Raw genomic sequence first — 57,085 nt, 5'->3', positions numbered from 1 at the left:
GGGCAGCAGCAGGGCCGTGGGCAAGGTGGTGGTGCTGGCGAGGGCGCCGATGAGTGCGGGGCCGGCCAGCAGGCCGAGGTAGCCGGTGACGGAGACTGTGGCCACGGCCTTCGGTCCGCCGGTCCCGGCCGCGGTGATCAGGGACGGGACGGTGGTGGACAGGCCGAGTCCGAAGACCGTCCAGCCGACCAGGGCTGCGGGCACGCTGTCGGCCAGGACGCCGGTGGCCAGCCCGGCGGCGGCGAGCACCGCGCCGGCACGGACCACGGCAGGCGCGCCGAAGGTGGCGGTGAGCCGGTCGCCGCTCAGCCGTCCCAGGGCCATGGCCGCGCTGTAGAGGGCGAACGCGCCCGCTGCGACGGCCGTGGTGGCGTGCAGGCTATGCATGTGCACGGCGGCCCAGTCGGCTGCCGCCCCCTCCCCCAGCAGACTTGCGGCTGCCAGTGCACCCAGCAGCCACAGCCTCGTGGGCGGCAGTGCCGCCTGGGCAGCGCCGGAGTCGGCGTTGTTGGGCTTCAGCGGTTGATCGGTGCCGTGCAGGGCCAGGGTGCTTGGGCCGGCAGCGAGTACAGCGGCGGTCAGCGCCAGGCTAGTCACCAGGAACAGAGTGCTGTGGCTGATGCGGGCGGTGGCGGCGGCCAGGGCCGCGGCGCCGAGCGCTCCGAGCGAGTAGGCGGCGTGCAGGGAGGACATGATGGGCCGGCCATAAGCGTTCTGGCAGCGCACCGCCGCGGAGTTCGCTGCGACGTCCAGGACGCCATGTGCGATTCCGAAGGCGAGCGCCGCCGCGAGCAGCGAGGACAGCGTGCGGCACTGGCCCAGGACAGCGAGTGTCCCGGCCAGGCCGACGGCTCCCAAGATCAAGAGGAGGCAGAGCCGTTCAGGCCGGGCCAGCCGGCCGCCGCTGCACAGGCCGGCAACCATCCCGAGAGCAGCAGCGAGCAGGACGAGGGACAGCTGGGCGGTGCTGAGGTGGGCGGCCTGCTGGACGGCTGGCATCCGGGCGCCCCACACAGCCATCACCATGCCCAGGCCCAGGAAGTAACCGGTCAGCAGCCCCCGGCTGCGGCGGGCGGAGGCGGCGGTACGGCTCATGCAGCCCGACCGCCCACGACCGTAGCGCCGGCCGCGTGGGGTGTGACGTCGATGCGGAGACTACGGGCGGCCTGCTCGGCGCGGGCCTGGGCGAGGTCGGCGGTGGGCGCGGTGGTGATCAGGTAGCCAATGCGGGCGGTGAACATGTCGCCGCCATCGGCCGGGAGGAGAAGCTGGTCGCCGACGTGGCTCTGGAAGTGGACGCGCTCCAGCCACGGCGGGTGCGGCCCGTCGAAGTCGAGGCGGCGCAGAATGCCGGAGGTTTCCGGGTAGATGAGCTGGATCGCGGCGGCCGAGGAGCGGGTGGGGGTGAGGTCCGGTGCACGGTCGCAGGCGATGTCGGCGGCGGCGCGCGGCAGGTCGATGCCGGTGGCCAGTTGGACCAGGTGGCCGATCATGTCGCCGGCGATCCTGCCGTTGACCTCGACCAGCCGGGGGCGCCCGTCGACCAGGCGCATCTCGACATGGGCGATGCCGTCGGTGATCCCCAGGGCGTGGATCGCGGCTCGTGCCGCCGGGGCGACCACGTGGATCAGAGGATCGGCGGCGTCGACACAGTGGGCCAGTTCTTCGAAGTACGGCGGGTCGCTGACGGTCTTGTGGGTGAGGGCGACCACGGTGGTCTCACCGCGGTGGGTGACGCACTCGACCGACACCTCGGGCCCGTCGAGATACTCCTCGACCAGCACGCTGGTGCTCTCCCGCCCCAGACCGGCGGCCTTGTCCGCGAACTCGAATGCGGACGTGAGCTGTTCGGGGTTCTCGGCGCGGATGACGCCCATGCTTGCGGCGTGCGCGGCCGGTTTCAGCACGACCGGATAGCCGATCCGCTCGGCCGCGCCCCGGGCCTCCTGAAGGGTGCGGACGCTCGCCGAGGCGGCCGACGGGACGCCGTGCCGGGCGAACAGGGTGCGTGAGATGGCCTTGTTGCGGCACGCCTGCATGGCCTCCGGGGCGGTGGTGGGCAGGCCGAGCTGGCGCGCGAGGCGAGCCACGGGCACGAGGTACCACTCGGTCCACGTGAACACGCCTGCAAGGTCGTAGCGTTCGGCCAGGGCGCGGCCGGCAGCGGACAGCGCCGCCTGATCAGTCGGATCGGCGACCACGCAGTCCCGGATGTACGGCACCTCCCACGACGGTTCCTCGCCGGTGATCAGGACGACGTCGTAGGCGGCAGCCACGGACTCAAGGCAGTAGCCGCGGTATGCCTCGGCTTCCATGTCGGCGGCTGCGACAACCAGGACGACAGGACGGTCGGACAAGAACGAACTCCTCAAAGATCAGAAATGGACAGGTGGCCGAGGGGCTCTACGGGCTGCGCCGGCGGCGAACCTCGATCACGGACGCCCACTCCGGGTGGGCGGCAAGCAACCGCCTGGCGTACAAGGCGGTGTAGTTGTTGTTCAGGCCCTGGACCCCATGCGGCCGGCGCCAGCGAAGAGCCTCGAACAGCGCCTTCATCCCGACACGCTCGGCTCCGCCAGCAAGACGCTCCTCGACGAGCCGTTCAAGAGCCCGGTAGATCCACGGGTGCTGGGCGTCGAAGGCATGGAACTGTTCGGTGATCGTGGGTCCGTCCCGGTGCGGAAAGTCGAGGCCGGGCAATCCGACCTGCACAGTGGAGGGCATGCGGGGGCGTCGATTCCTTTCGGGGCAAGGGCTCAAGCAGGCGCGGTGCGCAGGGTGCGCAGCCGGGCGAAGGCAGTGAAGAGACCGAGGGCCTGCAGGAGCGCGGTGACGGTGACGGCGTGACCGATCTGGCCGGGCGGGATGGCCGCGACCAGCAGACCGGCGAGGGGGAAGGGCACCAGGAGCAGGAGGATCGTCAGGCTCAGGGTGCTGCCGAACACCTCGGGCGGGATGAGGTGTGAGCGCAGGGTGCGCAGGACGACGGTGAGGCCGCCTTCGCCGGCCATCAGCAGGGCCATCAGCAGGACGTATCCCCGGTAGGTGTCGGCCTGGGCGACGGCGAGGGTGGCTCCGGCGGCGATGGCGGCAGCGGTGGCGCCGACCGGCCACAGCCCCCACCGGTCGATTGCCCGACGCGCGCAAGCGATGGCCAGCAGAGAAGCGACAGCGGCGGCGGACCAGATGAGTCCCGCATCGGCACTGGAGCGCCCCAGCTCGGTGACCACGATCACCGGCATCGCAGCCTGTAGCAGGGCGATGGCCGTATTGGAGACGAGCAGGCCGCCCACCAGCCAGGCCAGGGCGGGACGGGCACGCAGAGTGCCCCAACCGGCCCTCACACCGCTCTTGCCCTGCGCGTCACGACTCGGCATGGCCGACTTGCCGGGAAGCAAGGTGGCGGCGAGCAGGGAGAGCGCGGCAAGTGTGCTGAGCATGAGAGCCGGTCCGCCGTACTCCAGCAGCAGTCCTGAGACCAGGGGCCCGGCCAGCATGGTGGTCTGGTCGATGGCCAGCAAAACGGACTGCACCCGGTGCGCCTGGTCCCCGACTGTTCGGCTCGCCTCGCCGCCGGCTGTCTCCGCAGCGATGTAGCTGCACTCGGTGAGGAAGCCGCTCACCGGTGCGAGCGCCATCACCGTCACCGCCGCCGGCACCCCGAAGTCAGGTGCCGCCAGCAGGAGCGCGGCCAGCAGGACGACAAGAGCCCTGCCGACACACGCTGTACGGAAGATGCGGGTGATGCCGTGGCGGTCGACGAGTGAGCCGGCCACCGTGAACGCCACCAGGCGCGGCAGCCACTCCAGCGCGAACGCGACGCCCGTCAGGGTCGCCGACCTTGTCGTCGCGACCACGATGAGCGGGATGCCGTAGGTGGTCATCGCAAACGCGGCGCCGTCAGCCGATCGGGGCAGGTAGACGCTGCGAAAAAAGGAAGGGCGGCGGGCGTGCCGGGCTCTGCCAGCGCTCACGCGGCCAGCACGGGCTCGGCGCCCTGGAGAAGCTGCGGGTTCTCGCGCAGCCACTGGGTAAGAAGGTCACGCGGACCGGCCTGCTGCTCACCGGCCTCGGTAGCCGGAGCGCCTTCGAACTCCTCGGTGGCTTCCTGCGCAGTCAGAGCGATAGGCACAGCAAGGAGCGAGAGGGTGTGCTGAACACGGCTGGTGAAGTCGCACACCGGGGCCGGGAGACTGCGGCTGCGAGCCCAGCGGGCCATCCCGTCGTAGACGTCGGCCAGGCCCGATCCGGACGGTGTCAGGCTGAGGCCGACACCAGGACGGTGGCAAACCAGCCCGAGAGCGCGGGCCTGCTCGACGGCCTGACGCAGCTGGGCCACGGGCACGTCGGGGACGGTGCGAGTCAGGCTGCGCGGTGGGATGGGGCCGTTGTCGTCGATCTCGGAGACCAAGCGGATCAGACCGGGGGTGGACAGCATCGTGCAGGCGTGCCGGAGGCCGGTGGTCTGGAAGAAGGTAGTCATCGGCGCGGGCCTCCAGTCGAAAGTGCCGCCAGCGGGCGGGGCGGGGTGGCGTGGGAGAACAGAGCTGTGCGCTGCCAGACCGGCGACGTCTGGTCGGTCGGGTACGGTGCAGGCGCGGTCGTCGGGGCCGGCATCCGTGTCTGGCTGCTGAGCCACATCCGCTCTTCAGGTGCGGCGTTGAGGCGCCCCCAGACCGGGTGCTCTCCGGCCCGGGTGATGGGCTGGCCGGCGGACCAGGCGGACAGAGCGGACAGGACGGGACCGAGACCGTCGCCGGCGGCGGACAGACGGTAGGGCTGCCCGATCCCGTCGGTTCCAACGAGACCGTCGTCCACGAGCTGCCGCAGCGGTGGGTAGATGTTGGTCCAGTCACTTCCGGGCATGACCGTCTGGGCCAGAGCCCGGCCGCTGGCCTCGCCCCGGATCTTGAGCACCCACAGGATCGCTGCGGCGTGCCGCCGGGTCAGGAGCGTGAGACTGTCCTCGACCTGCTCGATCGCGGGCAGCGGCTGGTCGGACTTCTCCAGATACCGCTCGGCCCAGGTGACAATCAGCGGCAGAACCGGCAGCAGCGTTGCGGCACGGTCGGTGTGGCCGTAGGTGACATGCCGCGAGGTGTGCTCAGTGCGCTGGACGAGGCCGGCATCACACAGCTGGCGCAGCTTGGGGTGCAGCTGGCCGTCGCGCAGCCAGGACACCTTGGCCGCGAGTTCGCTGTAGCGCAGCGGCTGCCCGCTGAGGGCGAGCAGGATCCGTACGTTCCAGCGCGGAGTGATCATGGCGAGTGCCTCGGTGACCCGGGCGACGTCGGCATCGGTGTCGGGAGGCAGACCGGTGAGGGCCAAGGAAGAAGCTCCAGTGAGAGTGGCGGATACGCGTGAGGGTCAGCGGCTCGGTGCAGCGCTCACTGCCGGAGCGGCAGGGGCCGTGGCGACTTCGGCGGAAGGCGAAGCCGGGGACGGCTCGGGCGGCTCGACGCGCACCAGGCTGTGCAGCACCGCCGACGCCGTCACCGCCTGGGTATCCCGGACGGCGACCGCTTCCGCGAGCCGGCGGGCGCAGTCGAGGACGTGCGGCACTTCGTGGGCGCTGATGTGCCGCTCGGGGTGAACTAGTTGAGCGAGTCGCTCACGATGGAAGGCGATGCTGCGCTCGGTGAAGGCGAGCGTGTCGTGCAGGCCGAGGAGCGCGGAGAGCATGCCAGGCGGCTGGTCCTGAGCATGGGAGGCGAGGGCGGCGAGCGGGGCGCCGTAGAGGTCCTCGATCCGTCCGGCGATCTCGGCGGACGTCGGGTGGGTCAAGCGGAAGCTTTCACAGTCGGCGGGCCCGGGCCGCCCCGGCACCGTTGGGCGCCGGGGCGGTCGGAGGCAGGACGGTGGCGAGGGTTGGCTGCGCGGTGCGGACGGCCCGGGTGCGCTGCCCGGGTGGGGGCATGGTGCGCAGCAGGTCATCCAGCGCGGCGCGGTAGCCGTCGCAGGCGTCGAGCGCCGCCTCCAGCCACTGCGCGTCCATCCGCAGGTCCTCGGCGGACAGCTCGTCCATGTCACGGTCTGCGGCCATCGCCTCGTGGACGCGGTCACGGACCCGGGCGACCTGCTCCTCGGCGAGAGCCAGGAAGGAGCGCAGTTCCAGTGCCCGGGACAGCGCCGGGGAGGCGTCGGGACTTACCGCTGCCGTGTACAGGCCGCGGACCGGGACGCCGAAGACCTCGTGCAGCCGGTCGTCCGCGGAGCTGGGCTTGAGCCGGACGCTCACCGCGCAAGGCTCCTTCCTGGCTGCGGTGTGGTCGCTGGCCTCGGCGGAAGGCTAGTGGGCACGGCCGGTCCCTGGCGCCCGCGCAAGCGGGCCAGCCGCCGGGCGGCCAGGCCCTGCTTGCCCACGGCGTTCAGGTCGAGAAGCCACCGCACGACCATCGCCCGCCCGTCCCGGGCGGTGACGGCCGCGTCGACGCGATGGGCCAACTCCATCGTCGGATCGTCGACCTCACTGGGCTGCCTCTCCAGCGCGGCCACGAGGGTGTCCTCCGCGCGTTCCAGCACTGCCTGCGATTCGAGGAGAAGGCCGTGCCACTTGACCACGTCGGTGGCATTGGAGTTGGCGGTCGGCGCAGCGGCGACGGCAGCCTTCAAGTGATCCATGCTCATTCCGAAACGGGCTTCGATCTGTTCGGTGAGCACATCCACGACATCGTCTATCGCATCGGGTGGAGCGTCGGACAAAGGAGACTCCTCTTGGACGGACAGGCGTCCTCTAACGGCCGCGAAGGGAGAGGGAAGCGAGCGCTCAAAAGCGCTGAGGTGCAGTCGAGTTGCTGGTGGACGCGTCTCAGTCGAGGCACATAGGGACGTCGCGGTAGACGTAGGTAGCGGATACCCAGCCCTTCACGCCGGTGGTTCGGTCCGTGATGTAGCGCCAGTGGCCGCTGGTCTTGTGGACGGTGAACTTGTGCCCGCGGTACAGGATGCCGACGGGGGTGGACTTGGCCGACGCCTTGGAGCGGATGGTCACGGCCTTGGTGCCGATGACCCACGGACCAGGGTCGTTGCAGGACTGGGAGGTCAGGGCGCTGCTCGGAGCGGCCGTGGCTGTGGTCGCCGCCGCGATCGGCAGGGCGAGGGCGCCGAGGATTGCGGCGGATACGGCTATTCGGGTTGCGCGCATGCGGAAGTAGCCTCCAGGCGGGAAGGAAGGAATGAGGGAAGTGCCGAACCGGTGTTGTCCCGGCGGCCGTATAAGAGTCCGGAGAATCGCCGGTTTGGCCAACCGGCGATCATCGGCTATGTTTCGCCGCGCCGTCCGGAAACGGGGCTTCAGCGTGAACGGCCCGAGGGCCGGGAAGTCGCTGGGGTCGGCACGGGAGCACGGCGGGAAAGTGATGGCGTCGGGCGGACCGGTGGCAGAGCCTTACGCACGCCGCTGAGGCGGTCGTCACACCATTGCAGGGCTTCTTCCACCGTTTCGAAGCCGCCCTCGCGAAGCGTGTGCGTTCCCGTGTCGATATCGACTTCCTCGACCACGACGCGGAATGAGGACGGGGCGCTCTCGTCCAGGGCGCGCAATACCGCGAGAGTGACCCAGTCGTCGGGGTCGTCCCGGGTGTAGGACCAGCCGAGGGCGTAGTGGTCCCCGTCCCTCATGAGCCGTTGCTCCAAGGCCCGCGTCGCCTCGTCGGCCGGTGTGGTGCCCCGGTCGGGGTCGAGTGCGAGGGACTCGGGGGGACACCCCCGGTGGATCAGCCACGATTGGGCCATCGAAGGCAGAGGCAATGTCGCCCGCTCGAAAGTGAACGTCCGTCCCTGGTGGTCTCGTTGAAGGTAGAGGGCGACGTATTGCGGCACACCCGGGTGGTCCAAGGTTGCCGAGCCGTCGTACAGGACGTAGAAGCTGCGGACGGCATCAGCGCTGTGGTGCTCGGCGAGGGAGACGAGCATGTCTTCGTTCACGCCGACGAGACGGAAGAAGGCGGCGCTGATCTGCTCGTCGGCGTCAAGGTCGTCCACCCGGAAGGTCAGAGCAGGGGGCCGGTCCCGGTCGGCGGGTGGGGATGGTTTGTGGGTGGGCATGTGGTCTTTCGGGTCAACGTCGCTGTGCGGGAGCGGACGGCCACGCTCCCGGCCGCGCCGCCGGCACCGAAGCCTTGCTCGGCTTCGCACGGCGGCTGGCAGCCAGGGCGGCACGGCCGCCGTCGGTCAGACTGACTGGCTGGCCGGCATGGACGGGATGGCTGGTATCGAGGGCGACGAAGCCGGCGGACTGGAGTCGCTGAAGCTCGGCGTAGGGGACGCGGGTGCCCGAGGCGGTGGTCACCGACAGCCGGCCGGTCAGGAGATGCTCGTAGAGTTTGGCGCCGCCGGCGATGGCCAGCAGCGCTGCCTGATCAGCCGCAGTGATCTGCGCCTCTCCGCGATTCGGGGTGGCGGATCGGGCGGCGGCTTCGATCGGCTCCAGCACGGCGAGCACCCGCTGCTCGGCAGCATCACGGGCTGCGGCGGCCTCCTTCAGCTGGTCCACGGTGCGGTCGATCCGCTCGAACATGGCGGCATCGACGGGAAACTCCCCCGAGGACAGCCGGTGCAGCAGGGTGCGGTAGAACGTGACGCCGGTTTCGGCCTGGGCCAGTTTCCGATGCCGGTCGACCAGCTCGCTGTGCGGCTCGTCGAGAATGCCGCGGTCGCGGTGGGCCCACAGGGTGTCGACGTCATGACCGGTAGCTGCCTCGATGCGAGGGTCGAGTTGGGACACAGCGCGCCGGGCAACCGGGAGCGCCGGATCAGGAGTCATAGGCGGTTCCTCGTGGTCAGCGGGTATGAAGCGGGGAGGGCCTTTGCGCAGGGCGGGGCAGGCCCGGCATGGCGGACGGCAGGGGCGCCGGCCTGGGTACGGGGCTGCGGGTGGCCAGCTGCGGGGAACGGGAGCGTGCCGCGTGGGTTCGGGCGCTGAGCGGTCGGCGCGACATTCCCAGGCGGCGGCCGACCTCGTCGTACACGTCATTGCCTGCCCGCGGCCGTACAGCGACCACATGGATTTCCCGCCGGTGTGCCGATGACTCGGGCGCCGGGCGGATGCCGTAGACGACCCGCCAGTCCTTACGGGCGTCCACGAACAGCTTGCGGTAGCCCTCCAGATCGCCGGTCAGGCGGAGCCCGAAGCGCTCGGCGTTCACCACTTCCTGCAGGTAGGCGAGGGTGAGATCACGGATGTCGGAGGGTTCCTGGAGCAGGTCGGTCAGGGCACGGGGATCGAAACTCAGGCCGAAGACCGGCTCCTGCCCCTCGCTCATGACGCCAGCCCGTACTCACCGGGCCCCGGGCCCTGGGGCTCGGCGGACTCCTTCTCCGCGCGGTCCGAGGGCGGAGGTCCGGGAAGGAGGCGGTGCGCGGGACGCTCCGGGGAGGTCATGCAGGCGGACAGGGGGCCACCGGGTGCGCGAATCGCTGCCATGGCGTGGGTGAGGAAGTCGCGGTGCCACACGAACATGCCGGCCAGGCCCGACTCGGGGTCCTTGTGCTGCTGGTAGGCCAGCCACAGGGCATGCAGCCAGGCCACGACGTCGCTGTGCTCCTGCCATTGCAAGCACCAGGGCGCCGCCGTGGTGACCTCCGCCCCGTAGATCGGGAGAAGGAAGTCGTCGACCCAGTCCGACAGGGCGTCGAGTTCGTCCTCGTACGCCTCGCCCTCCAGTTCCAAGATGGGCCGCGGCTCCGGCACCGCTGGTGCCGGCGGTCCACCGAACCCGGGCATGCCGAACGCCGCGAACGGCGAACCCCCCGGGGGCGGAGCGGAGGCGAGATGATCCAGCTGCCGGGCCTGCTCCGCGGTCTGTTCCATCAGCCGACGGACACTGGCTTCGATCCCCTCCAACTGGGCGTCCGGGATGCGAACCGGCTCAAGTTCTCCGTCAACCGGGGGTTCTACGGATTCGGACATGAGAGAAACGACCTCCTGGGTGCCGCGGAAATAAGGAAAGGCAAAGCCCGGTAGCAAGGCATAGCCCGGTAGCGCATCAGCCGCACACGGTGGTTTACACGGATTCGTATGTGGCAGTGCTGGGGCGTCAGGCGGTGAGGAGCACGTCGTCCTGGCCGAGGGTCTGGCGGATCGTTTCCGTCAGCCGGTCGGCTGCGATGGACGCGTAGTGTTCGGTCTTCTCCACGCCGATGAAGTCCCGCCCTTCGAGCAGAGCGGCCACGCCGGTGGAGCCGGAACCGGCACAGAAATCGAGGACCGTGCCATCTGGCGGGCTGATCTTGACCAGCTCGCGCATCACCTCAACGGGCTTTTGCGTGATGTGCTGACGCTGGGAGCCCGACGGCTGGGACGCGGAGTACATGCCCGGCAGGTAGACCGGGTTGCGAGCGCCGTCGATGGCACCCTTCGACGCCCACACGATGAACTCGCAGTTCTGTGTGAAACGGCCCTTCTGGGGCCGGGCCTGGGGCTTGTGCCAGGCCAGGACGCCGCGCCACAGCCAGCCGGCCGCCTGAATCGCGTCCGTCGTGATGGGCAGCTGCCGCCAGTCGGTGAACAGCAGCGCCGCGCCGCCGGTCTTGGTGAGGCGGTGAGCCTCGGTCATGATCTGCGTCAGCCAGAATCCGTAGCTGCGCTGGTCCATGTTCTCGCCGGTGAAGTCGGCCAGGGTGTGCTTGGCGTCGGCGGAGGTGTACTTTTGCTTCGCGGAGCGGCTGGTGCGCTCCTTCGCCGTGCGCCCGCCGGAGTTGTAGGGCGGGTCGGTGATGACCGCGTCGACGCAGTCGTCCGGGAGCTTGGACAGGACGCTCAGAGCGTCGCCCTGATGCAGGGAAAAAGACAAAGAGGAACCCCGATTCGGGTGACAGTGCGTGTGGGAATGCCCTCGCGTTGGCAAGCCCCGTTGGCCGGAGATCGGGCCTAGACAGGCCCGTGGCCATAGTCCGGGGAAGGCGAGGGGAGTTCAAAAACTGTAGACGCGATTCGGCCGACGCCCAAGAAGTGCGCTATTGAGGGGCCGGATTCCGGCACCTCACGCCGACTTTTTGGTCAACGGCTGATCTGGGCCTACTGTTTTTGAACCGCCCGGCACACACCGCCGATGGCTCATTCCCCACTCTGTCTCGTGGAGGTTTCCCCTGCCCCCGCACACCTAGCTCACCTGTCGGCCGCGCACGGCGAGCGGCTACTCGCCTGTGCCAGCTACTTCTGATTCGCCCGCCCCGGCCCGCTGCGGTCCCTTTCCACTCCCTGCGCTGCCGCGGCATGCCGGACACTGCACCCCGAAGGACTCCTGCATGACGTCTTGTTACCCGCCCCTGCCCGAAACCGGTGATCTGCGCGTGGGCACCGCAGGTTGAAGGGGCTCGCCGCCGGCATCGGCGTCGTCTTCCTCTCCCCTCTTCTCCTCGGCGGTGGCGCCATGATGATGGCCACCTCCAGCGAAGCCGCCCAGAGCACCACCTCTTCGCTCGACTGCCTCTCCAACGTGGACACCAGCAAGATCACCGATCAGGTCACCAAGATCCTCGACGGTGCGGACGCCTCCAAGGTGCACGTCGAGGGTCTGGACCTGCCCGGTGAGCAGATCCCGAACGCGCAGACCATCGTCGCCACCGGCATCAGCCTCAGCATTCCCAAGCACGGGCAGATCGTGGCGCTGGCCACCGCGATGCAGGAGAGCCGGCTGCGCAATCTCGGCGGCGGCGACCGTGACTCTCTCGGACTCTTCCAGCAGCGCCCCAGCCAGGGCTGGGGCACAGCCGCACAGATCCACGATCCGGTTTACGCCTCCGAGCAGTTCTACAAGGCGCTGCTGAAGGTCCACGGCTGGCAGCAGATGACCGTCACCCAGGCCGCCCAAGCGGTGCAGCGCTCCGGTTACCCGGACGCTTACGCGCAGTGGGAACCGCTGGCGACCGCGCTGCAGAAGGCGATTGCCGCCACCTTCCCCGACTCCGGGGAGAAGGACACCGGCAAGACCGACGACAAGCCCGCCCCCGCGACCGGCTGCGACACCGCCGACGGCTCGTCCTTCGGGCCGATCCCCGAGGGCGCCGTGCCGAAGGGATACAAGATCCCCAAGGGCACCGACCCGCGAGCCCGCAAGGCGATCGTCTGGGCGATGCAGCAGCTCGGCACGATGTACCAGTGGGGCGGGTCCTGCACCAATGCCCACGGCCCCGATGCCATGGCCCGCTGCGACTGCAGCTCGCTGATGCAGCAGGCGTACGCACACGCCGGCATCACCCTCACCCGCACCACGTACACGCAGGTCGGTGAAGGCAAGGCCGTCTCACTGGAAGCTCTCAAGCCCGGTGATCTGCTCTTCAGCCGTGGCACCGCGGCCCGGCCGGAGCATGTCGGCATGTACATCGGCGAGGGTCTGGTCATCGAGGCCCCCCGGACCGGCAAGCCGGTGCGAATCACGCCGATCAAGGACTGGGTCGTCCTCGCCGCCCGCCGCGTCATCTGACGCCGGCCCCTCTCGCGCCGCTCGGCGCACCCCTCTTTCTCAACTCCCCCTCCCGCCAGCGCCTTCTGGCCTGCGCACGCAAGGAGCCCTCCATACCCGTGTCACCACTCGCTGCCCGTGTCATCCAGCTCGCCTACGATCCCGGCATCTCCCCCAAAGGCGGCGGCCTTCCGGGCCTGTCCGTCCTGAAGAACGTCGTCAACAGCATCAACATGTTCGCGATCATCGCGGTCGTCGGCGCTCTCGCCGTCAGCCTCGCGGTGTGGGCGTGGGGCCACCACACCGGTGGCCACCAGGCCGAGGCCAACGGCAAGAAGGGCGCCACCGTCGCCGCCGGCGCAGCGCTCGGCCTCGGCGCCGCCAACGGCATCGTGGCCTTCTTCTCCGGTCTGGGGTCGCAGGTCCACTGATGCTCAAGCGCCTCCCCGGATACGGCCTCGGCTGGGCGCCGAATCGTCGCATCATCGCGATTGCGGTCGGCCTGGCTTGTCTGCTCGCACTGGCTGCGGCAACCGCCTTCTTCACGGGCCGCAGCAACCGCCCTCACGCTGCGCCGCCCATCCCGCCGCCGACGCACAGCTCGGTCCCACCGACAGGCCAGCCGTCCTCCGGGAGTGGCCCGGTGGCCGGGCCGCCGAGGATCTCCGACCCGGTGGAGTTCGCCAAGGCCGCCGCGAAGATGCTCTGGTCCTACGACACCCGCACCACCAGCCAGGCCCAGCAGCTGGCCGGCATGGAGGCGTGGATGACGAAGGAGAGCGAGTACGGCGACTTCACCTCGGTCTCGGCGCAGATACCGGACCCCGTGCTGTGGTCGCGGATGGCGGACCAGAAGCAGCGCGCCAGCGCCACCATCACCGAGGGCCACTACCCTGCCGCCTTCAAACAGGCGTTGTCGGAGGACCCTGCCGCGATCACCAAGGCGTACATCTACGCGGTCACCGTTACCGGCAAGCAGACGATCACCTGGGCGGGGGGCGGCGGCGGTGCGGAGGACCGCTCGATCACCCTCGCCGTCCAGTGCCGTCCCTCGGCCGACTGCTCGCTCGTCGCCATCGCCCCGCGCGTCGCGCCCTGATCTGAAGGAGTCCTCATGGGGTTTTGTGATCTCCCCGTCGCGGACAAGGTCTGCGCGGTCGGCGAGGCCATCGACTTCGCCTCCGACCCGGGTAAGTACATCGGTGACTGGATGGCGAAGAGCGCCGGTGAACTCGCAGCGTCCGCGGCTGATCTGGCGTCCAAGGCCGTCGATGCCACCACCCGGGTCGATCTGAACGCGGGATGGTTCCGCGACAACTACGAGACGATCCTGCCCATCGGCCTGGTCATGCTCGTGGCCACCTTCTGCGCGCAGTTGGTCCGTGCCGCGATCCGCCGCGACGGCCAGGCCCTGACGCAGGCGTTCACCGGCACCGCATCCGGTGTGATCTTCGCGTTCGCCGCCATCGCCCTGACCACCGTCGCGATCGAAGTGACCGATGCCTTGTCCGCCGGCCTTTTCCAAACGGCGCACACGGACATCGCCTCAGCGGTCCGCCGCATGGTCAAGGTCGCTTCCTTGCCAGGACTTGCCGGGCTCGGCTGGCTCGTCGCCGTCTTCGCCGGCATCGGAGCCGCCATCGGCGCCTTCCTGTACTGGTGCGTGATGATGGTGCGCAAGGTCGGCATCCTGGTCATGGTCACCCTCGCCGTGTTCGCCGGGGCCGGCGGCGGCTGGGAAGTCGCGCGCCGCTGGCGCAAGGGCTGGATCGAGGCCACTGCCACCCTCGTGGCCAGCAAGCTGCTGATGACGATCGTCTTCGTCCTCGGCGTCGCGGCAATGGGCAAGACCGACGCCAAGGACGGCCTGGCCGCCCTTGCCGACGTCCTCGCAGGCATCGTGGTCATGATCCTGGTCCTGCTGTGCCCATACGCCACGTTCAAGTTCGTGCACTGGGCGGCCGAAGGCTCCGACGGAGAAACGTTGCACCGTGCCGGCGGAGCCGGCGCGCAGCTGGCCAGGCAACACGCCGAGCGCGCGGGCCGGAAGGCCGCGGCAATGGCGGCCACTGCCGGAACCGGCGGTGCCGCAGCCGGAGCCGCAGCTGCTCCCCAGGGCCCGGACACCGTGCCCGGCCAGCAGGGGTTCCCCGGCGACATCGCTTCCCCCTCGTCCGGCAACGGACAGGACTCTGCGCAAGGCGCCGACTCCGGTGGCTCCTCCGGCGGCAGCTCCGCCAAGTCCGGTCTGGAGCAGGCGGTCCAGCCGCCGCCGACCCACGTCGCCGACGACACCAGCGGCCAGATGGGCGGCAGCCCGACCAGCACGGGCAGCCCCACTGGGAGCGGATTCGGCCAAGGTGCCGCAGCTGCCGGCCAAAGCGGCGGATGGCAGTCCGCGCCGCCAGCCACGACCCCGCCGCCACAGGGCGCTCCGCCCACCGCAGGCACACAGACCGCCGGAATGAACTCCGCAGCGAACGGCCCAGCCTCACCGCCGCCGCCCGCTAACGGTCTCTGATCTCCTGCCCGATGCCCGATCCCTGGGGGCGGGAAGGTTCACGGTCCTTCCCGCCCCCGGGCCCTCGCTCCAGGAGCATCCTCCTTGTCCGACCTCGCCATATCCCCGGCCACCGTCAAGTTCCCGCACCGCAGCCGCCGAGGCATCCTGCTCGGCCTCACCCTCCACCAGCTCGTCCTCGTCTCCGCCGCGCTGGCCCTGCTCCTGGCCACAGTCCTCACCACCGGACTGCTCGGCGCCATCGTCCTGACCCCGCTGTGGGCAGCAGTGGCCGCCCTGGTCGCCATCCGCCGGCAGGGCCGCTCACTGATCGACTGGGCCCCGATCGTCGCCCGCTTCGCCTGGCGCCGCCACAACGGACAGACCCTGTGGCTGGCCCGGCCCGTCACCCGGCCCCGCCAGGACGGGATCCTCCACCTGCCCGGCACGGCCGCCTCCCTCAAGGTCGTCACCCCCGGCGACTCCGCCAACGGCGCTGCCGCCGTCCACGATCCGCACCAGCAGACCCTCACCGCCGTCGCCCGCGTCAGCAGCCGTGCCTTCGCCCTGCTGGACCCGGCCACACAGAACCACAACGTCAACGGCTGGGGACGTGCGCTCGCGGGCACGGCCCGCACCGGGCACGTCGCCACTGTGCAGGTCCTGGAACGCACCGTCCCCGACTCCGGTGACACTCTGGCCCGGCACTGGGCCCAGCACGGTCGGCCCGAAGCACCGGTCGCCGGACAGGTGTACGCAGACCTGGTCGCCTCGGCCGGACCGGCCGCCGCCCCGCACGAGACGTATCTAGCGATCTCCCTCGACCTCAAGGCCGCCAAGCGCCTCATCTCCCAGGCCGGCGGCGGACTGCCCGGTGCGTTCACCGTCATGGAACAGACCACCGCCTCGATCGCCCAGGCCGCCCGGAACGCCGGGCTGATGATCACTGGGTGGCTGTCCGCCCGGGAGATCGCCGCCGTCGTGCGCACCGCCTACGACCCCAAGGCGCTCGCCGCGCTCCAGCAGTGGTCCCCGACCGGCCGCGCGGAAGCCGACCCGGCCGCCGCCGGGCCCGTCGTCCAGGTCGAGGAGTACGACCGCGTCGCCACCGACTCCGCCCGTCACACCACTTACTGGGTGGAGAACTGGCCGCGCACCGAGATGGGCGCCGGCTTCCTGCACGGCCTGATGTTCACCGCCGGCGTGCGCCGCACCCTCTCCCTCACCTACGTCCCGCAGAGGCTCGAGTCCGCGCTGCGCGACGTCCAGCGCAAGAAGGCCGCGATCATCGCCGACGCCTCCGAACGCGCCCGGCGCGGGCAGGTCGACAGCGAAGAGGACTCCATCGAGTACGCCGACGTCAAAAGCCGCGAACGCCAGCTGATCGCCGGGCACGCCGACGTCGCCCTGACCGGCCTGATCACCGTCACCGCCGACACCGACGCAGCCCTGGACGCCGCCTGCGCGCAGATCGAGACCGCCGCCGTCACCGCCGGCGTCGACCTCAGGCGGCTCTGGTACCAGCAGCCCGACGCCTTCGCCGTCGCGGCGCTACCCCTTGCCCGCACCACCCTCTAAGCCTCCGGAACCGCACTGACACCGATCAACGACCACGCCGGTCTCCTGCACGAACTCCAGGCCCTCCTGATCTCCTGCGAGGAACTGGCCGCCCGCCACCGCGCGGTACTCGACCAGTACCGCGACGCCGAGGGGGAGGTGGTCGAGGAGAGACTGCGCGAATACGACGACGCCCGCATCACCACCGCAATCGAGGCCAGTGACCACCTCGACACCGTACGGAACCGCCTCGCCAGTCTCCTCGGCCCACCAGCGCCACGCCCTTTCACCCTGACGTTTGCCGGTCATGAGCGGCACAGCGGCGAAGCCCCCACGAGTTTCGTCGTCAACGCTCTGAACCTCAATGACGCAGCCCGCATCCTGGCCGGCCTGCCGAGTTGGCACGAGTGGCTCCTGGCCGACGCCGGGACACCGGACGGCCGGGGCGCGGACATCGTCTATCTGCCGCAGCAGAGCCACCCCGGTCTTCCGACGCACGGCGAGTACGCCGACCTGCGCGGCGAACAAGAACCCGCTGCGTTGCCTGACGCCGCCCGAACCTCGCGCGCCCGCCTCCCCGTTCCCCTGACCAGCTCGCCCCCGGCCCCCGCTCCCGCATCCCCGGCGGCAAGGACCTCCCATTGACCCATATCCGCCCGAGCGAGCCCGATTCGCACCCCTATCTCCGTGCTGCCACCGCGGGCATCCGCCATCACGCCCACGCCCTCAGCCACCCCACGTCTGCGCATCACCCGGACCGGACGCACCTCGACACCCTCCACGCCCACCTCACAGAACTACACCGGCTCCTCGACCAGCTGGCCGACACAGCACGACCCCCGCATCCCGCAGCTGGACGGCACCTTGCCACGGCGCGCACCCGGCTGTGGCAAGCCACCACCGACATCCACACGGCCTTCCACCTTCTGCCGGCCGCGTCCACGGACTCCACCGAGTGCCGCCCCGGGCAGCTCCCCGAAGGCCCTCCCTTCCTCACCATCTGCCAGCGCCACCTCGCCGCCAGCCACATCGTCCGCCGCAAGACCACCCCCACCGACCTGCACCGCGCACCACACACCACCTCGTGCGCGCGATGAGCACCACCCGCCGAATCGAGGGCCCCCGATGAACCACCGGCCCGCCCGCCGCGCCCGCCGCGCCTCCGCCAGCCCCCTGTTCACCCCGCACGGCACCGACCGCGCCGCCCGGCGCGCCGCCCGCAGGCAGCTCGCCGAAGCCGCCGCGAAAGCACGCGCCGAGACAGCCACTCACCCGGCCACTGCCCCTACACCGGCCGAGCACGACACCCCTGCACCGGTCTATCCGCCGGGCGGACGCCCCGGACGGGCTTCCGCCCGTGGGAACCGCCTGACACTGCCCGCACACCGCATGACCACCGCCATCGCGGCGGGCGCCTACCCCTTCCTCGCCGAAGGCGGGCTCGGTGCCGAGGGCATCTACATCGGACGCGACGTCCACGCCGAGGCCAGCTTCGTCTTCGACCCCTTCGCGCTCTACGGCCGCATCGAGGGCTTCACCAACCCCAACATCCTGCTGGCCGGCGTGATCGGCCAGGGCAAGTCCGCGCTCGCGAAGTCGTTCGCCCTGCGGTCCGTGGCCTTCGGATACCGCGTCTATGTGCCCTGCGATCCGAAGGGCGAGTGGACACCGGTCGCCCAGGCGCTGGGAGGCACCTCCGTCGCCCTCGGTCCCGGGCTGCCCGGCCGCCTCAATCCCCTGGACGCGGCCCCGCGCCCGGAGAGCATCACCGAGGCCGACTGGGAGGGAGAGATCCGCAAAAGGCGCCTGCTCCTGCTCGGCTCCCTGGCCCGGACCGTCCTGGGCCGGGATCTAATGCCGATGGAGCACACTGCGCTCGACGTCGCCCTCGACGCCGCAGTCAGCCGCGCCGCCGGCGCAGGCCGCACGCCGCTGCTCGGCGACGTCGCCTCCGCCCTCAACAACCCCGCACAGCTCGACGAGGCCGCCGGGACGATGTCCGGCCACCTCGGCGACGCCGCCCGCGACCTTGCCCACGCCATGCGCCGCCTCGTCCACGGCGACCTCGCCGGCATGTTCGACGCGCCCTCCACCGTCCGCTTCGACCCGCGTGCGCCGATGCTGACCATCGACCTGTCCCGGCTCGGCGGATCCGGCGACGACACCGCCCTCGTCCTCGCCATGACCTGCGCCTCCGCCTGGATGGAGTCCGCCCTCACCGACCCGCACGGCGGCCGGCGCTGGATCGTCTACGACGAGGCATGGCGCCTGATGCGCCACGTCGGCCTGCTGCAGCGCATGCAGGCCCAGTGGAAACTCTCCCGCGGACTCGGCATCGCCAACCTCATGGTCATCCACCGCTTGTCCGACCTGCTCACCGCCGGCGACGCCGGATCACAGGGCCGGGCGCTCGCCGAGGGCCTCCTCGCCGACTGCTCCACCCGCATCATCTACCGGCAGGAAACCGACCAGCTCCACGCCGCCGCCTCCCTGCTCGGCCTGACCTCCGTCGAAGTCGACGCCATCGCCCACCTCAACCGCGGCCGTGGCCTGTGGAAGGTCGCCGGCAGATCCTTCATCGTCCAACACCTGCTCCACAGCCACGAGTTGGCGTTGTTCGACACCGACGCCCGCATGCACTGACCCTGGACGGCCACGCCCTCCCTGCCACCCTGGCCGATACCCCCTCTCCCACCTCCAGGAGGAACCCACCTGTCCTCACACACTCTCAGCACTTTCGCCACCGAACTCGCGGTGCACCTGCCGGGGCAATGGCATCGCCGGTACACCGGGTTCCCGCCGCCGAAGGACCAGCCGCACATCGCAAACCGGGTCTGGGACTGCGGGCCGACCCACTCGGCCCTGCTCGACTGGGACCCGCCGACCGCCTTCCTCGACGGGCCAGCCGGCGAACAGCTCTGCGTGATACCGCGCCCCCGCTGCCCCCGCCAGTACCTGGTAGCGCCCCTGCAGCCCGAGGGTGTGCGACCGCACCACTTCCGCGGGGTGGAGGAGCCGAACGGCATCGCCGTCCGCCACGATCCGGTCCGTGCCGCCGCCCAGGTCGCCCGCCGTGTCCTGCCCCGCTACGCCCGAGCGCTGGACGCGGTCCGGCGCAACGCCCTCCATCAGCCGGACCCACCGCACCGGGCCGCCGCGCCGGAGGTCAGCGAGTCACTCACGCTGATCTGGTACCCCGACGGCGTGGTGGGAACCCCGTCCGCCAGCGTGCCCGCCGAGGCCCGCGCCGTGCTGTACGGCTGCTACTTCCAGTACAGCCCGCACGAGGCGGCGTTCGTCCTGCCCGCCTCCTACAGCGCCGAGGCGCGAGCCCTGCTGCTTCAGAGCGCGGTCCGCCGGCTCACCGCCCAGGGCATCGGCGTCAACTTCCGGCACGCCGCCCCCACCGCATCCCGTCCGTCCCGCTCGGCAGCACCAACGCTGGGCACGCCGCCCGGCGCGAGACAGCCCTCCGCCCGGCGATAGACCTGGACATCCCCGTGCGAACACCGTCGCTGTCCGATCCCGACCAGCGGATGCTGCTGCACGACGTGGCCGACCGGATCAACACCGTGGCCGACCAGCTCCCGCTCCCTGACCATGTCCATCCGGACCCCGGGCTAAGCGAGATCCTGGACGATGAAGTACGGCACCTGGCCCGGCTGCTGGGCTACCTGGCCGGCGAGAGCGCCTTCCGCCACCGGGCCGCGGCCCGCTATCCGAACCAGGTCACGCCGTCCCAACGCCGCACCACACTCGCCCTCGCCCGTGCTGCTGAGCCCGCCGGAGCCGCACTCGCCGCTCTGGGCGGCGCCGTCCACTGCCTCGGCGTCCTCGCAGATCTCAGCCACCAAGGTCCCAGCCACGCCAGCAACCGGACCATGACCACCGCACACCAGCAACTCGTAGACCGCCTCGCCGAGAGCCGTGCGCACCTCGCCCGTGCCGCCAAGCACCTGCGCACCGCCGCCGACGCCCGATCGATACGGCCAGCCCTAGCACCGCCGACGGCCGTCCCAGCCCGCACCCGCTGAATCACGATGCCCCGGGAGTTTCCTCATTCCCCTGCACACATCCGTCCGCCGCACCACACTCCTGCTCACCGCCGCGGCTGTTGCGCTGACCGCGTCCGCGTGCTCCACCTCCAGCAACACCCACGACAGCACCACGGCCACCCCGCACCGCACCGCGCAGCCCACGCCGGCCGCCGAGCCGGCGCTGGCGAAGCAGGAGGCCCTAGCCCAGATCGCCCGCTACTCAAAGATCAACAACAAGGCCAACGCCACCAGCGACACCAAGCTCCTCGACACCATCGAGGACGGACCGCTGTATGCGATGTCGTCCGCCGACTTCAAGGAGTCGGCGGCCCTGCCGAGGTCGGACCGCGAGCCCTACCGGCCGTGGTCCTACGACCTCGATGCAACAGACGTCTACATCCCGCGTATCAAGCCGGGCCAGCAACGGTGGTTCGCCGCCGTCACCCGCTCCGGCAGCAGGAAGCAGCACGCCCGCGCGCTGGTCCTGGCCGAGAACACGAAGGCCAAGCGCTGGGAGATGGTCGCTGCCGTCGACATCGACGGCCCCGAGCAGCTGCCGGACATCACCCTCGACAAGGACGGCTACGCCACCGCAGTCGGCGCCTCCTCCACCTCGCTCGCCGCGCCGGTCGGCGTGCTGCGCACGGCCATCGCGGACAACTTCGCCACTGGAGGCGAGAAGACCGGGAAGAAGGTCTTCACCTCGACCGAGGCATCCCGGCGGCAGATCAAGGTCCACGACCAGACGACCCGCAAGTTCGGCACACGCGGCACCACCCGCTTCGCCTCTGCCGATACGCAGTTCCCCGATGCATACGCGCTGAAGACGGCTAGCGGCGCGCTCGTGATCTTCTCCCACACGCACACCCAGCACGACGCCGTCACCGCCCCGGGGCTTCAGATCGTGCCCGACAAGCTCGACCGCGCCTGGCTCAACGCACCGGCCCCTGCCTTCACCTACACCTTCACCTGCTCCGACGTCGCCGCCGTCGCAGCCATGCCGAAGCGCTCCAGCCTGCTGGGCTACGGCTGCCGCCGTACGGACGCCAAACCCACCGTCCCCGACTTCTCCCTCTAGGCCCTGTCCTGTCGATCTCGGCCGTCCAACTGTCACACCCCGATGAAGCTCACCGTTTCCGTCATGTCCGCCCGCCCGGTGCGCAGTTGCGGCACGCCCTCCTTCTCGAACCCCACTGAGACGCCGCAGAACAGCACGAGTCCGTCATCGGCTCCGACTGCCCGGCTGACAGTTTTCCGGTACACCGTCCACATCACCTGGGGGCAGCTGTGCAGCCCCTCGGCCCTCAACAACAGCATGACCGTCTGCAGATACATCCCCGCGTCAGCCCACTGTCCGGGCCCCATCGTCCGGTCGAGGTAGCAGAACAGGACGGCCGGCGCCCCGAACGCCTCCGAGTTCAAGGTGGCGATCTTCCTGGGCCGGTCTGGGTCGTCGCGCTCGATCCCCAGCGATTCGTACCGCTGGGCGGCAGCAGCAGCAAAGCGGTCCAGATACGGCGAGGCCAGCCCGTCCGGGTACATCGGGTACTCACGCTCGTCGCCGGGGTCCCCCGCCCGTGCCCTGGCTGTCGCGGTCCGCTTGAGTTCCGCCAAGGGTTCACCGGTCACGACGTACAAATGCCACGGCTGGAGGTTCCCGCTGGACGGAGCCCGCGTCGCTGCGGTCAGCACTCGTTCGAGTACCTCCTTGGGCACGGGCTCATCGCTGAACGCCCGCACGGCCCGGCGACTGTCCACGGCCTCATACACATCCACGTCTTCGCGTCCTCTCATTTAACCGGGTCCCTCCACCGTATTCAGCCGTCGTACCGAGCAACGCCGGAGGTTGGAAGACGTCCCGACGATCAGTCCAGTCGTTGATAGGACTGTGGGAGACAGGGGTGACTTGACGGATGCTCAGTGGGAGCGGCTGGAGCCGCTTCTACCGGTCAGCAATGGGCGTTGTGGCAGGTGGCGGGACCACCGCCAGGTCGTGAACGGGGTGCTGTACCGGATCCGCACGGGCGTGCACTGGCGCGATCTGCCGGAGCGATACGGACCATGGAAGACGGTGCACGAGCGGCATCGCCGCTGGTCGGCGGACGGAACGTGGGAGCGGCTGCTGCGGCGGATCCAGGCCGAGGCGGACGCGGCTGGCGAGATCGACTGGGACGTCTCGGTCGACTCGACGTCCGTGCGCGCACACCATCACGCCGCCGGCGCCCGGCACGCTCCGCCGCCCGCCATCAAAGGGGGCTCGGCCCAGGCGGTCAGAGCCGCTCGGGTTTGGGCGGAACTGGTCGACCGGCTGGCGGAGGTGGTGAGGGAGGTGAGGCGCTCGGCCGGTCGCGCGGCGGGTTCACCACCAAGATCCACCTGAGCGCGGACGGCCGCTGCCGGGTGCTTTCGCTGGTCATCACGCCCGGGCAGTGCGCCGACTGCACCCAGTTCGAGGCGGTCATGGACCGGATCTGCGTGCCGCGGCTGGCCTGCGGCAGGCCACGTACGAAGCCGGACAGCGTCAGTGCCGACAAGGGTTACAGCAACCGCCGCACTCGCCGCTACCTACGCAGACGCGGAATCCGGCACGTCATCCCGGAGAAGGCCGACCAGGCAGCCAACCGGGTCCGACGCGGCAGCTCCGGGGGCCGACCGCCCGGTTTCGACAAGGACCGCTACAAGAAGCGCAACACCGTCGAACGGGCGATCAACAAACTGAAGACCTTCCGCGCGGTTGCAACCAGGTTCGACAAGCGCGGCTACGTCTACCTCGGAACCGTTACCGCAGCCGCGCTCGTCATCTGGCTCCGCTCGTGATCGCCAGGACACGGCCTAGGAGCCGGTCCTGCGAGATCCCGACTTCGAGCTGTACGACAACGTCGGCCGCGACGCCGACCAGATCGCCGCCGCCCGCTACGGCATCGCCACCGACAACGACCTGCTTCGGTGGGCCAGGCGGGACGCCGAGCCGTTCCTGGCCCGGCACCCGCTGCCCGAGCAGCCGCTGCCGGCGCCCGACCTCGGCCCCTATCTCGATGCCCTCGCCGCCGCCGAGACCCCGCGCAGGCCAGTGCAGTCACTCAGCACCTGCTGGATGCCGCCGGCCCCGTGCTCGAAGCGGTGAGTGAGTACCTCGTGGCCGCCGCCAGGTGGCGGGGCCAGAACCGCGGAGCGGAGCTGGGCTCACCGCCCAACATGCTGATGAAAGCGGCCAGCGACACCTTGTCCGCACTGGCCCTCGGCCACCAAGCGGACCTGGCGATCCTGCGCGCCGAGTACGACCCGACACCGCCCCCGCCCGGCCCGCCCCAGGGTCGGACTGCACCCGGACTCCCGCCCACACCGCCCGGCACATCACCGACCGGCACTGCCCCGGGCCGCTGATCCCAAGCCCCGGAGGCTCCTTCTGTCGACACGTTCCTTCATCGCCCGCCCCACCACCAGCGGCTATGACGGCATCTACGTCCAGCTCGACGGCCAGCCGAGCGCGAAGTTGCCCCTGCTCCTCGCCGCCTTCAAATACCGCTTCAAAGGCGACGTCGAAGCCATGACCCAGCACCTTGTCGACGGCGTGGCCGTCGGCTGGGACGAGCTGGGCACCGACCTCCTCACCGGCGCGCCACCCGAGGTCGTCACGGCGCTGACCGGCGGCGAGCACTGGCCTAGCAGCACCCTCGACCACCTCATCACCCCCGACGGCTCCCCACCGGTCCGTATGACGGTCACGCAACAGACCGCCGCCGACCAGGACGTGCAGTGGGGCTATGTCCTGCGCCTCGAGGGCATCGAAGTGATCAGCGTGCCCCACGCCGACGCCGGTCCGGTCATCGGCTGGGACACCGACCCCCGCACCCGCTTCAGCGACCATCCAGCGCACTGGCCCGCGCCCACGCCCTCGCCGGCCACCACCTCCACGCGCACGGCCCGGCCCCCGCAGACCGCTCGGGCCGCGGCCCCGCCACGGCCCCGCACGGCCGCGCGCCGCTGAAGCACCCCCACCCCTGCACACCGGAGACCTCGCCCTGCCCACCCCCCTAATCACGGTCGTCATCGCCACCCGCCTGCGTGAGGACCGCCTCGGCTTCCTGACCGCCATGCACCGCAGTCTCTGTCGGCAGACCGTGCCCTGGGAGGCCGTCATCGCCCTGGACGGCGTCGGCCCCGAACGTCTGCCGGCAGCCCTGGCCAGCGATCCGCGCGTGCGCATCCTGGCTGTGCCGCGGCCCGTCGGCGCGGCCTGCGCCCGCAACCTCGCCCTCAACCTCGTCCGCACCCCGTACGTGAACTGGGCGGACGACGACGACCTGTTCCCGGACCACGCGATGGCCGCCCGACTCGGCGCCCTGGAGCAGGCAGGTGTTGGCTGGTGCGCCGGGTGGAGCGAGGACCTCCACCCCGACGGCACCACCACCCTCTGGCGGTGCCCGACACCGCCCGGCCGGCACGAGCCAGGGGACGTCTGGACGTACTGGCGCTCACCGGCCGACACCATCCCCATCGGACCGACCACCATCCTGGCCCGCACCGAGCTGGTGCGCGCGGCCCCGATGGGCGGCCTCGTCCAAGGCGAGGACTACATGACGGCCATCGGCATCACCAGCCTCACGCCCGGAATCCTGCTGCCGCTGCCCGTCTACCGCTACCGCAAGCACCCCGGGCAGATGACCGCGCAGCCCGGTTACGGCCAGCTGGAGACGGCTGCCCGCGAGCACGCCTGGCAGTACGGCCGCAGCCTGCACTCGCTCCTGCACCGTGAGGCCCTGAGTGGCTGACGCGCAGATCACCCTCGCCTACAGCCGCAATACTGGCGTGGTCGCCATGGCGACCGGCGAGCAGTACAAGTCCGCGGAAGGCGTGCTGAAAGATGCCGGATTCCGCCGGAGCGAGGCCGGTGTGTACCGCGTGCCCCACGCGGACGCGGAGGAGGCGGCGGCCAGAGGCGCCCTGGCCCACCTGGCCCAGAGTGCCGAGGCGCGCGGGATACAGGTGACGGCCAGCAGCCAGCGCTTCATCGGTGATGTCGCCCGGGACATCGCCCGCCTCCTTCCCGGCCGGTGGTACACGCAGGTCGAGATCTACTCCCACCCGGTGTGGCAGGAAGACCTCGTGCCCTACCTGTGGGACAGCGGCGAACTCGCCCGAGCCGTACGGACCCACCGCATCCCCTACGCCGCCACCCTCACCGACCCGGTCTCGGGCACGACCTTGCTCCTCGTCGAACGCCCCGGCCATCAACCGGACTACCTCGTCGGCGCGTTCGCACCCGAGCCGTTCGGTGAGGGGTTCGACGATCCGCACGCTCCTCGCAGCGTCACCTTGCCGCCGTTCCCTGGCCGTGCCGCGCAGGTGATCGCCCAGCGGTACCTGCCCGCCTACGACCGCGCCGTCCACGAGCGCCGGATCGCGCACGTGGCCGAGGCCCTCGATCTCATCCAGTCGGAGTGGGACTCCTGGGCGCAATTGCGGATCGCCACCGAGCCCGGCGGGGCGTTGGGGGCCGAACCCCCGGTGTTCACCACGGCGGCCGGCGGCTTCCTGGACAAGGCGTGGCGGGAGTTCCTCACCGTCCTGGACCACGCCCCGGCGCTGCTCGACCAGTGCCGTCCCGCGACCAGCCTGTGGCCGCAGGACGCCGAGGTGCTCGACCAGCTCGCCGCCGCGCTCCTCACCGCGCAGGAGGTACGCGAGGACCTGAGCAGCGGCGTTCCTCTGGCTCGCGCCGAGCACCACGCGCAGACCGGGCCAGCCATCGAGACCTGGCTCGCCCACAGCCGCCGGTTTCTCCGCCAGGCCCGCGCTGCCTCCCCCCGCCCACGCCCCACTGCCGTCCTTCCTCAGCCGCCCCGCCGACTCCCACCAGGCCAGGCACGCCACCGCTGACGGCACCCGATTCTTAAAAGGAGACCCGACCTTCTTGGACCCTGGTACTCACTTCGCCTTCGGCACTCATCCCCAGCACGGCTTCGTCGCCTCCTTCACCGCCACGATGCCCGCGCACCTGGCCCACTGGTTCCTCACCCGAGAGCAGTTCGAGCCCATCCCTGAGCGTCCCGGGCTCTTCCGCCTCACCGAGCCCGACCGTGACGGTCCGCGCCGCACCCGCCAAGCCGTCCGCGACCTGCGGGCCCAGGGCTACTCGGTGTCCGCCGACATGGGCCTGGACCCGGACACACCGGCCACTGCACCGCGCCCTGCCCGGCGCCTCGCTGTCTCGAATCGTCGCGCCCGCACTGCTCAGGCCGCGGCCATGCGCTCCCCCCAACGCCGTGTAGCGCCGACCATCACCGCACCGGCCGCGCGACCGATCCCGCCGAAGCCCACCTACGCCCCGACCGTTCACCTGCCGACTGGACGCTCCCGATGACACCCGACGGTGAGACGATCCGCATCACCCGCGGGCGGGGTGGCGAGGTCGAAGTCACCGGAACGATCGACGCGTTCGCCCGGGACATCCTGATCCGAGCCGGGTTCCTCTTCTTGCCGGCCCTGCGCGGACACTGGATACGGCTGCCGTTCGACCTGGGCCAGGGCTGGGAGAACGAGCACGCGGCCTGGGCGGCGGACATGCTCACCGCCGCCCGCTACCCCGTGCACCTCGACCCCGGCCTTCGTCCTCACCCACCCGGCCAGGAGGTTCCGGCCACGCCAGCACGGCCACCGGCCATGACCGCCCAAGCGCCGCCCAGCCGGCCACCCCGCCGCTGAAACCGTCCGCCAGGAGAACCCGATCTCTGACACCACCACGCCCAGCGCGGCGAAGCTCGCCGAGCGGGCACGCGGTTTCCGGCTGCGGATGGCGGTCATCGACCGTGAGACCGAGACCGCACTGGATGCCACCCGGGACCGCTACGGCCGCACGGTCCACCACGGCGCCTCGGCAGCTGCCCGAGGCCGCCGCACCCAAGCCGCCCTCGCCACCTACGCCACCCACCTCGCCGAGCAGGGCCACCAGCTGCTCCACGCTGCCCGCAGTAGCCTCGACCAACTGCCCTCGGCCCCCCACACTGCGGCCTGGCGTGACCTGCTCGATGCCCTCGCCGCCTCCCACAGCGAGATCACTCGCGTGCTGGACCATCCCGCCGCACCGGGATCGGCCGACGAACACGAGCAGCACACGGCCGTGTGGCCGCACCTGGCCTTCTGGGCCGATTACGGCTCCGTCGCAGCCGACCTCGCCGACCAGCACCATCAGCCCGGCCCCCAACTGTCCGCCGAGGACAAGCACCTGTGGACCGAGAAGGCCCGCGCTGCCCGACGGCGGGGCGAGCTGGACCCGATCGAGTCCTGGTACGCGGCCGACGGTCGCCTTGTCACCCTCGCCTATCTGGTTGAGGACGACGCCTCCACCGTCATCGCCCTGGCGGGCGACCTTGATACGGCGGGCTGGGAGGTGATCGGGCGCTACGAACACGAATCGGCCGCCGGCCAGGCCCTGCCTCGCGCAGTCCCTCCGGGAGTCTTGCGGCCGGACGCCGCGTCCCGCTTCAACCGGCCCGAGCCCACGCCCGAGCGGCCTGTACGGGAGCTGCTTCAGGAGGTCATCGAGGCCCGCACCGCCGGCGAGGTTTCCGAGGCTCTGCTCACCGCCTCGCAGCAAGGCTATGAAGCCGGTCCCCTGGTTCGGCTGGAGCGCCTCCTCGATACCGCGGCCAGCTTCTCTTACGCCCTGGACACCGTCCGCGGGCAGCAGATCGGCGCCCGACTCGACGCCCTTGGTCGGCAACTCGCCTTCCTCACCCGCGAAGTCCACGACGCGGCCGACGATCTCGCCGCCACGGTCGGCGTGCTGCCGCCGTACCGCACCCCGGTGCCGCCGCGGATACGGCCCCGCCCCGCCCTGAGCACCACACCGCCCACACCGCCGCCCCGTAGCACGGCCGCCGCCCGCCGAGCGTAGGACCGCCTGCGGACTCGGCGGACCCCTTCCACCTTCACTCACAACGACCCGTTCAAGGAGATCGATCTATGGCTGTCCGCACGAAGTGGACCGTCGAGCACGCCTGCGGCCACGAAGTCGTCCATGATCTGTCCGACCGCGCCGCCGACCGGCGGGCTGGGTTCGCCCGCTGGCTCGGCGAACGGGACTGCACCGACTGCTGGAAGGCCGCTCGCAGCAACGACACCGCCTCCAAGGAGGAATGGCTCGCCGCCAAGCGGGCCACCGAACAGCAGGCCGCCGCCGAGTGGGCCAAGAGGTTCGACATGCCGCCGCTGGAAGGCCCCGAGAAGGCCCTCGACTGGGGCGAGCGCTCTCGTCATCAGCTGATGACCGCTGCGCACACCGCGCTCGTGGTCGAAGGCACCTGGGACGAGGCTGACTGGGCAGAGCTGGAGGAGAAGGCCCGCACCATCACCCGGGCCGGCTGGTGGATCGACCAGCGCGACACAGACGGCGCCGACCTGCTCGAACTCCTCGACGCCGCGACGGAAAACGATCGCGGAACGGAGAACCCCTTCCGCTGACCCCCCACTCCGGGATGCCCGGCCGGTGCGGATTTGAGCGACCCTCACCCGAATGGCTGATCAACTTTGACGGAGAGGCGCTGGGCGACTGTCGGCACCCGGCACATCAGACCGCCGACTTGAGCAGGGGTTCAACCTGCGGGAAGAGGGTCCCGGTAGACGCGCTGCCGGTGAAACGCCTACGCACCAGCGCCTCACAAATACCTCACGGCCGGGACAGCCGACTTTCCAACCCAGCCACCCAAACGGGTGACGCCTCAAATAATCCCGCCGAGATTTCGATCGACAGAAGCACAACGAAACCCCAGAACGAAGATTTGCGATCAGATTCGACGCCAAGTGAAATCTCATCGAACCGGGATCACCGAAAAGCCAACCGGAAACAAATTCGCGGATCGCTGGCGAAATCAATTTCAGTGGTAGAGTCTTAAGCGTCATCCACAACGACGACGGGGCCTGCCTAGCCCTCCAAGCATCGACAGACCCCGTCCGGGTCGGCGTGGACGACGCGGGAGCCCGCCGCACGCGGCGGGCTCCCGGCAATACATCCTGGCCAAGCCCGCTACAACCCGATCACGTGGGCGATTTCCACGATGACCCGGCCGAGCCGCGCTACGAGTTCCGCCGTCTCCAGCCATCGGTTCCGGCGTGCCCACAGGCGACGCCAGAACGAGGGCCGCTCCGGCTCCTCAAGCGCATCTTGACCAGCACTCTCCACGTCCTTCACCCCCTTCCCGATGCGAGTCTCCCCCGGAAAAGGTGGGCAGGCTTAACGTACCACCCGCGACAGGGGCCATCTCGCCACCCGGCGAGGAATGACGCGTATAACTTGCCACACCCCCGCCGGTGGGTAAATTAGCGAATACCGTCCTCCCGACATCGAAAACAATGCCAGCTTTGGGCCGGATGGAAATCCGCAGGTCACGCGCCCTTTTCTGCACGCCTTAAGCGTCAAGCGTCGATCCGAACGAACGAGTCCCGCCATAGCTCGCCACGCCAACAAGGACGATGTGACGTGCGCCACAGGGAGTGACTGTGTGGGTTCACTGCGCCGGGGTGCGCCGCGATCAGCAGCTCGCCGAGACATCAGCCGGCATGTACGCGTGAGGACTACGGACAGGTTCTCGGGGCGGACAGCGACCGTCACGATGCAGGCGACTCCGGCCTGCTCAGCTCCACAGACGCCGCGTTGCCGCAGAACCGGGGGACGGACAACCGGTTCAGTCGAACCGTGCGGAACATAGCCGCAGATCGCCGGTTAACCAAACCGGCGATCCTGCGGACCATTGATCCTCCCGCCGCCACACGCACAGCGTGGAAGGATCCGCATGCTCCCACCGTCCTGGACCCCGCCGTCCACCCCGGCCTTCGCACCGACACCCGATCCCCTCACCCCCTGTCGGGACATCACCCATGGGCACTTCGAGGCCGGCGACCAAGTCGTGGTCATCAAGGGTGTGGCGGGGGGCGAGCTGTGGGGGGATGCGATGCAGGTCGTCGCCCCGTCCTGGCACACCCCGACCGACGAGGACGGCTGGCGGCTGCGCGACCCCAACGGCGGAGCGCAGACATTCATCACCGCGCACCCGCGCTACCTCGTGCACCTCTCGCGCCACTGCCCGGACTGCATGATCTACCTGCGGGCCATGGGAGATCACCTGCTGCCGAAGTACGCCGGCCACCCCGACGCGGTCATCGACTGCGGCTGGTACACCACCACGGCGCTCGGCCAGCTCGTCCACATCGCCGATGCCCGGGGCAGCCGGTGAGCCTTCCTGGCCGCCGCCCCGGCCGCGCCCTGGCCCTAGCGCGGGCACGGACCCGGGCCACCAAGGACACCTCGTTCCCTTTCTGGCCAGCCCGCCTGGCAGCCGTTCTGCGTGAACTCGACGCCGACTGGAGGGAGTCAGCCGCAGTCTGCGCCGACGTTGCCTGGGCCGCCCGCGCCGCCGGCAACAGCGTCCGCGGTCTGTGGCATCCCGACCACGCCACCACCGCCGACCCCGACCCGGTCAGCGTCCGCACCTTCCGCCACCTGGAACTGAGCACCCTTCGGTATGACTTCCGCTGCGCCACGCTCCAGCAGCTCATCGATCGGCTCTCGCAAGAGGAGCGGTCGCAGCTGGACTGCTACAGCCAGGCCCTGTACGCCTTTGCCCTGCTTGGCCAGTCCCGCCCCGAAGCTCTGCCTCTGATGGACGAGGTCCTCGACGAGGCCGGTGATCACACCAAGACGTTGCACGTCCTCATGCACGGCCTGTGGCTCGGCCAGGACCTTCCCCACGGCGCGGAGCGTCTCCTGGCTCTGAGCACCCGGCCGCCCTTCGACGTCTGCACGGACCCCATCGCCCTGTTCCGCAAGGCCGGCGCCTTGCGCAGACTCGGCCGGTACGACGCCTCCATCGCGGCGATCGACCAGGCCCTGGACCTGCTCCCGCCAGGAGACGCCTTGGTCCACGCCGACCTCGTACGCGAACGCACCCTGACCGCTGTGGCCAGGGATCTGCATCATCACATCCGACTCACCGGAGCCGCTCAGACGTGATTTCCCGCCTGAACGAACCCTGCGACGCTCCGCACGGCCCGCTCAGCGAAGCCCTGAGACGCGCGGTGACTGCAGAGGAGGACCTGTCGGAACACACCGTGGTCGCCTACTGGGCGGGCCTGGAATGGTCCGCCCAGGGCGACCAGCGCTCGGGGTGGTCCGCCGTCCAGTGGGCCGAGCACCTCGAAGAACCTGTGTTCCGCCACCCTTTCGCCGCCGGACCCCGCGGCAACGGGAGGGCCATCACGCACATCGACGTCCGACTCCACCCCGACGACCGTGAGCTGAACGGGGCGGAGTGGGCGGAGGTCGCTCACCGTCTCGCTCGCGCGGCTGGCATCCAGAACCCCGGCGAGTTGACCGGCTGCCGATGGATCGCCGTCCACGCCCAGTCCGGACGCCTGGACTTGATTGCCAACCTCATCCGGGAGGACGGCACCTGGCAGCATCAGCCCGCCGACCTGCTGCGACGGCTGGCCTCTGAGGCCCGCCACATCGAGCAGGACCTGCACCTCACCGCCATCACCCCCGCACCCGACGACCGGCACGTGGCCAGGGCCGTACCGACCGCGTCCGCTCAGCTCGCCACCGTCCTCGCCCATCTCGCCGACGAGCAGTCCGGTCCGCTGGCCGCCGTGCGCGGCCTCATCGAGCACACCGCGCACCGCGCCTCTCTCCTGCCCTGCACCGGTCCCGACACCGCGCACCAGCTGGAGCTGATCGCCCGCCGCCTCTACGGCATCCAGCAGGACCTCGATGACGCCGTCGCCCGTCTGACCAGCCGCTCCAAACGGTCGCCCGCAGCACCAGTGGTACCGGCCCCACGGAGCCGTACCCGGCACTCACCCTAGGAGAAACGCTTCCCTTGCCTCCGGCCGACCGCTACCTGACCATCCGCCGCGACCCGCACTCCGAGGAGGTCCTTGCCCGCGGCGGCGATCGGGAAGCCCACAGTGTCCTTCAACGGGCGGGCTTCGTGCCCATCCACCGCCTTCACGAGACCTACCACCGCACTCCCACCGGCATGACGCAGGACGAGGAGAGCCGCCTGGCCACCGAAGCGGTGGCCCGGCTGCGGGCGGTCGGCTACCACGTCGACTGCGATCCGGCCTTCGAGACCGACCGCCGACCCGTTCAGTACCAGACACTGGGTGCCTCGGTGGCCCAGCTCGCCCGACCTCATCCGGCAGGCGACCACCACCGACGAGGTCGCCGAGGTCCTGACGGAGCTGACTGCCCCCTGCGATGGCGTCCTCGACGCCGTCAGTGAAATCCTCGCTGCCGCAGCCGAGTTCCACGACGGCCTTGGCGCATCGGCTGCCCCGTACACCGCGCAGCGGCTGCGCTATCTCGCCGAGGAACGCCTGGGCGTCATCCGCACCGACCTCGTGCACACCCGCAATGACCTCGCCGACCGGCACGCCCCGCACCCCGGCCGCGCCGCGTGCACCCAAGAGGTCCCGGCCGATGAACGCGAACGGTCCGCCGTGTGCGCCTGCCCGCCTCCACCGCGCGCCCTCTCGGTTCCCCCGCCGCCCGTGGCCGCCGGACCGCGCCGCTGACACCACCCCCTCCCCGCCAAGGACTCCATGCACAACCACGAAGACTCCGAGCGCCTCGCCTCCTTCGCCGACATCCTCGCCGGCGAACTCCCCGGCGCCTGGAGCAGCACCCACCACCCCGCCAATGACCAGGACTCTGTCGCCGAACTGGCCGACCGCATCTGGGACCTGGACCTCGTCGCCGAATCCCTCGCCGAACACCCGCTGCGGCAGGCGGCCGTCCTGTCCCGTCCGGACGGCGCCCAGCTCCTCATCCTCGACCGGCACGACGAGCGCAACGGCTTCCTCATCGCCGCCGTCGCACCCCGCAGCCTGCCCGACGAGGCGTACCGCGGCGTGCCCGAGCCCAACGGCATCGCGGTGACCGACGATCCCTTCCTCGCCGCAGAACAGGTCTCCAGTGACCTGCTCGCCCGCTACGAAACCGCCCTGGCCCGGGTCCGCCACAACGCCCTGGACAACATCGTGCCCTCGCAGCCGGACCGGGTCGTGCTGACCTGGCAGTTGGACGGCAGCCTCGCCGCCGCCCCCGTCGGGGAAACAGCCGCGAAGGTGCTGGTCGCCAACGGCTTCGTCAAGGACGAGCAGACCGGCGTGTACCGGCTTGCCAGCGACGACTCCTACGAGCAGGCGCGTGCCGTCCGCACAACCGGCCAGCAGCTGCGCGCCCACGGCATCGGCACTGGGCTCCAGCACCCCTCGGGCCGGATCGCCCCCACCGCCACGGCGCCGGTAGCCCCGCCGGTCCCTGGCGCGTCGCGGGCGTCGGCAACCCGGACTCGATGAGGGACGTCGAACCCCACTTCGAGGTCCTGGAGTACGTCACGATCGCCAAGGAGGCGCGCAACGGGCTGGTCGTCGCGCACCTCGACGGCGCCGAGTAGCAGCACCCAGCGATCCCAACACTGCTGCTGGCCGGATACACGGTCAATTGCACACCCGAGGTGTTCGAAGAGGCCGCCTACCAGCAGGCCGTGCACGACCTACGATCCGCCGCCTCCCTCCAGACCACCCACTCCCCGGCCCTCCCGCCATCTCCCGGCGGGCCGCGCCCACCCGACGTACTCCGTAACGCGGCGGGCCCCAGCCGGGGCCCGCCCCCACCCCAAACCGAAACCACCACTCGGAGAAGCCCGTAACTCCCCGCACACCACCGCCGATGAGCCGGCGCCTCAGCCCCCGCCTGGCGACCGCAGTGTTCCGCCGCTACCTGCGCACCTGCATCCCAGCAGGTCCCGACCGCACCTGCCTCCTGGCCGGAGCACGCCCCGAGGCCGCCCTCAGTGAAGCCCGCCGGATCACCCGCCCGTAATCCCGCTCTACCGCCTGGAGGAGCATGCCGCACCCGCCCCAGAACACCGCCCGACTGACCGCCGAGATCACCCAGCGGCTCGCGCACCTCTCCCACGATCTGCACCAGCTGCCCGCCGACGAGGCCGTCCAGGTCATCGCGCGCATCCTCAACCCGGACGACGGCATCCTCGGCGCTTTCACCCAGCTCGTAGAAGCCGGCTCTCGCCTTGCCCAGCACCAGGCCGAACGCGGTGCGCTGCCGGCAGAAGTGTGGCTGTCCCTGGGCCGGGCCGCGAACGAGCTGCACAGCATCGGCCTGGACCTGGACGACCACAAGGACACCCTCGTCCAGTTCGGCACACAGGCGGGCATGGCAGCGAGCAAGCCCCCTGCCCCCGCCCCGCTGGTCGCCCGGCGGCGCCGGTGAGGAAAACCCAGTGGCAGGGCTGGGGAGCGGGCGAGCAGGCCGAGCAGCACTACCTCGTCGAACCTCGGGCGCTGGCCGGCGGTGGGGACATCCGTCACGTCTCGGAGTTCCTACGCGCCTCCGGCTGGCAGGACAAGTCCAAAAAAGGCGGCCCTCTGGTCATGGAGAGCCCCGACCGTGCGGTCCGTCTCTCCTACGACCCCTACACCCAGCCCGGCGGCTGGACCATCCGCAGTGCGGAACACGGCCACCAGGCCGAGTGGTGGGCGGTGATCGGCCGGCAGGCGCCGGTGGAGATCGTCGCGGGACTGACCGACGCTCTCACCCGCAACCGCTCCGCGCACGCCCCCAACGTGTGGGCGCCCCTACAAGAGCAGCACTGGCACACGCAGTTCGAGGGCCGGCACTACACAGCGACCAGCCCGGACGGTTCGGCGTGGATGCACTTCCGTCAGGACGATAACGGAAATGCCCTGTGGTGGTCGGGCGCGAGGGACGAGCGCGGCAACGGCTGGACCGCCCAGTTCTCTCCCAGCACTCCCATGCACCTCGTTGAAGCCTTCTCGGCCGCGCTGGCCTCTCCCGAGCCGGTGATGCGCCCACGCGGACGCGTCCCACACAGCACGAAGATCCGGACCACCTCCGTGTCCGTCCTGCCCTCCCAGCTCAGCGCCTGGCAGCAGGCCCGCATCGCCGCAGCCCGCGCCGCCACCTGGGCCCGCAACTCCGTCAGAAGCCCACGCCCTCGCACCACAGCACGTCCTCGCACCACCGCCGGCAGCTCCCACCGCTGACCGACCCCCGTCCCCTAGGAGACCTGTGCCCGTAGTAACCGCGGACGATGTCCGCACCGCCACCGACACCCTGTCCCGACTCACCGAGTACCTGCGCGACGCTCCCGATCCCGGCCAGGCACTCACCCTGATGGAGCCCCTGCTCGATGAGTACACGGGCCTGCCCATCCAGCTCGGGGACACCCTGCGTGCCTTCGCCCGCGCCGTCCTCGACCACCCGGAAACTCCCCACGGCCCGGCCCTGCACACCCTGGTCGCCGAGCTGCGCACCGCCGCGTGGCAGCAGACCGATCAGTACGACCTGCACTACACCTTGGACGAGCTGCGGTCCCTGCTGGCCGCGGCGCCCGGGCCGGAGCGCTGCTCGTGCCGTTGAGCGAACGGCAGCTCGCGGCCTTCTCCGATAAGCACGCCTGGCAAATCCCGTTCGACACCACGCCGCGCCACCTCGCCGGCCCCGGTGACGCCCGCCACGTCACCCATGGCCTGGCCGCCGCCGGATGGACGCATACGTCCGATCCGCTGAGTCCCGAGATCGTCTTGCACAGCCCCGATCACCGGCACACCCTCCGGTTCGACCCGCAGTCCGCCACCTGGGCCTGGTGGCGGCTGCGGGCCGAGCCCACCGGCACCGAGCCAGGCTGGTACGCAGAATTCGGCGAACTCGTGCCCGCCGAGATCATCGGCCACCTGGCCGACGCCCTGATCGGCCCCGTACCCGTCGATCAGACGGATGTGCTCCAGGTGCTGCGTGAGGCGAGCTGGGCCACCGGCGAGCAGGGCACAGCTCACTCACCTGATGGCATGTGCCGACTGAAGCCGCGATACCTCGACGGCCACGCCGCCCCGTCGTGGCGGGTTGAGACCCGCGAGCACGGACACGGCGGCTATGACGGGCCGCTGATCTGGTACGCCTCGTTCGACAGCCACACCCCGAGCCATCTGGTCAACGCCTTCGTCACCGCCCTCGCCGACCCCACTCCGCTCCAGCGCGCCATGGGCGACCGCACCGCCCACTACACCGCCGTAAAGAGCCCCAGCCCGCTGCGGCCGGAGCAGATCGTCAAGGCACACACGGACCGCCTCAAGACGATCCGGGCCACGGTCCGCGCCTCCCACCGACAGAACAGCAAGCCCAGCACGTCCCCGGCGACGCCCACCGCCGCGCGTCCCGCCGCCCGCCGCTGACCCTGTGAAAGGACACCTCCTATCTCCCACCCGCACGCTCAGCGCGAGTTCCTGGACCACCTCGACGGCTACATACGCGAAGCCAAGAAGATCCTCGACGCCTGGAACGTCTACTCCGACGAACACACCGACCTCGACGGCTGGCCGTACGACGACCACACCTACGGGCTGCGCCAGCAACAGCGCGATGCCGACACCGCCGCATCGTTCGAGAACCTGCGGGCAGGCGCCCGGCAGCTGCTGGACACCGCCGACGCGCAACTGCCCCTCGTTCCCGCCGGCACCGCCCAGACCCGCTGGATCTACCAGCTCGGCGTCCTGCGCGACGCGCTGGAACGCCTCGACACGCTGCACGAGGAATGGCTCCGTACCCGAGAGAGTCTCCCGGCCGACGCCAAGCCGGGTACGGACACCTTCGACGCCGCCCTTGCCGAGCACCACGCCGAGTGCTGGAGCTATCTCGACGACTGGGCCACCCACGGTCACGTCATCCGTGAAATCAACAGCGCTGCCCGGCACGCGCCGTCCCCGCTGGCTCCGCCGCCGACCACGCGACCAACCCCGGCAGCCGGCCGGACCACCCTGGCCCGGAGGTAGCGGTGCACGAGCACTCCGAGCCGGTCGACATTGACTTCATCGCGCCGCGACACCTGGCCGGCGGTGGTGACCCGGCCTGGATCACCGTGCCCCTGCACCGCGCCTGCGGCTGGAGCCACGGCCACGACCCCCTGATGCCGCGCGTCATCCTCTCCAGTCCCGACCAGAGGGCTCTTCTTCGGCTGGAGCCGGATCCGGACGGCCAGTGGTGGACGCTCCAGCACGCGCCCACCGAGGACCGACCCGCCTGGTACGCGAGCTTCAGCGCCCGCACCCCCGTCGAGATCATCGCCAGCTTCACAGACGCGCTCACTGATCCCACCACCGACCCGGCCAAGCCCCACGACCCCCTGGCGCCGCTCCTGGGGGCGGGGTGGTCGCCGGCCTACAACCTCCACCGGCTCACCTCTCCCGACGGCACCGTTCGCGTCGACGTCCACGGCACGACAGGGACCTGGTGGATCGGCGCCGGCCTCGATGCCGCCCGGCCCCTGGTGTGGCAGGCCCGCTTCGGCGAGCACACACCCGAGCATCTGATCGCCGCATTCACCGCCGCGCTCACCGACCCGCATCCAGTGGCGCGCACCGGCACAGTGCTCAGCCTCCCGACCCTCGACCCGGATCTCGTCACCCACACCCGTCAGGAAGTACCGGCCCAGCAGGTCGCCTCCGCGCTGGAGGACCGCGTCCGCCAACTCGCCGCCCGTCACGCGACCCCGGCAGCACCACCCGTCATCCCCCCCACGCCCGTCCGCCGGTCCCGGCCGCACCCGCTGACTCCCTTGTCCCCGCACCGAAGCACGTAGCCCCTTGCCTCCTGCCTCCACCAACAACTCCGACGGCTACGACATCGCCTTCCGTCTCCTGATGGGCGTCCTCGCCGTCGTCGTCCCCCTCTCCCACCTCGCCTGGCTGTCCGGCAACATCACCGCCTACCTCACCGGGCACGCCTGGGCGCCATACCAGCCGACCACCGCCCTCCTCCACCCCGACCAGCTCTGGCCCCAGCTCGGGGAAACGTCCCTGCTGATCGGTGCCCGCATCATCCCCGTCACCGTTCTCCTCGCACTCGGCACGATGGCCGGCCTGCTGTGGGCCCGGCACAAGAACAACGGCGGCGGCCGGAAGAAGAAGATCACCGGGATGGCCAAACCGAAGGACATCGAGCCCCTGATGGCCAAGGCGATCACCGACAAGGCACGCTCACTGCGCCCGAGCCTGAAGACCGCAAAGCACATCGACGCCCGCGACACCGGCATCCTCCTCGGCAACCTCCAGGGCACCAGGCACGAGGTCCGCATGGGGTACGAGGACGTGGCCGTCGCCATCATGGCGCCACGGTCCGGCAAGACCACCTCGCTGGCGATCCCGTCCATCCTCAACGCGCCGGGACCGGTCCTGCTGACCTCGAACAAGGCGGCCGGCGACGCCTACACCGCCACCCTCGACGCCCGCGCCGGAGTGGGACGGGTGTGGTCGATGGACCCGCAGCAGATCGCCCACGCCGCCCGCGAGATGTGGTGGAACCCCCTCGCCGACGCCAAGACTCTCGACGGCGCCGGCCGCCTCGCCGGCCACTTTCTCGCCGCTTCAGTGGACGCCTCCCAGCAGGGCGACTTCTGGTCCAAGGCCGGATCCAACATCCTCAGCCAACTCTTCCTCGCCGCCGCGCTGGATGACCGGCCGATCACCGACGTGATGCAGTGGCTGGCCTTCCCCGCCGACCGCACCCCGCTCGACATCCTCCGCGATCACAATTTCACCGCGGTCGCCGCCCAGCTCAAGGGCACCGTGGAAGGCCCGCCGGAGACCCGCGACGGCATCTACGAGACCGCCCGCCAGTACGCCGCCGCCCTCCTCAACAGCGAGATCGCCGCCTGGGTGACGCCGCAGAAGGACGCCCCCGAGTTCCGCCCGGCCGAGTTCGTCACCTCAACCGACACCCTGTACCTGCTGTCCAAGGACGGCGGCGGAGGCGCGTCGGCGCTGATCGCGGCGTGCGCGGACTCCGTGATGCGAGCCGCGACCGCCCAGGCCGAGCGCGCCGGCGGACGCCTCGACCCGCCGATGCTGGCGATCCTGGACGAGGCCGCCAACGTCTGCAAGATCAGCGATCTGCCGGACCTGTACTCCCACCTCGGCAGCCGAGGGATCATCCCGATCACGATCCTGCAGTCCTACCGCCAGGGCCAGAAGGTCTGGGGAGACGCAGGCATGGATGCAATGTGGTCGGCCGCGACCGTCAAGGTCATCGGATCCGGCATCGACGACCCGGACTTCGCGGACAAGCTGTCCCGACTGATCGGCGACCACGACGTCGAGACCACGTCCACCTCCACATCCGAGTCCGGCAAGTCGACGTCCGTCAGCATGCGGCAGGAGCGGATCCTGCCCGCCGACGCGATCCGCGCCCTGCCCAAGGGCACCGCCCTGGTCTTCGCCACCGGCATGCGCGCCGCCATGCTTGACCTGCGCCCCTGGTACGCCGAACCCGACGCCGGCGAACTGGCCGCCGCCTCAGCCCGCGCCTCCAAGGCGATCACCGAACGTGCCGTCGCCAAGCACACCCCGAGCCAGTCCGACTACGGGCAGACCGCATGAGCGGGGTCCGGCTGCACCTGGTGCCCGTCCGCTCCCGCGAGGCCAAGGACTTCGTCCGTACCTGGCACCGCCACCACGCGCCCCCGGCCGGACAGATCTTCGCCGTCGGAGCCGCCGACGAGGAAGGAACGCTCCGTGCCGTGGCGATCGTGGGCCGGCCCGTCGCCCGCCACCTCGACGACGGCACCACCCTCGAAGTCACCCGTACCGCCTGCGACGGCGCGCGCAACGCCAACTCGCTGTTGTACGGGGCGGCATGGCGGGCGGCGAAAGCCCTCGGATACCGGCGGCTGATCACCTACACGCAGGACGGCGAGAGCGGCGCCTCCCTGCGCGGTGCCGGCTGGCGTGTCATCGCCAGCCGGCCGCCCCGGACCGGATGGCACACCGCCTCCCGTCCTCGGACCGACCGCGGCAACGACCACATCGCCCGACTCCTGTGGGAGGCCCCCTGAGCCGGTACGACCGGCCTGGACGACAGCGGCCCTCCGCACTTCGCGCTCACGAAGTCCCCTGCCAGCAAGTGGAGTTATCTTGCAGATCGCCGACCTGGCCGAGCACACCCGCCTCCTCGGCGAGGTGGCCCCGGCCCTGAACGACCTGCACGCGGAAGTGGAACAGGTACGGAAGGGCGAGATCGCCAAGCCCGTCCGGGAGATCGCCCCCATCAGCCTGCGTGTGCAGGAACTTGCAATGCAGTGCACGCGGCAGTTCCACGATCTCTCGGTCAGCCAGTACGCCGCGATGAAGGGCGGCGACGAGAACCTCGCGCACCTTGCCAGCGCCTGCTCTCAGATCTCGCTCGCCGCGACGCTGTGCAACCTGGCCATCCACCTCCGCACCGAAATTCTGCTGTACGAGGACGCCGACCCCACACCCGCGGCCAGCCGAGACCAGCTACGGCGGGCCGGTGACGAGATGAAGCGAGCGGCCACCACCTACCGCGCCGTGGCGCAGCAGCTGTCCCGGCGGCTGGCGTCGGCGGCAGCCCGAAGTGAGGACCAGCAGCTCATCGCCCACGCCCTGGCCGACGTGCCGGAAAGGGCGTCCGCTGCCCCACGGCCCACACCACTGCCTGCCCCGGTAGCGCAGCCCACGGCGCATATCAGGCGTTGACGCCCCCCAGTGCGCCGCCATCGCCCCACCACACAGCGAGAGCTGCCCCCGTTTAGGAGATTCCGTGTCCCTCGTGGACGTACCGGACGTGTTCATCGGCTCCACTGATGACGGCCATACATTCGTCGCTCTCAATCGCCCCATGCGCGGCGCCAACCGTCTGCTGGTCAATGCCGGGTTCGCCGCCCGCAGGGTCAACGGCCGGACCGTCTATCTGCTGCCTCCCACCACGTCCGAGGAGGCCAATGAGCGAGCCGGCATAGCGATGTACGGGCTCTTGGCGCACACCCACGACCTGATTGACCTGTCATGGACCACCCGGTGGAGTTTGGCGGCCCCGCAGCCCGAACCCGATCTCTGCTTCACCTTCACCGGCACCGCCCTCACCGCGACCGCCACCACGGCCGAGGCGCGCTCCCTTCTTGAACAACACGGCTTTACTCCCTCGGCCGACGGCACGTTGTACCGACCGGCCACGCCGCTGAGCGAGCCCGAACAGCTGGGCACGGTCGTGCGAGCCGAAAGCCACGCCTACGCCCACGGCATCGGCGTCCGCATCGAACTGGGCATCCCCACCCCCGAAGCGATCCCCGCCCTACCCTGCCGCGCTTCAACTGCTGTCCCCCGCGGACCGGCCGCTGGGCCGAGGCAGCACCGCACCCACTGACCTCCCCGGAGACCCAGCATCACCTTCCGGGAGATCGATGTGCCCGTGCCCGTCGACCGCCCGCGTCACGGCACGCCGACTTCGAACTGCTGAAGAACGGCGTCACCAGACTGAGGGTGCGCCCCTGGCGGCGAATTGCTGGCACGCTCACCGCGCGGCTCACCCACGCTCGAACACACACATCGTCACGCCTCTGCCAGGCAAAGGGCTAGTCATCGCGCTAGACGCTGTCCTAGATGACGTACTAACCCTCACGCCATATAGCGCGCTAGCTAGCGCAAAGGTCAGCAAGGCCCTCTCCCGGCATCGCGGGATCTCGCTGCTGCGCAGGCCAGAGCCGCCCATGACTGCCCGCGGTCCGGCGTGACCACCTCATCCACCCAGGAGCCCGTGCTGCACACCTACGAGCCGGCAGACCTCGACGACATGACCATGCAGGAAGCACTGGACGCCGTTCTCGCCGACCTGCTCGACCACCCCCTCACCACCCCTTCCGACAGCGTGTTCATCGTGTTGCGGCACATCGACCTGCTCTGTCACCTCACTGCCCGGGCGGCAGGCGACGCCCAGTTCGGTCTTGTCTACGACTACGCCGATGCCGCAGACCAGGCTCGAGTCGAGCCGCTCAGCAGGGCAGCTGCCCACCTCGGCCGCGCGACCGCCCACTACACCCTGGTACTGGCCCCCATCGTCGCCCTGAGCAAGCCCGACGCGCAGAGCACGCTGCAAAAGCAGACAGACGCGGTTGACATGCACATCAAGCTCAGCGCGCACGTCCACGAGACCCTGCGCGCGCTGTCGGACGCACGCGCCTGCCTCACCACACCCCAGCCGACCGGTGGTGTCGCCGTGCCGACGCCGCCGCTCCCTGGTCAGCAGGCAGCCCGCCTGCGCTGACCTCGCCAACCTCCACAAGCTCTGATGACGACACCACCAGACCCCGACCACGCCCCTCTATTCGAAGTGGACGCGCCCGTGCCGCTGATGCCCGTGGAGCGACTGCTGGCGCTTGCCGACCTGTACACCCGGCACAACGACCGGATCGACCTGCTGTTCGCCGGCCGCGCCTCTCATGACCCGGGGGCTTCCGTGTCATCCGCCCACCGCCTGGAACGCGAGGCCCTTGCCTCCATCAAGACGGTCCGGCAGCAGCGCCTGCCTGCCATCGAGCCGGTGTCCAGCGCCGTCGTACGGCTGAAACAGATCGCCTACCTGACCAGCGGGGCCACCCGCTACCTCGCCGCCGCACAGCACGCTCTGCCCGAGGGCGATGCGGAACACGCACCCCCCCGATCGCCGCCGTGGGTTCGGCCAGTACCTGCGGCTGGCCCGTGAACTCACCGCCCTCGCGCCCGCGGCCATCGTCGAGTCCGCCACGCATATCGCCGCCAGACTTCCCGACCGGGCGCGCAGCCATACCACTGTCCCCGGCATGGACGCCGGCCATCGCGGCACCTTGCTCGAAGTCGCCCGTGGTCACGTCATCGTCACCGAGCAGTACAGGCAACGCGGCTACGGCCACACCGTGACGGTGGACGTCGACGTGCTGCGCCGCCTGGAAGCCCAGGATTTGGTGACTCGCGAGCCCGCGTCCGCACCGCCCTTCTTTCCTGGTGGGCCGCCACGTGACCGCGTCCGTCTGACCTCCCTCGGTCTTTCCGTCCTTAGCACGGTCATCAACTCCCCCCTGCACCTTGGTCTGGCGCCGGCCCGCCCCGTCCCCGCCCCGGCGGCTGCGGTCACCACCGCCCGCGCACGCCGCTGACACAGCCACACGCTCCGCGGCGTATGCCTGCCGCAGCCTCGTTCACGCAAGGAAGTCCCCGATTCCCCCCTCGCCCACGCTCGTCTGCATATCGCTCGGTGCTGGCGTTCAGTCCAGCGCCATGCTCGCCCTCTCCGCCAACGGCCTGCTTCCCAAGGCCGATTACGCGATCTTCGCCGACACCGGCTGGGAGCCGCGCGCCGTTTACCGGCACCTCGACCGGCTGGAGAGGGAGATAGCCGCTCCTGCCGGCATACCGATCCTGCGCGTCTCCTCCGGCAACATCCGTCGCGACGCCCTCGACCCGGCGCACCGCTTCGCCTCCATGCCCCTGTACATCCTCAACCAGGACGGCAGGCAGGGCATGACCCGGCGCCAGTGCACCGGCGAATACAAGATCAAGCCGATAAAACGACAAGTCCGGGAACTCCTCGGATACCCCTACCCGCAGCGCATCCCGAAGGACATCTTCGTCGAGCAGTGGGTCGGCATCTCCACCGACGAATTCCACCGCGCCAAGGACGCCGACGTCCGCTACATGCGCAACCGCCACCCGCTCATCGACCTGGGCTGGTTGCGCACCGACTGCATCCGCTACCTCGCCTCGCTCGGTCTCGCCGACACCCCGAAGTCCAGCTGCCTGGGCTGCCCGTTCCACGGCAATGCGCAGTGGAGGCACATCCGGGACACGAGCCCGGACGAGTGGCAGGACGTCGTGGCATTCGACGCCGCCATCCGCCAGGGCAACGCCCGCGCGAACGCCGGCGGCAACCAGTTGCTCGGGCAGGCGTTCCTCCACCGCTCCCGGGTGCCTCTCGACCAGGCCCCGATCGACCATGTCACGGCTGCCGAGTGGGCCGCCCGCCAGCAAGAAGTCGACGACCGCGCCCCCGTGGCGGAGGAGCTGGAGAACGGGGTGGTCGACGGCTGCTCTCCCTGGGCCTGCCGCGGGGGAGCCGAGCTGGTTCAGGATGACTTCGGCCTGGCCTCGTGAGACGGATCATCCTCGACCTGTTCGCCGGCCCCGGCGGGTGGAGCCACGCCCTCTCCGTCCTCGGGGCCCGCGACATCGGCCTGGAGTGGGACCCCTGGGCCTGCAAAACCCGTGCTCAGGCCGGTCAGTTGACCATCCGGACCGACGTCGCCCGCTATCCGGTATGGATCTTCTCCGGGCGCGTTCTCGGACTGATCGCCTCCCCGCCCTTCCCTGTTGAATGAGCGTGTTGAAGGAGTTCAGGGAGGGGTGGTTGTGGCTGGCTGGCGCGTGTTCTGGGTACCAGCGGATGCAAGTTCCGTTGGCGTTCGTCCCTCGCTCATCGAGGGCTGGGACGACTTGGCCGAGGCCGAACAGCAGGTGGGCATCACGCCCGGGGATCCGATCCTTCTCGCTCCGGACTACCGAGTCGACGAGCTGCTCTGCCTATACGTCCGTACGCGGAGGTTCCGCCGGTACACCGTCGAGACGAAGCGGAACTACGTCACCGACATCTGCCTGTTCCTGAACTTCCTCTGGGCTCGCGGGCACGTGTGGACTCAGGCCGTCGCTGACGACGTGGACGACTACGAGGACTGGCGGCGCTTTGCCCCGGAGAACCCGAGTCTCGTGGGCGGATCCAAGTGGGACCGCGAGCTGACTGCGCTCGCCGGTCTCTACACCTGGGCAGAGGCACGGGAGTTGATACCCCGCAACCCGGTGGCCATGAAGGAGATCATCGGCCGCAGCGGCACCGTGATCCAGGTGCCGGCGGCCAGGGCCAAGGACGCCAGGGCGAGCAACGTGAAGTGGCTGACCCCGCGGGCCTGGCGCCGCTGGGTGAACGTGGGGCTGCGCGGACACACCGCCGACGGACTGCCGGGCCCGCTCTGGGCGGGGAGGCTGGAGGACCGGAATGCTCCCTTCGCCGACCTCCTCTTCTCCTCGGGGATGCGCCTGAGCGAGGGCGGCTCCCTGCTGACCTTCGAGGTTCCGTCGATCCGACTGCAGGGAGGCCGCTACTACGTCGGACGGATCGCCGCCGCGGTGACACGGTCGAAGAAGGCGCGCACGTTCTACGTCGCGGCGCATGTCGTGGGCGAGGTCGAGGCATACCGGCAAGGGCTTCGCGCGGAGGCCGTTCGCAAAGCTCAGGCCGTCGGCCGGTACGACGCCGTTGCCGACATGCGGCTGGTCACCAAGGTGACCAGCGGCGTGAAGCGCGTGGTGCACTGGTGCGACCGCAACGGGGTGTTGAGCAGGAAGGCGCTCTCGGATTTGACCGTGGCGGAGCGGATGACGCTCTACACGGAGGGCCCTCACGGGCCGGAGCCGCTGTGGTTGTGGCTGAACGAGCAGGGCCTGCCGTTTCGGATCTCGTCCTGGGAGGGCGTGTTCCGCGGGGCCAACGAACGCTGCCGGGCGGTGCTGGATCCGTCGCCCGAGACGCTGGGGTTCGCCCCCTACCGGAGCGTCGCACCCCAGGCCACCCCGCACGCCGCACGCCACTCGTTCGCCCTCTACATGCTGGTGGTCCTGCACTACTTGATGGACCAGAAGTTCAGGCTGACACCCGAGGAACGCCGGGACTTCCGCCTGCTCTATGGGGATCCATGGCGGATGGTGCAGGACCTGCTGGGACACGCGGACCTGGAGACCACGCGAGCGATCTACCTGGCGCCCGTGGCGGATCTGCAGCTGCGATCCCTGCTGGAGACCGCTCCGCTGCCGCACGACGAAGCGGCCGGAGCCGAGTTGCCGTTGGACGAGGTCTTCGCCCGGGTCGCCCGCGAGACCGAAGGCATCCAGGACATCGACGCCCGGATGGAATCGAGGAAGGACCCCATCGCATGAGTCGCCGCGGACGCCAGGCGTCGTTGCCGACCACGGTCCACCGCCGCCCGGAGGTGCTGTCCGAGGGTGGGCTGGTGGTGGAACACCGCGACGCGCAGAACGCTTCGGTGCGGTCCTATGACTTCTCGACCCTGCCGGTCGCCGAGCCGCTGCAGCGCTCGCTGGCTGCGCTGTTCGCGGGCCGGTGCCACAGCCACCGATGGGCATCGGTGCAGACCAGCAAGCTCCAGTGGGAGAAGCTGCGGATCTTCACCGTGTGGCTGGCGGCGCTTCCGACGCCTCCACAGGACGTCGATGAGATCACCGCTGCCGTCTGGAACGCGTGGAGACTGAGCCGCACCACGCAGTCGGCCGGATACAGCCAGGTCCGCAATGTTGGAACGCTGCTGCTGGACGATCCGCGTGTGGTGGGCGAGGCGGCCGAGGCCATGGCAAAGCGAATATCCAGGCCGCCCGCGCAGGAAAGGTCGTACGGCGATGCCGAGTTCGACCAGATCAAGGCAGCGGCCCGCAGGCTGTTTCGCACCGCGCTTCTGCGGATCGAGAGCAATGCCCGCCACCTCGAGTTGTGGCGAGCGGGCACCTTCGACGAGGGCGGTCGTGACTGGTTGATCGGCGAGGCATTGGATTGCCTCGCTCGCACCGGGCACGTGCCGTGCTACCCGCACGGTCCCACGGGGGAAGTCTCGCCCGTCTACCGGTACGTCCGCGCTCTGGGCGGGGCGGGCAAGGAACACACCTGGAAGCGGCTGTATCTGAGTCGGCTGGAAGCGACGTCTCTGGGGGTGCTACTGATGGCGGAGTTCGGGCTGAACCTCGCGGTCATCGACGCCCTGGCGGTGCCGCTGGCGAGTGCGGACAGCGGGCCGGACGGCCATCCGACCTATCGCCTCGAATTGGTCAAGCGCAGGCTCGGCAGCGGACGGCAGCACGAGACGCGCAACGTCACTGATCTGGGTGGCAGCTCCCCGGGGCGGTTGATCACCCAGGCTCTGGCGGCCACTCGTTTCGCACGGGAGGCGGTGGAGGACATGGCGCCCGGCACGAATCGACTGATTATCTGGCGTTCGGCGGTACGCGGGTGCGGCACAGATGTCGGCGACTGGTTCCGCCTGGGCACCGGCCGCAACAGTGCCGGTCATTGGGCACAGCTGGCCGGGGTGGCTGGCTCTCCGTTTCGGCGCGGGCGGCGCACGGTGAATGTGGTCGAGCGCCGTGAGCCGGGCCAGAACAGTCAGGACACCCACGATCGCACCTATGTCCTGCCCGACCCGCGGGCTCAGGAGGCCGCCGTCCCGGTGATCGCGGCGGCCGCCGAAGCCGCCCGACAGCAGGCAGAACGGGTAGTACTGGCGGCTGAACTGCGTGATGCGCCGGTGGCAGGGGATGCAGAGGCGGCGACCGCTGACTGCCGGGACTTCGACAACGGCCCCTTTCCCGGCGCGGACGGCCGCTGCGGGGCCGCGTTCCTGGCCTGCTTGGGTTGCACCAACGCGCGTATTCACCCTGGACATCACGCCCGGCTGGCCCATCTGCACCGGGCCCTGTCCCAGCTGCGCAGCGCGATGAATCCGGCGTTGTGGCAGGCCGATTGGGGCGAGGCCCATGCCCGGCTCGAACATCTCAGCCGACGTCTGGGAGTGGCGGCCTGGGCCAAGGCGCTGGCCGAGGTGAGTGCCGACGACCGGGAGTTGATCGACGACCTGCTGAACGGAGGACTCTCCGCGTGAACCTCATCGCCATAGCCGGCACTGATCCCCTACCCGGCCCGGACACCCCGGTCTTCGGCCCGCAGGTGCTCACTGAAGGGTATGTCGGCCCCGTCATCCGCTACGGCGACGACATCTGGCCCCTGTCGCCGATGAACAGCAACCCGAGCGCCGACGCCCACGCCATCCACTGGAGCGGCTTCCCGGCCGGGCTGCGCGAGGAGTTCCGCCTGATCGCCTGGACAATGATCAACGGTTCCCTCTCCGCGAGCTTCGTCCGCGAACGCGCCACGGCCTGGCGCAACCGCACCAGCGCGCCCACCATCTACCAGACCGTGTGGCTCTGGCGCCGCATGGCGACGTGGATGCACGAGCAGGGCCTGGACACGCTGCGCTCGTGCGGCAGCACGACCTTGGAGAAGTACGCGAGTTGGCTTCTGGAGACCGGAGCCACCCGCAGCCGAGTCCACAAGGTGCTCATCACGCTGACCCGGCTCTGGGCCTTTGATGCCCTCGGCCCGCATCCTCTCGGCGTCGGCAGGCCCCTGTGGGACGTCCATGGAGTCGACGACTATCTGCCGCCCGCGACCACCGCCCAAACCGGGGAGAACCTCACCGAGGAGCTGTCGCCCGAGACCATGGGGCCGCTGCTGATCTGGGCGATCCGCCTGGTCGACGACTTCGCCGAGGACATCCTGGCCGCGGACGCCGAACGCCGTCGTCTTCGCTCCGCGACACTCGCCAACGTCGGGACCCCCGACACGCTGACCGCGCTGCGTTCGTACATCGACCGACGGCTCGCGGCCGACCAGCCGCTACCGACGCACGTCCACGCCGGCCGCCGCTGTCTGAACACCCACTACGTCGCCGGCACGACCGGCGCTTCCCTCGACCAGGTCCACCGTCGGCTCGGGACGCCGTCCTGGAAACAAGCGGTGGCCCGACGTCCAGGTCCGTGCCCACTCAGCATCCGCATCACGGGTGCCGTTGACGGCCAACCCTGGCGCGCCGCCATCGACTTCAACGAGACGCTCGACCTGATGCAGCACCTGACCGCCGCGTGCTTCATCGTCATCGCCTATCTCACCGGCATGCGGCCCGGCGAGGTCCTGGGGCTACGTTCCGGCTGCTGTCCCGACCCCGTACCGGACGAGAGCGGACGCCTTCCCCAGCACAAGGTCTACGGCCATGTCTACAAGACCGCCCGCGACGATGGCGGCAACCATGTGTCAGCCGGCGTCGTGCGCGAGGCCCCCTGGGTGGCCATCGCGCCCGTCGTCCACGCGGTCCGCGTCCTCGAACGCCTCGTCCCCTCCGGGGCCCTGCTGTTCGACCACCGTGCCCACTACCTGGGCAAGGGCACGGTGCAGAACGGGGACGGCTCACTGCGGATCTCCACGATCAGGGGCCGCATCGAGGAGTTCATCGTCTGGGCGAACGCCGAAGCCAGCGCCCTTGGCAGGGCCCATGAGGTCATCCCGCCCGATCCGCACGGCAGCATCGGAACCGAACGTTTCCGGCGCACCCTGGCCTGGCACATCGCGCGTCGGCCGGGTGGGCTGGTGGCCCTGGCCATTCAGTACGGCCACCTGCGGACCACCATCTCGGCCGGCTACGCCTCCCGCAGCCGTGACGGCATCCACAAGTTGCTGAACGTCGAGACAGCCCGAGCGACCATCGACACCATCACCGACCTCCAGGACGACCTGGACAACGGCATCGGCGTCTCCGGCCCCGCAGCCCGCCGCGCGATCAACGCAGCTGCCACCGCTCCGCAGTTCCAGGGCACGATCGTTACGGCTCGCACGGCACGCAAGATCCTCAACAACCCGGCCCTGGCCGTCTACGACAACCCCAACACGCTACTGATGTGCGTCTACAACCGGGATCGAGCCCTCTGCCACCGCGACACCGACAACGACAGCCCGAGCCTGGACCGCTGCGTCAGCGCCTGCGCGAACATCGCGCGATCCGACCACCACGCCGACCAGCTCCGCGAGCGGGCCACCGCTCTGGACACACGGGCCAGCCGCCTGCCCTGCCCGATCGGGGACCGCCTGCGCGGCAACGCAGCCAAATGCCGCGAGATCGCCGATGACCACGACCGCACCCGCATCGTCCTTCCGGAGACCGCCCCGTGACGCCTGCCCTGGATGAACGCAAACGCATCCGCGCCGCGATGGACCGCATCCTGGCCGGGACCCCCGAACGCTCCAACGGCGCGTTGACGATCGTCGCTCTCGCCACAGAAGCCGGAGTTCCTCGCAACGCGCTCACGCAGCGCCACCTCGACCTGAAGGCCGAGTTCTACGACAAGGTCCGGGCCCGCGGCGAGATGCCAGACAGCGAGAAGCGCCTGCGCCAGCAGATCGTCAAGCTCAAAGAGCTCCGGGAAGCCGACAAGGCCGAGATCACCCGTCTCCAGACCGACCTCGAAGCCGTCGTCCGAGTCGTCCACCAACTCACCGTGGAGAACCGGCAGCTGCGGACCGAACTCACCACCCCTGATGCACGGGTACGAGTTCTTCCGACTCAGCCTCGCCCAACTGACTGACGTCACGAACCGGGCTCCACTCACCTCTCCAAGGAGGACACCACATCCGAGATCAGATTCATCGAAAGATTCAACACGCAGGACTTGATAGGGAACCGCCGTGCCAGGCGTGGTCGATGGCCGGCAAACGCCTCGGCCTGGTCGACCAGCCGCTCGTCCACCAGGCCGTCTCCGACCTCGCCGCCGGCCGCGACACCCGCGAGCAGCTGCTCGCCGCGTGCGCCGACCCGCGCTCCCTACTCGCGGCCGAGCCCATGCGCTACCTGCACGCCCTGAACTCGGTAGGCGAGCCGGAGTGGGTGGCCATGGAGGAGGTCCCCGACGTCCTGCCCCTGTGGAAGCAGTACGCCGCGGTGCTGCGTACCTGGGGGTTCTCCGTGTGGACCGGGATCCTGAACGCGGCCGACTACGGCGTCCCCCAGACCCGCCGCCGTGCGATCCTCCTCGCCTCCCGCGTCCGTACCGCCGAGCCGCCGCCACCCACACACGCCCAGATCGCCGAGCCGGAATCGCTCTTCGGCCCCGGCCGCGCCCGGTGGGTGTCGATGGCCGAAGCCCTGGGCTGGGGCCGCACCGACGGCCCGGTCCCCACCGTGTGCGCCGGCGGCGGACCAGGGGGCGGCCCCGAGCCGTTCCCCTCCGGCTCCCGCAAAACCCTCACCGACGCCCGCGACCGCGGCACGTGGACCCCGCATCCGGGCGTGGCCGCCCGGCACAGCGGCCGAACCGGCCTGCCCGTCGACCGCGCGGCGGCGGCATTCACCGCTGAAGGGCGTCGCTGGGCATGGTCCCTGCGGAGCAATAACCAGGCCAACGCCACCGTGCGACGGGCGGACGAACCGGCCGGCACGCTGTTCTTCGGGCACCGCGCGAACGAATGCACCTGGGTCGCCGAACCCGCCGCTCCCGTCCTCATGGACACCCCTGACGGGCAGGCCGTGGCGGTACCCGAGCCGATCCGGATTACCGCCCGCGAGGCGGGCATCCTCCAGTCCTTTCCCGCCGACTACCCCTGGCAGGGCAACAAGGGCCAGCAGTTCTCCCAGATCGGCAACGCCGTCCCGCCCCGACTCGCTGCCCACCTCCTCGCCCCCCACTTGAGCGTCTCCTTCACTCCAGACGACTTCACCCTGGCCGCCTGATGCCCCAGACCCCGGACCCCGACGAAGACGATCTCGCCACCATCACGCCATGGCCGCCGGTGTACTACGCCGAGCAGGCCCTGCTCGGTGCCCTCCTGTCCGACCCCCAGCGCATCGCTGACGCCACCCGGATCGGCCCGGACGCCTTCTCCACCGCCGCGCACGCCGCGGTGTTCACCGCGATCCGCACCCTGCCGGCCCCCACCATGGCCGAGGTCGCCGACTACGCCGCCGCGTTCGCCGCACGGCGTGCGCAATCCACCCCCGGCCTGGCCGAGCCCACCGAGCACATCACCTGGTTCAGCAAGGTGCTCACCGCTGCCCGCCAGCAGGCGCGCGGACTGACCGCCGCACATCTGCACGGACTCATCAGCGCATGCCCCGACCCACGGCACACGTCCGCGTACGTCCAGATCATCGAGTCAGAACACGCCCGCCGCCGCCTGCGCACGGCCGCCGCACACCTCATACACACGGCACGGGACGCCTCGCTTCCGCACCGCGTGTCGACCACACTGGCCGAGGCCGACGCCCTCGCATCCGTCGCGGACGACATCGCCGCCGCTTTCCCACCGCACTCCGGATCGCTGCCCCGTACCCCTGAACCCCCGCCGGCCTTCCTGCATGACAGCGACGAAGCCGCCCAGGAGGAGCGGCTGCTGCTGGCCACGGGCACGGTGCGCCCGGCCGAGGTGGAGCAGATGCGCTGGCTGGCCGCCGAGGACTTCACCCTGCCCCTGCACGCCGGTCTCTGGCAGTGCCTGACCGCTCTGGTGCGCCGCCACGCGCCCGTCGATCCGGTGACCGTCGTATGGGAGGCCCAGCAGCGCGGTGTCCTGAGTGCCGCGGACGACCTTCGGGACCTGCTCGCCTTCCTCGCCGAACCGGACGTGTCCGCGCCCTACCTGGGCGAGCGAATTCTGCACCGGTCTGTCCTCACCACAGCCCACCGCGTCGGCCGCCGCATCGTGGCCTTCACCGACGACCCGGTCAACACGCCCTACCAACTCGTCGTCGGCAGCCGCCGCGCCCTCGCCGAACTGACCGCCATTCGCACCCGCTGGCACCACGCCACCACGCCCACGCCAACAACCTGGTCCCCGCGCCGCACGACCAGGACGGCGCCCCGCGCCGGACCGCCGCCCACCACAGCCCCACCCATCAGTCGCATCGCACGCTGACCCGACCTGTCCGGCGGCCGGACCCGACTGGTCTGGCCGCCGGCAGAAGGAGCCCCGCTCCGCATGACCACGCCCTCCATCGACGCCCACGTTCGCCTCGACGCCCACCCCACCCATCCGAGTGCTGTGACCGCGACCATCACCGGCTCCCACGCCCATGTCGCCCTCACCGCTCTGCTGGCCGACGGCTGGGAAACTGTCGCCGAGAACACCCTCGTCCTGGCCCGCATCGACCACGAGGAGCCCTACTGGGCCAACCAAGCCGCCCAGCAGCCCAACGCCGCCGGCATCGCGACAGAGATCAGCAGCAGGCTCCGCCAGGCCATCGACACCGAGTGGACCTGGGCCAACTACGCCATGCCTTGGTGCACACGAGCGGAAGTCCGGGAGGTCTCCAACCAAGCTCAGAACATCTACGACGACATCCGGAACAGACGGCTCCTCATCCACGCCCACGCCGAGGAACTGGCGGGGAGCGCTATTCGAATCGCGCGCTATTCCTGGGTGGTGGCCACCACATGCCACGACGGCCGATTTCACTCGTCCGTCATGGCCGTCCCACGGTTACCCGGATGCGGCCGCCCACACCGGGCAGGTTCTACTACGGCGGCGCTCGTTGGTGGAGGTGGCCAGGCATGAGTGGCTACGGGAAAAAGTTAGGGAAGCCTAGTGTGTCGGGCGCGGTGGCGGTGCCGGCAGCTCTTCCTGTGGTGGGGCATGCTCCCGCACTGCTGCGGGATCCGTTGCGGTTCTTGTCGTCTCTGCCTACTTACGGGTCCTTGCCGGTGATCCACCTGGGGCCGATGACGGCGGCGGTGGCATGCACTCCGGAGCTGACGGGGCGAATCCTGCGCGACGATCGGACCTTCGACAAGGGCGGCCCGGTCTTCGAGCGGCTGCGGGAAGGCATCGGAGACGGATTGGGGTCGTGCCCACGGGCCCGACACCGTCGCCAACGGCGCCTATGCCAGCCCGCGTTCCACGCCGACCGCATGCCGGATTACGCCCGCGTCATGACTGGCCGGACCGCGGCGGCCCTCGACGGATGGGCCGACGGAACGGTCATCGACGTCCACGCCGAGATGCTGACGCTGACCGCCCGCGTCGCCGTCGACGCGATGTTCTCCGACGCCCTGTCCGCCTCTCAGTTACGGCAGGCGCTGGACGACCTGACCGAGGTAATGGGCGGCGTCTACCGGCGGGCGGTGCTGCCCCCGGCGGTGACCCGCCTACCGACCCCGGGCAACCGCAGCTACCACCGGGCGCGCGCCCGCTTGTGGGCTGCCCTCGCCGCTGTCGTCACCGCACGCCGCAGCGACCCGGTGGACCACGGCGACCTGCTGTCCGCGCTGCTCGCCGCCCGCGACGACAATGCCGAAGGCGCCAGCGGGCTGACCGACGAGGAGATCGTCAGCCAAACGGTGACCTTCTTCAGCGGCGGAGCCGAGACCACGGCCGCCACATTGTCGTGGGCTTTGTACCTGGTGGCCGCGCACCCGCAGGTGGAACGGCGTCTGCATGCCGAGGCACACGCGGTCCTGGAGGGCAGCGAGGCGCGTTTCGAGCACCTGCCGCGATTGCAGCTGGCCAAGCGGGTGATCACCGAGGCTCTCCGGCTGTATCCACCGGGATGGATGTTCACCCGGGTGGCAACCGCAGACACCGAACTGGACGGCCACCCGGTACCGGCTGGAACGACCGTGGCATACAGCCCCTACCTGATCCACCGGCGGGGCGACCTGTACGAGACTCCCGACCGCTTCGACCCGGACCGCTGGGCCGGCACCCCTCCGCCACGCGACGGCTTCATCCCGTTCGGCGGAGGAGCCCGCCGGTGCATCGGAGACCAATTCGGGCTCATCCATGCCGTCCTGGCCTTGGCCTCGATCACCGCCCACTGCCGTCTGGAACCCGCCTCCTCGCGAGTGCGCCCCGCCGTCGGGCTGGTACTCCATCCCCGCGGGCTGCGCATGCGGGTCCGAGTCCGGAAAGACCCGCACTGATCCCCGCCGCGGTCGCGCGCCGTCCGGCGCTGTCGGCCGGTCGCGGCAATCCCTGCACCGAACCTTCCACCACGCTGTACGGAGCACAGCATGCCTCAAGACCTTCGCTTCGACTTACCGTTCGCCGCCCACGCCAACCCCCAGCTGGCCCCAGCCGTCCCGCGGCATCTGCAATGGCTGCGCAGTTTTGGCCTGCTACCGGCCGCAGACGCCGAAGCGCAGTACCTCGACTGGGAGTTCCCGGCGCTGTCCGGCTTTTGGTGGCCGCACGCCACCGGCGCCGAACTCGACCTCGCCCTTGACGCCTTCGCCTGGATGGTCCTCTTCGACGGCCAGTTCGACACTGCACTGGGCATGGACGCCGGCCGGACCCGCGCCGCCGTCGACGACATGATCGCCGCCCTGCGCGCCCCGGAAGCCTCCACGGCCGCCGCGGCCCCTGCCGCGGCGGCGTTCCGGGACCTGTGGAACCGCGAGCGCGACGGCATGACGCGGCCCTGGCACGCCCGCGCCACCCAGAACTGGCAGCGGTGCTTCGAGGCGTTCGCCGCCGAGGCGGCCAACCGGTGCGGCAGGCGCATCCCCACCCCGACCGCCTACGACCGCATCCGCGACGCGGCGGGATACATGCCCGTCCTACTCGACCTGTCCGAACGTGTCTATCGCTGTGAGATCCCCGCCGCCGTGCACGAGACAGCTGTCTTCCGCACCCTGCGCAAGGCAACCGTCCGCGGCTGCAACTACATCGAAGACCTCTTCTCCCTCCACAAGGAAGAAGTACAAGGCGACCCGCACAACATCGTGCTCGTCCTCGAACACCACCACCGGCTCACCCGGCCACAAGCCATCGACAAGGCGATCGGCCTGGTCCACTTCTGGACTGACACGTTCCTCGACGCGGAGTCGAAGGTCCCCGCCATGCTCGAACGCCTCAACGCCCCCGCCGAAGTGCGCGGCAACGTCCACCGCATTGTCGGCAATATGCGGGACAACTTCGCGGCGGCGTACACCTGGACGCGCACCTCACCGCGCTACACCAACCCCGCCACACGCAGGGAGGACCAGCCCGGGTACCTCGGCGACATCCTCACCCCACGCCACCTGACAACCTGACCGCCTCCGCCGCCAGGTCGCCGCGTCCACCACCGGAACGTCTCCGATGAGACGAGAAGGGAAGCTGCCAGAACCATGCGCCCACACACCTCTCGCCCCGCACGCACCGCATTGGTCACCGGAGCCGCCAGCGGCATCGGCGCATGTGCCGCCGCCACATTCGCGAGCCGAGGAACCCGCGTCGCTGCCGTGGACTGCGACACCGACCGCCTCCTCGCCCTGGCCCGGAATACCCCCGGCATCACCGCGTATCCGTGCGACGTCGCCGACGAAGCTGCCGTCCAGGCCACGACACGCTGCGTGCGCGATGACCTCGGCCCCATCGACACCGTCTTCCACAGCGCGGGAATCATCCGGATCGGCCGCCTCCTCCAGCAGCCCACCGCCGACATCGAACACGTCCTACGCGTCAATTACCTCGGAACCGTCCACATCGCCAAGGCCACCGTGCCCGACATGATCAGCCAAGGGCACGGCCGCCTGTCCGTGGTCGCATCCATCGCCGGCTGGCTGCCGATGCCGGACGTCGGGGCCTACAGCGCCTCCAAAGCAGCCATCCTGAGCTTCTGCGAAGTCCTCGCGGCAGAATGCCGCGGCACCGGCGTCACCATCACCTGCGCCTGCCCACCCGCGGTCGAAACACCACTCCTGGACCACGTGCGCCGCACCCACCCCCACGCCGTCAGCGCCAAACGCGGCATCGCGCCGCACACCGTCCTTGCAGCCATCGAACACTCCCATGCCAAAGGGCGGCCCTTCGCCTTCCCTGGCAGAGGGACCACCGCTGTATGGCGAGCCCGCCGACTCGCCCCCACCCTGCTGGGCCGCACCCTCGAATCACTCGTCAAACATCAAGCCGCCAAACGCCCCGACTGACCACCAGGTGGACGTCACAACCTCCGAACCACGCCTCGCAACAGCGGGTCGAAGGCACCACCGAAACAGTGAACCGCCCCGGGTTCGGTAGAGATCTCAGATTGTGGTTGTGACCTGGGGTTTCGTGAGTTCCGTGTAGTAGTTGGCTTCGTACTCGACAGGCG

The 57,085-nt window shown here is 70.1% G+C and carries 63 protein-coding genes and 2 pseudogenes (1 of these 65 cut by a window edge); 48 read left to right on the top strand and 17 right to left on the bottom strand.

Annotated features, from left to right (window positions below; genetic code table 11):
- The 15 genes from ABT288_RS12595 to ABT288_RS12525 form a co-directional block, all read right to left on the bottom strand.
- A protein-coding gene (locus tag ABT288_RS12595) for an MFS transporter (RefSeq protein ID WP_351605842.1) crosses the window boundary here: on the bottom strand, positions 1–1,095 show its 5' portion. The gene continues 63 nt to the left of window position 1, outside the view; only the first 1,095 of its 1,158 coding nucleotides appear in the window; the start codon lies at positions 1,093–1,095; the stop codon falls past the left edge of the window.
- Positions 1,092–2,315: an ATP-grasp domain-containing protein gene (locus ABT288_RS12590; RefSeq protein ID WP_351605952.1), complete on the bottom strand. Its 1,224-nt coding sequence runs from the start codon at positions 2,313–2,315 to the stop codon at positions 1,092–1,094. The genes ABT288_RS12595 and ABT288_RS12590 overlap by 4 nt, the downstream gene beginning before the upstream one ends.
- 88 nt (positions 2,316–2,403) lie before the next feature.
- The gene (locus ABT288_RS12585) at positions 2,404–2,724 is read right to left on the bottom strand and encodes a hypothetical protein (RefSeq protein WP_351605839.1); all 321 of its coding nucleotides are present in this window, start codon (positions 2,722–2,724) and stop codon (positions 2,404–2,406) included.
- Positions 2,725–2,756: 32 nt separating this feature from the next.
- Positions 2,757–3,884: an MFS transporter gene (locus ABT288_RS12580; RefSeq protein ID WP_351605836.1), complete on the bottom strand. Its 1,128-nt coding sequence runs from the start codon at positions 3,882–3,884 to the stop codon at positions 2,757–2,759.
- 86 nt (positions 3,885–3,970) lie between these two features.
- The gene (locus ABT288_RS12575) at positions 3,971–4,483 is read right to left on the bottom strand and encodes a hypothetical protein (RefSeq protein ID WP_351605834.1); all 513 of its coding nucleotides are present in this window, start codon (positions 4,481–4,483) and stop codon (positions 3,971–3,973) included.
- The gene (locus tag ABT288_RS12570) at positions 4,480–5,328 is read right to left on the bottom strand and encodes a winged helix-turn-helix transcriptional regulator (protein WP_351605832.1); all 849 of its coding nucleotides are present in this window, start codon (positions 5,326–5,328) and stop codon (positions 4,480–4,482) included. Before ABT288_RS12570 ends, ABT288_RS12575 begins: the two co-directional genes overlap by 4 nt.
- Positions 5,329–5,367: 39 nt before the next feature.
- Positions 5,368–5,784, bottom strand: coding sequence for a hypothetical protein (locus tag ABT288_RS12565; protein ID WP_351605829.1), 417 nt, complete (start codon positions 5,782–5,784; stop codon positions 5,368–5,370).
- Positions 5,785–5,794: 10 nt separating this feature from the next.
- Positions 5,795–6,238, bottom strand: coding sequence for a hypothetical protein (locus ABT288_RS12560; protein WP_351605827.1), 444 nt, complete (start codon positions 6,236–6,238; stop codon positions 5,795–5,797).
- Positions 6,235–6,702: a hypothetical protein gene (locus tag ABT288_RS12555; RefSeq protein WP_502972744.1), complete on the bottom strand. Its 468-nt coding sequence runs from the start codon at positions 6,700–6,702 to the stop codon at positions 6,235–6,237. The genes ABT288_RS12560 and ABT288_RS12555 overlap by 4 nt, the downstream gene beginning before the upstream one ends.
- A gap of 106 nt (positions 6,703–6,808) precedes the next feature.
- A complete protein-coding gene (locus ABT288_RS12550; protein WP_351605824.1) occupies positions 6,809–7,144 on the bottom strand; it encodes an SH3 domain-containing protein in 336 nt (111 codons plus the stop codon).
- Between the two features lie 149 nt (positions 7,145–7,293).
- Complete coding sequence (locus ABT288_RS12545) at positions 7,294–7,983, bottom strand: hypothetical protein (RefSeq protein WP_351605822.1); 690 nt, start codon at positions 7,981–7,983, stop codon at positions 7,294–7,296.
- Between the two features lie 76 nt (positions 7,984–8,059).
- Positions 8,060–8,764 carry a hypothetical protein gene (locus ABT288_RS12540; protein WP_351605819.1) on the bottom strand — a complete coding sequence of 235 codons (705 nt, stop codon included), beginning with the start codon at positions 8,762–8,764 and terminating at the stop codon, positions 8,060–8,062.
- 16 nt (positions 8,765–8,780) lie between these two features.
- A complete protein-coding gene (locus ABT288_RS12535; RefSeq protein ID WP_351605817.1) occupies positions 8,781–9,263 on the bottom strand; it encodes a hypothetical protein in 483 nt (160 codons plus the stop codon).
- Positions 9,260–9,811: a DUF4913 domain-containing protein gene (locus ABT288_RS12530; RefSeq protein WP_351605814.1), complete on the bottom strand. Its 552-nt coding sequence runs from the start codon at positions 9,809–9,811 to the stop codon at positions 9,260–9,262. The genes ABT288_RS12535 and ABT288_RS12530 overlap by 4 nt, the downstream gene beginning before the upstream one ends.
- Before the next feature lie 226 nt (positions 9,812–10,037).
- Positions 10,038–10,793 (bottom strand): DNA-methyltransferase, encoded by a 756-nt coding sequence (locus tag ABT288_RS12525; RefSeq protein ID WP_351605811.1) that lies wholly within the window; start codon positions 10,791–10,793, stop codon positions 10,038–10,040.
- A gap of 513 nt (positions 10,794–11,306) precedes the next feature.
- On the opposite strand from ABT288_RS12525, the gene ABT288_RS12520 reads away from it, so the two are divergent.
- The 5 genes from ABT288_RS12520 to ABT288_RS12500 all read left to right on the top strand — a co-directional run bounded on the left by ABT288_RS12520 (position 11,307) and on the right by ABT288_RS12500 (position 16,482).
- Positions 11,307–12,425 carry a C40 family peptidase gene (locus ABT288_RS12520; RefSeq protein ID WP_351605809.1) on the top strand — a complete coding sequence of 373 codons (1,119 nt, stop codon included), beginning with the start codon at positions 11,307–11,309 and terminating at the stop codon, positions 12,423–12,425.
- A 92-nt stretch (positions 12,426–12,517) separates the two neighbouring features.
- A complete protein-coding gene (locus ABT288_RS12515; protein ID WP_502972747.1) occupies positions 12,518–12,835 on the top strand; it encodes a DUF6112 family protein in 318 nt (105 codons plus the stop codon).
- Entirely contained in the window at positions 12,835–13,503 is a 669-nt protein-coding gene (locus ABT288_RS12510; protein WP_351605806.1) for a hypothetical protein, read from the top strand. Before ABT288_RS12515 ends, ABT288_RS12510 begins: the two co-directional genes overlap by 1 nt.
- A gap of 15 nt (positions 13,504–13,518) precedes the next feature.
- Positions 13,519–14,925, top strand: a complete 1,407-nt coding sequence (locus ABT288_RS12505) for an SCO6881 family protein (protein WP_351605803.1) — start codon at positions 13,519–13,521, stop codon at positions 14,923–14,925.
- An 84-nt stretch (positions 14,926–15,009) separates the two neighbouring features.
- Positions 15,010–16,482, top strand: coding sequence for an SCO6880 family protein (locus ABT288_RS12500; RefSeq protein ID WP_351605801.1), 1,473 nt, complete (start codon positions 15,010–15,012; stop codon positions 16,480–16,482).
- On the opposite strand, the gene ABT288_RS12495 is transcribed toward ABT288_RS12500, so the two are convergent.
- Positions 16,456–16,989: a hypothetical protein gene (locus ABT288_RS12495; RefSeq protein ID WP_351605798.1), complete on the bottom strand. Its 534-nt coding sequence runs from the start codon at positions 16,987–16,989 to the stop codon at positions 16,456–16,458. The genes ABT288_RS12500 and ABT288_RS12495 overlap by 27 nt on opposite strands.
- Before the next feature lie 113 nt (positions 16,990–17,102).
- Between ABT288_RS12495 and ABT288_RS12490 the strand changes: the two genes are divergently transcribed.
- The 5 genes from ABT288_RS12490 (at position 17,103) to ABT288_RS12470 (ending at position 21,576) form a co-directional block, all read left to right on the top strand.
- Positions 17,103–17,558: a DUF6238 family protein gene (locus tag ABT288_RS12490; RefSeq protein ID WP_351605795.1), complete on the top strand. Its 456-nt coding sequence runs from the start codon at positions 17,103–17,105 to the stop codon at positions 17,556–17,558.
- A gap of 28 nt (positions 17,559–17,586) precedes the next feature.
- Complete coding sequence (locus ABT288_RS12485; protein ID WP_351605792.1) at positions 17,587–19,104, top strand: putative type IV secretion/conjugal transfer ATPase; 1,518 nt, start codon at positions 17,587–17,589, stop codon at positions 19,102–19,104.
- Between the two features lie 111 nt (positions 19,105–19,215).
- The gene (locus ABT288_RS12480) at positions 19,216–19,947 is read left to right on the top strand and encodes a hypothetical protein (RefSeq protein ID WP_351605790.1); all 732 of its coding nucleotides are present in this window, start codon (positions 19,216–19,218) and stop codon (positions 19,945–19,947) included.
- A gap of 14 nt (positions 19,948–19,961) precedes the next feature.
- Complete coding sequence (locus ABT288_RS12475) at positions 19,962–20,495, top strand: hypothetical protein (protein ID WP_351605787.1); 534 nt, start codon at positions 19,962–19,964, stop codon at positions 20,493–20,495.
- A 25-nt stretch (positions 20,496–20,520) separates the two neighbouring features.
- Positions 20,521–21,576 (top strand): DUF8094 domain-containing protein, encoded by a 1,056-nt coding sequence (locus ABT288_RS12470; RefSeq protein WP_502972746.1) that lies wholly within the window; start codon positions 20,521–20,523, stop codon positions 21,574–21,576.
- 32 nt (positions 21,577–21,608) lie between these two features.
- Here the strand turns inward: ABT288_RS12470 and ABT288_RS12465 are convergent, their stop codons facing one another.
- On the bottom strand, positions 21,609–22,274 hold the full coding sequence (locus ABT288_RS12465) for a nitroreductase (protein WP_351605781.1): 666 nt from the start codon (positions 22,272–22,274) through the stop codon (positions 21,609–21,611).
- A 112-nt stretch (positions 22,275–22,386) separates the two neighbouring features.
- Between ABT288_RS12465 and ABT288_RS12460 the strand changes: the two genes are divergently transcribed.
- From ABT288_RS12460 to ABT288_RS12275, 38 genes and pseudogenes are all read left to right on the top strand, one after another.
- Positions 22,387–23,315 (top strand): IS5 family transposase gene (locus ABT288_RS12460; RefSeq protein ID WP_435856385.1). Its coding sequence is split into 2 segments (ribosomal slippage): positions 22,387–22,761 and positions 22,764–23,315, totalling 927 coding nucleotides; the frame shifts between segments, so codons are not numbered across the junction.
- A 303-nt stretch (positions 23,316–23,618) separates the two neighbouring features.
- Positions 23,619–23,882 (top strand): hypothetical protein, encoded by a 264-nt coding sequence (locus tag ABT288_RS12455; RefSeq protein ID WP_351605778.1) that lies wholly within the window; start codon positions 23,619–23,621, stop codon positions 23,880–23,882.
- 163 nt (positions 23,883–24,045) lie between these two features.
- Positions 24,046–24,486, top strand: a complete 441-nt coding sequence (locus ABT288_RS12450) for a hypothetical protein (RefSeq protein WP_502972743.1) — start codon at positions 24,046–24,048, stop codon at positions 24,484–24,486.
- Positions 24,487–24,535: 49 nt separating this feature from the next.
- Positions 24,536–25,270 carry a glycosyltransferase family 2 protein gene (locus ABT288_RS12445; RefSeq protein ID WP_351605944.1) on the top strand — a complete coding sequence of 245 codons (735 nt, stop codon included), beginning with the start codon at positions 24,536–24,538 and terminating at the stop codon, positions 25,268–25,270.
- Positions 25,263–26,378: a hypothetical protein gene (locus ABT288_RS12440; RefSeq protein WP_351605775.1), complete on the top strand. Its 1,116-nt coding sequence runs from the start codon at positions 25,263–25,265 to the stop codon at positions 26,376–26,378. The genes ABT288_RS12445 and ABT288_RS12440 overlap by 8 nt, the downstream gene beginning before the upstream one ends.
- A 34-nt stretch (positions 26,379–26,412) precedes the next feature.
- A complete protein-coding gene (locus ABT288_RS12435) occupies positions 26,413–26,862 on the top strand; it encodes a hypothetical protein (RefSeq protein WP_351605772.1) in 450 nt (149 codons plus the stop codon).
- A complete protein-coding gene (locus tag ABT288_RS12430; protein ID WP_351605770.1) occupies positions 26,859–27,203 on the top strand; it encodes a hypothetical protein in 345 nt (114 codons plus the stop codon). Before ABT288_RS12435 ends, ABT288_RS12430 begins: the two co-directional genes overlap by 4 nt.
- Before the next feature lie 88 nt (positions 27,204–27,291).
- Positions 27,292–28,395, top strand: a complete 1,104-nt coding sequence (locus ABT288_RS12425) for a hypothetical protein (protein WP_351605767.1) — start codon at positions 27,292–27,294, stop codon at positions 28,393–28,395.
- Between the two features lie 68 nt (positions 28,396–28,463).
- Positions 28,464–28,961, top strand: a complete 498-nt coding sequence (locus tag ABT288_RS12420) for a hypothetical protein (RefSeq protein WP_351605764.1) — start codon at positions 28,464–28,466, stop codon at positions 28,959–28,961.
- 1,328 nt (positions 28,962–30,289) lie between these two features.
- Positions 30,290–30,730, top strand: a complete 441-nt coding sequence (locus tag ABT288_RS12415) for a hypothetical protein (RefSeq protein ID WP_351605762.1) — start codon at positions 30,290–30,292, stop codon at positions 30,728–30,730.
- Positions 30,727–31,506, top strand: a complete 780-nt coding sequence (locus ABT288_RS12410; RefSeq protein ID WP_351605759.1) for a tetratricopeptide repeat protein — start codon at positions 30,727–30,729, stop codon at positions 31,504–31,506. Before ABT288_RS12415 ends, ABT288_RS12410 begins: the two co-directional genes overlap by 4 nt.
- Positions 31,507–31,571: 65 nt before the next feature.
- Positions 31,572–32,357, top strand: coding sequence for a relaxase/mobilization nuclease (locus ABT288_RS12405; protein WP_351605757.1), 786 nt, complete (start codon positions 31,572–31,574; stop codon positions 32,355–32,357).
- A 300-nt stretch (positions 32,358–32,657) separates the two neighbouring features.
- On the top strand, positions 32,658–33,068 hold the full coding sequence (locus ABT288_RS12400; RefSeq protein WP_351605755.1) for a hypothetical protein: 411 nt from the start codon (positions 32,658–32,660) through the stop codon (positions 33,066–33,068).
- 27 nt (positions 33,069–33,095) lie between these two features.
- A complete protein-coding gene (locus ABT288_RS12395) occupies positions 33,096–33,854 on the top strand; it encodes a hypothetical protein (protein WP_351605754.1) in 759 nt (252 codons plus the stop codon).
- Between the two features lie 550 nt (positions 33,855–34,404).
- Positions 34,405–34,788, top strand: a complete 384-nt coding sequence (locus ABT288_RS12390; RefSeq protein ID WP_351605753.1) for a hypothetical protein — start codon at positions 34,405–34,407, stop codon at positions 34,786–34,788.
- On the top strand, positions 34,785–35,582 hold the full coding sequence (locus ABT288_RS12385) for an SPDY domain-containing protein (RefSeq protein ID WP_351605752.1): 798 nt from the start codon (positions 34,785–34,787) through the stop codon (positions 35,580–35,582). Before ABT288_RS12390 ends, ABT288_RS12385 begins: the two co-directional genes overlap by 4 nt.
- Positions 35,583–35,607: 25 nt before the next feature.
- On the top strand, positions 35,608–35,958 hold the full coding sequence (locus ABT288_RS12380) for a hypothetical protein (RefSeq protein WP_351605750.1): 351 nt from the start codon (positions 35,608–35,610) through the stop codon (positions 35,956–35,958).
- A complete protein-coding gene (locus tag ABT288_RS12375; RefSeq protein WP_351605749.1) occupies positions 35,949–36,770 on the top strand; it encodes an SPDY domain-containing protein in 822 nt (273 codons plus the stop codon). The genes ABT288_RS12380 and ABT288_RS12375 overlap by 10 nt, the downstream gene beginning before the upstream one ends.
- A 599-nt stretch (positions 36,771–37,369) precedes the next feature.
- Complete coding sequence (locus ABT288_RS12370) at positions 37,370–38,173, top strand: DUF317 domain-containing protein (RefSeq protein WP_351605746.1); 804 nt, start codon at positions 37,370–37,372, stop codon at positions 38,171–38,173.
- A 4-nt stretch (positions 38,174–38,177) separates the two neighbouring features.
- Positions 38,178–39,968, top strand: a complete 1,791-nt coding sequence (locus ABT288_RS12365; protein WP_351605743.1) for a type IV secretory system conjugative DNA transfer family protein — start codon at positions 38,178–38,180, stop codon at positions 39,966–39,968.
- Entirely contained in the window at positions 39,965–40,423 is a 459-nt protein-coding gene (locus ABT288_RS12360) for an XF1762 family protein (RefSeq protein ID WP_351605740.1), read from the top strand. The genes ABT288_RS12365 and ABT288_RS12360 overlap by 4 nt, the downstream gene beginning before the upstream one ends.
- Before the next feature lie 79 nt (positions 40,424–40,502).
- A complete protein-coding gene (locus ABT288_RS12355; protein WP_351605738.1) occupies positions 40,503–41,084 on the top strand; it encodes a hypothetical protein in 582 nt (193 codons plus the stop codon).
- A 73-nt stretch (positions 41,085–41,157) separates the two neighbouring features.
- Positions 41,158–41,751 carry a hypothetical protein gene (locus ABT288_RS12350; protein WP_351605735.1) on the top strand — a complete coding sequence of 198 codons (594 nt, stop codon included), beginning with the start codon at positions 41,158–41,160 and terminating at the stop codon, positions 41,749–41,751.
- Between the two features lie 390 nt (positions 41,752–42,141).
- The gene (locus tag ABT288_RS12345; protein WP_351605732.1) at positions 42,142–42,648 is read left to right on the top strand and encodes a hypothetical protein; all 507 of its coding nucleotides are present in this window, start codon (positions 42,142–42,144) and stop codon (positions 42,646–42,648) included.
- Positions 42,649–42,672: 24 nt separating this feature from the next.
- Positions 42,673–43,086 (top strand): hypothetical protein, encoded by a 414-nt coding sequence (locus ABT288_RS12340; RefSeq protein ID WP_351605729.1) that lies wholly within the window; start codon positions 42,673–42,675, stop codon positions 43,084–43,086.
- Positions 43,022–43,516, top strand: coding sequence for a hypothetical protein (locus ABT288_RS12335; RefSeq protein WP_351605727.1), 495 nt, complete (start codon positions 43,022–43,024; stop codon positions 43,514–43,516). The genes ABT288_RS12340 and ABT288_RS12335 overlap by 65 nt, the downstream gene beginning before the upstream one ends.
- 121 nt (positions 43,517–43,637) lie before the next feature.
- Complete coding sequence (locus ABT288_RS12330; RefSeq protein ID WP_351605725.1) at positions 43,638–44,510, top strand: adenine nucleotide alpha hydrolase family protein; 873 nt, start codon at positions 43,638–43,640, stop codon at positions 44,508–44,510.
- Positions 44,511–44,515: 5 nt separating this feature from the next.
- A pseudogene (locus ABT288_RS12325) lies at positions 44,516–44,719 on the top strand (DNA cytosine methyltransferase); the annotation flags it as partial.
- Positions 44,720–44,849: 130 nt separating this feature from the next.
- Positions 44,850–46,343 (top strand): site-specific integrase, encoded by a 1,494-nt coding sequence (locus ABT288_RS12320; protein ID WP_351605722.1) that lies wholly within the window; start codon positions 44,850–44,852, stop codon positions 46,341–46,343.
- On the top strand, positions 46,340–48,073 hold the full coding sequence (locus tag ABT288_RS12315) for a hypothetical protein (RefSeq protein ID WP_351605719.1): 1,734 nt from the start codon (positions 46,340–46,342) through the stop codon (positions 48,071–48,073). Before ABT288_RS12320 ends, ABT288_RS12315 begins: the two co-directional genes overlap by 4 nt.
- Positions 48,070–50,193 carry an integrase gene (locus ABT288_RS12310; RefSeq protein WP_351605716.1) on the top strand — a complete coding sequence of 708 codons (2,124 nt, stop codon included), beginning with the start codon at positions 48,070–48,072 and terminating at the stop codon, positions 50,191–50,193. The genes ABT288_RS12315 and ABT288_RS12310 overlap by 4 nt, the downstream gene beginning before the upstream one ends.
- The gene (locus ABT288_RS12305; protein ID WP_351605713.1) at positions 50,190–50,606 is read left to right on the top strand and encodes a hypothetical protein; all 417 of its coding nucleotides are present in this window, start codon (positions 50,190–50,192) and stop codon (positions 50,604–50,606) included. The genes ABT288_RS12310 and ABT288_RS12305 overlap by 4 nt, the downstream gene beginning before the upstream one ends.
- A gap of 80 nt (positions 50,607–50,686) precedes the next feature.
- Positions 50,687–51,748, top strand: a pseudogene (locus ABT288_RS12300) (DNA cytosine methyltransferase); the annotation flags it as partial.
- Positions 51,748–52,929 (top strand): DnaB-like helicase N-terminal domain-containing protein, encoded by a 1,182-nt coding sequence (locus ABT288_RS12295; protein ID WP_351605711.1) that lies wholly within the window; start codon positions 51,748–51,750, stop codon positions 52,927–52,929. The pseudogene ABT288_RS12300 and the gene ABT288_RS12295, both read left to right, overlap by 1 nt.
- 63 nt (positions 52,930–52,992) lie before the next feature.
- Positions 52,993–53,568, top strand: a complete 576-nt coding sequence (locus ABT288_RS12290; RefSeq protein WP_351605708.1) for a hypothetical protein — start codon at positions 52,993–52,995, stop codon at positions 53,566–53,568.
- Positions 53,502–54,932, top strand: coding sequence for a cytochrome P450 (locus ABT288_RS12285; protein WP_351605705.1), 1,431 nt, complete (start codon positions 53,502–53,504; stop codon positions 54,930–54,932). The genes ABT288_RS12290 and ABT288_RS12285 overlap by 67 nt, the downstream gene beginning before the upstream one ends.
- A 90-nt stretch (positions 54,933–55,022) precedes the next feature.
- Positions 55,023–56,045, top strand: coding sequence for a terpene synthase family protein (locus ABT288_RS12280; protein ID WP_351605702.1), 1,023 nt, complete (start codon positions 55,023–55,025; stop codon positions 56,043–56,045).
- Between the two features lie 75 nt (positions 56,046–56,120).
- Positions 56,121–56,921 (top strand): SDR family NAD(P)-dependent oxidoreductase, encoded by an 801-nt coding sequence (locus tag ABT288_RS12275; protein ID WP_351605700.1) that lies wholly within the window; start codon positions 56,121–56,123, stop codon positions 56,919–56,921.
- Positions 56,922–57,085: the final 164 nt, after the last annotated feature.

Origin of the sequence: Streptomyces sp. NPDC001093, assembly GCF_040298985.1 — a bacterium.
In the GTDB taxonomy this organism is placed as follows: Bacteria; Actinomycetota; Actinomycetes; order Streptomycetales; family Streptomycetaceae; genus Streptomyces.
This window is presented reverse-complemented; position numbering and strand designations above follow the sequence as displayed.

Coding starts and splice junctions, on each gene's coding strand:
- ABT288_RS12590 (WP_351605952.1), bottom strand. CDS start 2,315: ATGGAAGCCGAGGCATACCGCGGCTACTGCCTTGAGTCCGTGGCTGCC.
- ABT288_RS12585 (WP_351605839.1), bottom strand. CDS start 2,724: ATGCCCTCCACTGTGCAGGTCGGATTGCCCGGCCTCGACTTTCCGCAC.
- ABT288_RS12580 (WP_351605836.1), bottom strand. CDS start 3,884: ATGACCACCTACGGCATCCCGCTCATCGTGGTCGCGACGACAAGGTCG.
- ABT288_RS12575 (WP_351605834.1), bottom strand. CDS start 4,483: ATGACTACCTTCTTCCAGACCACCGGCCTCCGGCACGCCTGCACGATG.
- ABT288_RS12550 (WP_351605824.1), bottom strand. CDS start 7,144: ATGCGCGCAACCCGAATAGCCGTATCCGCCGCAATCCTCGGCGCCCTC.
- ABT288_RS12540 (WP_351605819.1), bottom strand. CDS start 8,764: ATGACTCCTGATCCGGCGCTCCCGGTTGCCCGGCGCGCTGTGTCCCAA.
- ABT288_RS12535 (WP_351605817.1), bottom strand. CDS start 9,263: ATGAGCGAGGGGCAGGAGCCGGTCTTCGGCCTGAGTTTCGATCCCCGT.
- ABT288_RS12530 (WP_351605814.1), bottom strand. CDS start 9,811: ATGGAACAGACCGCGGAGCAGGCCCGGCAGCTGGATCATCTCGCCTCC.
- ABT288_RS12510 (WP_351605806.1), top strand. CDS start 12,835: ATGCTCAAGCGCCTCCCCGGATACGGCCTCGGCTGGGCGCCGAATCGT.
- ABT288_RS12505 (WP_351605803.1), top strand. CDS start 13,519: ATGGGGTTTTGTGATCTCCCCGTCGCGGACAAGGTCTGCGCGGTCGGC.
- ABT288_RS12485 (WP_351605792.1), top strand. CDS start 17,587: ATGAACCACCGGCCCGCCCGCCGCGCCCGCCGCGCCTCCGCCAGCCCC.
- ABT288_RS12450 (WP_502972743.1), top strand. CDS start 24,046: ATGACCCAGCACCTTGTCGACGGCGTGGCCGTCGGCTGGGACGAGCTG.
- ABT288_RS12430 (WP_351605770.1), top strand. CDS start 26,859: ATGACACCCGACGGTGAGACGATCCGCATCACCCGCGGGCGGGGTGGC.
- ABT288_RS12425 (WP_351605767.1), top strand. CDS start 27,292: ATGGCGGTCATCGACCGTGAGACCGAGACCGCACTGGATGCCACCCGG.
- ABT288_RS12420 (WP_351605764.1), top strand. CDS start 28,464: ATGGCTGTCCGCACGAAGTGGACCGTCGAGCACGCCTGCGGCCACGAA.
- ABT288_RS12415 (WP_351605762.1), top strand. CDS start 30,290: ATGCTCCCACCGTCCTGGACCCCGCCGTCCACCCCGGCCTTCGCACCG.
- ABT288_RS12395 (WP_351605754.1), top strand. CDS start 33,096: ATGCACAACCACGAAGACTCCGAGCGCCTCGCCTCCTTCGCCGACATC.
- ABT288_RS12390 (WP_351605753.1), top strand. CDS start 34,405: ATGCCGCACCCGCCCCAGAACACCGCCCGACTGACCGCCGAGATCACC.
- ABT288_RS12360 (WP_351605740.1), top strand. CDS start 39,965: ATGAGCGGGGTCCGGCTGCACCTGGTGCCCGTCCGCTCCCGCGAGGCC.
- ABT288_RS12340 (WP_351605729.1), top strand. CDS start 42,673: ATGACGACACCACCAGACCCCGACCACGCCCCTCTATTCGAAGTGGAC.
- ABT288_RS12335 (WP_351605727.1), top strand. CDS start 43,022: ATGCGGAACACGCACCCCCCCGATCGCCGCCGTGGGTTCGGCCAGTAC.
- ABT288_RS12330 (WP_351605725.1), top strand. CDS start 43,638: ATGCTCGCCCTCTCCGCCAACGGCCTGCTTCCCAAGGCCGATTACGCG.
- ABT288_RS12315 (WP_351605719.1), top strand. CDS start 46,340: ATGAGTCGCCGCGGACGCCAGGCGTCGTTGCCGACCACGGTCCACCGC.
- ABT288_RS12295 (WP_351605711.1), top strand. CDS start 51,748: ATGCCCCAGACCCCGGACCCCGACGAAGACGATCTCGCCACCATCACG.
- ABT288_RS12290 (WP_351605708.1), top strand. CDS start 52,993: ATGACCACGCCCTCCATCGACGCCCACGTTCGCCTCGACGCCCACCCC.
- ABT288_RS12285 (WP_351605705.1), top strand. CDS start 53,502: ATGCGGCCGCCCACACCGGGCAGGTTCTACTACGGCGGCGCTCGTTGG.
- ABT288_RS12280 (WP_351605702.1), top strand. CDS start 55,023: ATGCCTCAAGACCTTCGCTTCGACTTACCGTTCGCCGCCCACGCCAAC.
- ABT288_RS12275 (WP_351605700.1), top strand. CDS start 56,121: ATGCGCCCACACACCTCTCGCCCCGCACGCACCGCATTGGTCACCGGA.